Here is a 57,671-nt window from a genome sequence, read left to right on the forward strand (position 1 = left end):
GCTGGCAAAGGATTGGGAGAAATCCATCGAGAGCGCAGAGGCATGGGTTCTCATCGCACATATCAGGCGCATGACCAGGGCAATCGCAACAGATTGAAATCATTCATCTCGTTTTGAATCTGGCTCTGAGCGTGCCATAGGTCAGCGTGACCGGAAAGCCGGCGGCGATCAGGTCGTTCACGCTGCGGTCGGGATAGACGAAGCTGGGGCCGAAATCGAAATGCAGCACGATCCCGGTCAGATAGTTCCAGATCTGCAGCCAAAGCGGGTCGTCCAGCCCGTATTTCGCGTTCAGATTGGCCAGCACCTGCGGCGGCAATTCGCGTTCCAGCGAGAATGGTCCGCCCGGCGCCAGATGCATCAGGATGAAGGAAAAGACGATCAACAGCAGCAGCGTCGGTATCGCTACCGCCAGGCGTCGCATGACGAATGCGAACATGGCGCGTGCCTCCCTGCGGAATCATGTCGCCCCCCGGGGGCGGTGATCGTGGCCGGACGGGGCCGGCCATGATCGCGCGGGTGTCGTTACTCGGCGACGCGATACATGTCCTTGGCGTACCAGCTGCTCATCACGTTCTCGAGCGGCACGCCGCGCAGGTCGGCATTGATCATCTGAGCCTGCGCATAGTGATAGGCCGGGGCCAGCGGCATGTCGGCGATCAGCAGCTGTTCGGCCTGCCTGTACAATTCGGCCGGGTTCTCGGCGGTCGCGGCCTGATCCAGCAGCGCGTCATATTCGGGGTTGGAATATTTGCCCTGATTGTAGCCGCCCGAGCGGAAGTAATCGAGGAAGGTCGAGGCCTCGTTGTAATCGCCGCACCAGGCATAGCGGGCGACCTCGAAATCCTGGTTGTTCAGCCGGTCGATATGCACCTTCCATTCGTAATTGTTCAGCGTCACGTTGACGCCGATCGCCTTCCAGAACTGCTGCACGGCGATGGCCAGCTTCTTGTGATCCTCCGAGGTGTTGTACTGGATCGTCAGGCTCAGCGGGTTGTCGGGGCCGTAACCCGCCTCGGCCAGAAGCGCCTTTGCCTTTTCCACCCGCTCGGGCTGGGTCCAGCCGGCCATCTCGATCTCGGGCGGCTCAAAGCCCTCGATCGCCCAATGGGTCCAGTAATAGGCCGGCTTCTGGCCGCCCTGCAGGATCCGCTCGACGATGATGTCGCGATCCACCGCATAGGACAGCGCCTGCCGCACGCGCAGATCCTTCAGCGCCTCGGGGCCCTTGTCGGACAGGTTGAACAGATAGGAATAGGAGCAGGCCCAGGGGGTCGAGACCGCCTGATCGGGATATTCCTTCTGCAGCCGCGGGAACTGGCCGGCGGGCAGGGTGTTCATCCAGTCGATTTCGCCCGCGAGATAGCGGGTCAGGCCGATATTCTGGTCGTTGACGGTGACGAAGGTCACCCTGTCCATGATCGTATTGGCCGCGTCCCAGTAATTCTCGTTCCTGACCGCCGTTGCCTGCACGCCAAGCTCGTGGCTTTCCAGCACATAGGCGCCATTGCCGACCAGCTTGCCGGGCTGGGTCCAGGCGTCGCCCTCGGCCTCGATGACCTTTTGCGGGGCGGGGTAGGTGGTCGAATGCGACAGGGTTTTCAGGAAATAGGGGGTCGGCTTCGACAGCGTGACCTCCAGCGTCCTGTCGTCCACGGCCCTGGCGCCCAGCTCCTCGGGGGGCTTCTCGCCGGCCACGATCTCGGCGGCATTGGTGATGTTCATCAGCTCGATGAACCAGGCATATTCCGAGGCCGTCGCCGGGTTGGCCGCGCGCTGCCAGGCATAGACGAAATCGCCCGCGGTGACCGGATCGCCATTCGACCATTTCGCCTCGCGCAGATGGAAGGTGTAGGTCAGCCCGTCCTCGCTGACCTCCCAGCTTTCGGCGGCGCCGGGGATCATGGCGCCCTTGGCATCCTCGTTCAGCAGCCCCTCGAACAGCTGCCGGATCAGGTCGGAATCGGTGCGCGAGGAGGTCAGCTGCGGATCCAGCGACTTGATCGCATCGAGGATCCAGAAATCAAGTGACTGGTCTTCGGCCAGCTGCTCGCCCTCGGCCGGGGTGGCGGCAAAGGCGGGCAGAGCAAGCACGGCGGCCAGCGCCGTGGCGATGAATAACTTGGTCATGATTTCTCTCCAGGTTGTGTCCGGGGCGTCTTCGCGCCGTTATGCAATCAGCTTATTCCAACTGAAATCCGGGGCAAGAAACTTCGTCGCCTGTTACGCGACGTGAGTTCGCGGCCGGCACCGGCGCCCGTGCCGGAATCGGAGGCTGAGAAAAATTTCTTTGTAATACAGATATTTGCGCCCAAAGCGGTGGCAGCGCGCCGCCGCTGCCGGCCGGGCGTGAAAGGCGTTCAGCCCGGTCGCGCGTGGCGCATGCTTCGCCGCTGGAGCGCCGCATTTCCGCAGCGTCAAGATGTTTTCTGCGCCGCCGCAGGCTTCCATCGCCATCGGAGAGGGCGGCGAAATCAGCGAAGAAAGACGGCCCCTGATTATCAGGGGCCGCACAGGCCGGGCCGGATACACTGGGTTCAGGACAGTCCCGGCGCGCAGGGTGCGAACCGGCCAAGCCCGAGCCTGGCCGGATGCGCGGGATCAATCGTCGTCGTCACTGCCACCGCGGCCGCCGCCGTCATCGCCACCGCGACCGCCACGGCCACCGCCGTCATCGCCACCGCGCCCGGCACCGCCACGCCCGGCGCCGCCACGCCCGCCGCCATCATCGTCATCGCCGCCGCGCCCTGCGCCGCCGCGCCCTGCGCCGCCACGCCCGCCGCCGTCATCATCATCGCCGCCGCGCCCGGCAGCGCCGCGGCCACCGCCGTCATCATCATCGCCGCTGCGCCCGACGCCGCCGCGGCCACGGCCACCGCCGTCATCGTCATCGCCGGCGCGCCCGCCCCCGGCACGGCCGCCACGGCCACGGTCATCATCATCGTCCGAGGCCAGCCGGCGCGCGTCCGAGCGCGACAGCCCCTGTCCGCCGTTCCGGCCCCAGAGCTGGTTGGCCCCGTCGGTGCCGAAGGTTCTCTGCAGCTCGCGATAGGACAGTTGACCATCCCGGTTTCTGTCGATGTCGGAAAACTGCGCCGATTGCGCCGATGCGGCACCGCCGAGCGTCAGCAGCGCGACCGCGCCGAGCGCGGCGAAAGCGATCTTTCTGGTCATGGAAGTCTCCTGCTTGCTATCTGGAAACCAGGGTTCCCGGTTGTTGCGGCCCGGCCATTTCGGCTGGCTCGCAGGGTATTACGCGTCACGCACCGCCCTTATTCCGACCGGATCAGAATTTTTCCGGGCCACCGATCCGCCGGCGCCGGGCAAGGTGCAGCCAGAGCCGCCTGCCGCGCACGAGCCAGGGATAGAGCACCGAGGCCAGGCGGGGCGAACGGAACAGCCAGCGCTGGATCCGGTTGAAAACCCCGCCGGTGCTGGACAGCAGCGCCAGAACATGCACCGCCTGCGCCCCGGTATAGCGCCTGCCGCCCCACAGGATGACCATACCCTCATCGAGGTCGATCCCCGCCGCCTGCGCCTCGGCCACGCGGGGATCATCCGATCTGGCATCGACCAGTTCCACCAGCCGGCCCGCCTCGCGCAGGCGCAACAGCGTCACATAGGCGCTGCAGAACGGGCACTCGCCGTCATATATGATGGTCAGGCGTTCCGCGGGCATGGTCTGCTCCTGTTTGTTCGCGTATGGGGAATACGCGCCCGGCTCATCCGTAATTCCCCTGAAAGCACAAGATTTGGGGAAAGTTCCATGACGACCCGCCCGCAACCCATCGCGCGCATCGCTGATGCGCTTGCCCGCCCGGTCCCGGCCCTGTCGCTGGCGGCATTCCGTATCGCGCTAGGCGCCCTGCTGGTCTGGGATTGCTGGCGCTTTTTCAGGGGCGACCGGATCTGGCGATATTACGTCGCGCCCGAGTTCAATTTCACCTATGGCGGCTTCGGCTGGGTCAAGCCGCTGCCCGAGCCCTGGATCCATCTGGCCTGGCTGGCGGTGGGACTATTTGCCCTCCTGGTGATGCTGGGGCTGTTCTATCGCGTCGCGATCGTCGCGCTGACGCTGACCTTCGGCTATTTCTTCCTGCTGGACAAGGCCGAGTATCTCAATCATTTCTACCTTGTCCTGCTGTTTCTGGTGCTGATGTGCTTTCTGCCGGCGCATCGGGCGATGTCCCTGGACGCGCGACTGTTCCCGCGGATCCGCGCCACGCATATCCCCTATGCCGCCGTCTTCATCCTGCGCGCGCAGATGGAGATCATGCTGATCTATGCCGGGCTGGTCAAGCTGACGCCGGACTGGCTGGCCGGCGAGCCGCTGGGCCTGTGGCTGCGCGAGCAGCGCGATGATCTGATCTTCGGGCCGCTGTTTCAGTATGACTGGGTGATCCTGGCAGGCGCCTGGGGGACCGTCGCGCTGCATCTGGCCGGTGCGCCGCTGCTGCTGTGGAGGCGCACGCGCCTGCCCGTATTCCTGGTCTATTGCGTGTTTCACACCGCCAACGCGATGTTCTTCAATATCGGCATCTTTCCCTGGCTGACCATCGCGGCGACGACGATCTTTTTCGCGCCCGACTGGCCGCGTCGCCTTGCGCGCTGGTGCCATGCCCGGTTCGAGGATCTGCCTGCGCCTCTGCCGCAGCCCGCGCCCGTCGCGCGTGCGCTGCCGGCCATGGTTCTGATCGCCATGGCGGGATGGCTGGCGGTGCAGGTCGCGCTGCCGCTCCGGTCCACCGCCTTTCCGACCGAGGTGCGCTGGTCCGGCGACGGGCACCGCTTTTCCTGGCGGATGCGCATCTACGACAGGCAGGCGGAAGGCGTCTTTCACGTCAGGTCGGGCGAACAGGAATGGCAGGTCGATCCGAATGATTACCTGACCTGGCGGCAGGCCCAGAAGATGCTGGTGCGCAGCGACATGGTTCACCAGTTCGCCGGCTATCTGGAAAGCCGCTGGCGCGAGGCCGGTCATCGCGATGTCGAGGTGCGGGCCGAGATCTGGAAATCCCTCAACGGCCGCCCGCCGCAGCTTTTCATCGACCCGGATGTCGATCTGACCGCCGCCGCCCCGAGCGTATGGCGCGCGGATCCCTGGGTTCTGCCGCTGAACGAGCCGGTCTGGGGCGTCGCCCGCAACCGGCCCGACGATCCGAGCCTGCAAACGGCGCCCGCAGAACCGGCAAATGCCGTCGCGCGCGGATCATAGGCGCATAAGGCGCGGCGCGGGCCGCAACAGGCGACCGGCCCGTGCGTCCCATCCGGCAGGATCTTCGCCTCCAGGCAGCGGTCGTTGTCGTAGAGAGCAGACTGCGGAACCACCCCGAAGAAGGCAAAGGCATGGATGTGCCCGTCTAGCCAGGCTTCGGCCCCGCCGCAGGGTAGGCCCGGACATAGCACGCGTCGCTGTGCGGCAGGTCCAGCACGAAGAAATGCGCCTTCTGCTCGACACCTCCGATCCGAACCCTTGCCTCGCCAAAGTCGGCCTGCGCGTGGCCCGGGGACTAACTCTGTCCAAAACCAGAGAATCCAGCCCGTCCGCCCCAAGAGCCTGACAGAACAAAGAAAAACGGGGGTATCGGGCGTTGTTGTGTCTGCGCCGAGATGAGAGAAGGCGGGTCAAATGATACTCGAGTGATACCCGAGAGCGGATAGTTGCAGGCCAGGCATCCGCGCCCATCTTCAACTTACTGAAAGTACGTGAAAATTTGGTAGCGGAGGAGGGACTTGAACCCCCGACACGCGGATTATGATTCCGCTGCTCTAACCAACTGAGCTACTCCGCCACGAGTGCAGGGGATTTACGTTGGCCGGCGCAGGGCGTCAAGGGGCCATGGCGGACAAACTCACGGCCCGGGTCCGATTTTCTCGCGGGGCGAGAAGGGTGACGTTTTCGGGTTATTCCGCCATTGTGACCGACCTGCGGCAAGCCGAGGGTCAGATATGGCCGCCTGGAAGCTCCGAGGCGGCAAGGCTGACGGCACGGGAAGGCCAGAGCGTCAATCGCCTTCAACTCCAACAAGGCGCTTGTCAATCATTCTATCATTATAATAACATCACCTATAGGGAGCGAATCATGAATGTCAAACAGCCGAAAGAGCCCAGAACCCAGGGTCCGTTGTACCTGCAGCTTGCCACGACGCTGCGGCGCGAGATCGCGAATGGCGTCCTGAAAGCCGGGCAGAAACTGCCGACGATCGCGGCCATGGCCGAGGCCAAGGGCGTCTCGGTCATCACGGTGCGCCAGGCCATCGAGGTCCTGGAGGCCGAGGATCTGCTGCGCCGCCATCAGGGCAAGGGCACATTCGTCACCGAAGCGCCCAAGGTCGCGACCTCGCTGACGCTGCGCTCGGACTGGGGATCGCTGCTTGAGCATCTCGAGGGCAAGCGTCCGACGCTGATCAAGATGGTCGACAAGGTGGCCACGCCGATGCTGGACCCGCGGCTGGGCCGGTTGGAGCCGGAATACCGCTTCATGCGCCGCGTTCACACCTATGACGACCTGCCCTATGCGCTGATCAATATCTATCTCAGCCAGCGTATCGCCGATCTCGCCCCGCAAGCCTTCGAGGAGGGCATGGTGATCTCGCAACTGTCGCGCATGCCCGAGGCGCGCATCGCGCGGATGCAGCAGCGCATCTCCTTTACCACCGCCGATGCCGAAACGGCCGAGCTGCTGAATCTGCCCGCCAATGCCGCCATCGGCGACGTGCTGCGCGTCATCACCGATGCCGACGGCCAGGCGATCTATATCGGCCAGACCCGTTATCGCGGCGATTTCGTCCATCTTGAATTCGATATCCAGGAGCCCCCAAAATGAACAAGCGACCGGAAGGCAAAGCCCTGTTCAAAGTCTCGATCGTCTCGGACACCCATGTGAATGAGCGCGAGGACTTCTCGGCCTCGCCCTATCCGGCCAATGCCGAGGCCAATCCCCGCGCCCGGCATGTCTTTGCCCAGATCAATGCCGTGAACCCGGCCTTCGTGATCCATCTGGGCGATATGATCAATCCGGTCCCCGAACTGCCCAGCTATGTCGAGGCGGCGCAGGAGTTCCATAACCTCGCCAAAGAGCTCAAGGCCCCGCTGCATATGGTGCCCGGCAATCACGACATCGGCGACAAGCCGGTCAGCTGGATGCCCGCCGGCATGGTCTGCGGCGAATATATTGCGCTTTATCGCAAGCATTTCGGCAAGGATTACTTTGCCATCAAGCATGAGGACTGCCATTTCATCGTCATCAACTCGCCGCTGATCAACTCGGGCGATCCGGCGGAAGAGGAACAGAGGATCTGGCTGGAAGGGTATCTGGCCGCGCATCGCGGCAAACGGATGTTCCTGTTCAGCCATTACCCGATCTATGTCAGCGACCCCGCCGAACCCGAAAGCTACGACAATATCGGCCAGCCGGGGCGCGGCTGGCTGCTGGGTCTGATCCGCGATTACAAGCCCGAGGCGGTGTTTACCGCCCATGTCCACAACTTCTGGTATGACGTCATCGGCGAGACGGAATATTACGTCCTGCCGTCGACCTGCTTCGTGCGCCACGACTATGCCGAGATGTATCGCATCGATGGCGGCGACCAGAAGGGCCGCAACGATGCCGCCAAGCTGGGTTTCCTGACGCTGGACGTGCATGAAAAGGGCCATGTGGCGCATTATCACCGCAGCTATGGCGCCACTCTGGCGCCGGGGGCCGAACTCGCCGATCCGGTCGTCGCCCGCCCGCATGCCAAGACCAGCCGTCCCGACAATATCTTCGTCGACATGCGCCATGGCTGGGCCGAGGAAATGACCGTCGCGCCCTCGGGCGCGGTCGATGAATTCCGCCGCAAGATCGCGCGCAACGACTATCCCGTCATGGCCCTGTGGGAAATGGGGCTGCGCGGGCTGCGGGTGCCGATCCAGGATCTGATGGACCCGCGCATCCGTCGCCGGATGGAGTTGATGGCCGGAGTGGGCAGCCGCTTTCAGGTCTATCTCTACGGCATGCCGGACAAGGATGAGGCCGCGATGCTTGGCGCGCATGCCGGCCTTGTCTCGCAGCTGGAACTGGTCCTGGGCTGGGATCAGGTGCCTGCGCTGTCCGGGGAAATCCGCGCGCTGAAACAGGCCACGGGCCTGCGCATCATCCTGTCGCGGGTCAACCGCAAGGACGGCGCCAAACATTCCGGCGGTCGCTTCAACCATCTGATCAGCCACGGCTTTACCCTGTCCGAGCTGGATGAGCTTGAGGCTTTCCTGTCGGATCATCCGGGCCTTGTCGATGGCATCCAGTTCACCGCGCCGCGATCCGAATGCCCATGGGCTTCGGCCCGCGCGCTGTCCGGTTTCGCCGGGAAAACGGGCACCCGCCCGGTGCTTTATGTCAAATCGACCGAGGCCAGCCCGGCCGAGGAACAGCCCGACGAGATCGCCAATGCCGAACGCTTCGCGCTGGCGATGATGGCGGGTATCGGAACCGGGGTGGATGTCGTTCTGGACACGCTGGATGATGCCGACCGCGGATATTTCACCCGTACCGGGCTGATCGACCGCCGCTTCAATCCGCGGCTGGCGGGCCAGCTTCTGTCCGCCATCGTCGAAACGGCGGGCCCCCGCGACTGGCGCGCCCGGGAAACGCCCGGCTACCTGTCCGAGGCCGGAACCGGCAGGACCCTGCGGGTGGTCCGCGCCGGCGATCTGGCGGGGGCAGGGGGCCGCTGGATCTGCCCCGAAACCGGCCGCAGCGGTCCGGCAAATGACGATTCACGCCGGTCATCTTCGGCCCTGTTGCTGATGGAAGAGGACGGCTGAGCAGTTCCCGGCCCCTCCCGCCGGGACGGAGGGCGGGCGGGGCCGGCCAGACAAAAAACCTACCGGCAGCCGCGAATGACCGCGGCCCCGGCCACGCAAGCGGGCCCCGCGCGGGCCCCGATGGGGTGTGCTTGCCCCGCTTCAATGGGAGGAGAGAATGAAAGCAGGACTTCTGGGAATTGTCGGGGCGATGACGATGGCGGTTTCGGCCCCGATGGCAAGGGCCGAATATCCCGAACGCCCGATCACCATGATCATCCCCTATGGCGCCGGCGGCACGACCGATCTTTCCGCGCGCACCATCTCCGAGCCGCTGGGCAAGGCGGTGGGGCAGCCGCTGGTCATGTCGAATATCGCGGGGGCCGGGGGCGCGACCGGCACGGTGGCGGTCAAGAACGCCTCGGCCGATGGCTACACCATGCTGTTCGGTCGCGTCGGGCCGCATTCGGTCAGCCCAGCGATGAAGGCGATGCTGCCCTATACGCTGGACGATCTGCGCTTTGTCGCGGTCTATGAGATCAATCCCATCGTCTGCGTGGTGGACCCGAAAAGTGGCATCCAGACCGTCGAGGATCTGGTCGCCAGGGTCGGCGAGGGCGGCGTCACCTACAGCTCGTCCGGGGTCGGCTCGCTGCAACAGATCGCGGCGGTGATGGTGCTGCGCGAATTCGGGGTCGAGGATCCCGTCGGCGCCGCCACGCATATTCCGCAGAAAAGCGATGGCGAGGCGGCGACCTCGGTGCTGAACGGCACGGCAACCTTTCTGTGCACCAATTCCTCGCCGCTGGCGGGCTTCGTCAAGGCCGGTCAGCTGCATCCGCTGCTGACGACCAGCGAAGAGCGGCTCGAGGGCTTCGACGCCCCCTCGGCGACCGAGCTGGAAAAGCCGGCACTGACCCGGCTTGTCGGCTGGACCGGCATCGCAGGCCCGGCCGATCTGCCCGATGAACTCGTCGCGCAATGGAGCGGCTGGCTCGCCACCGCCACCGAGGACCCACGGTTCCGCCAGCGGATGGAGGCCAGCGGCTCGATCATCGAGCTGATGTCGCCGGAAGATTCCGACAGCTTCATTCGCGGCCAGTACGAGGCGATCAGGGCGCTGGTCGATGAGCTGGGGATGCGGATCGAAGGCTAGACACCGCCAATATGCCGGCCTGGCGGGCACGGCCCGCCGGCCTTCATCCGGGGTCTCATCCCCGCAGCAACGGGTTGCAGCATGCAAAACCTTCACCGACAATTGCTTATCGGCCTTGTCGCCGTCGCGATGGGGGCGTTTCTGGCGCTGGTCGCGATTCCGAACTGGGTCAGCGCGCCCGACAAGGTGCCTCATATCGTTTTGTCGCCGCTGTTCTGGCCTTATACCATCGCCGGCCTGCTTGTTCTCAGCGGTGTCGGTCTGGTCCTGAGCGGCAGATATTCGGACGAGATCTTCAACGCGGATGAAACGCGCATACCCGGCGCCATGAAGCGGATCCTGATATTCGCGGCCATCGCCATCGCCTATGTCCGCCTGATCCCGCTGATGGGCATGGTCTGGGCGTCGATCCTTGCTTTCGGCGCGACCGTGTCCCTGCTGCGCCCCGGCCATCCCAGGCTGGCGATCATCTGCGCCGTGCTTTTCCCGCTGATCCTGTATGTATTCTTCGCCCATATCGCCGGAGTCGCGGTGCCGCAGGGCAAATTTGTGAGGCTGCCATGAGCATGATGGACAACCTTGCGGCCGGCTTCGGGCTGGTCGCCAATTTTCAGGCGATCCTGTCGCTTCTGATCGGGGTCGTCATCGGCACCATCGGCGGCGCGGTCCCCGGCATCTCGGTGACGATGAGCGTGGCGCTGGCGCTGCCCTTTACCTTCGCGATGGCGCCGATCAACGGCATTCTTCTGTTGCTGGGGGTCTACAAGGGGGGCGTCTTCGGCGGCTCGATCCCTGCGATCCTGATCAAGACGCCGGGCACCCCGGCCTCCAGCGCCACGGTGCTGGACGGCTATCCCATGGCCGAAAAGGGCGAGGCGGGGCGCGCGCTTGGCATGGCGCTGTGGGCCTCCTGCACCGCCGACATGATCTCGAACCTGTCGCTGATCCTGTTCGCGGGCTTTCTGGCATCCTTTGCGCTGAGCTTCCGGCCGCCCGAATTCTTTACGCTGATCCTGTTTTCGCTGACGATCATTTCGGGCGTATCGGGAAAAAGCATGCTGCGCGGCGCATTGTCGGCCGTCCTGGGCCTGATGCTTGCCACGGTCGGGCTGGACCTGATCTATGGCACCAACCGCTTTACCTTCGGCAATCCGAACCTCATGGGCGGGCTGAACTTCATTGCCGTGCTGATCGGCCTGTTCGCCATCCCCGAGATCATGGCCGTGATCTGGTCGCCCGGCGACGAGCATGGCCGCGCCCGCGGGCTGGGCGCCAACCGGGTCAGCCTTGCCGATTACCGCCGTTGCTTTAAGGCGATCCTGCGCGGCAGCACGATCGGGGTGATCCTGGGCTCGATCCCCGGCATCGGCGCGGCACCCTCGGCCTTTCTCTCCTATAGCGAGGCGCGGCGCAAATCGCCCCATCGCGAGAATTTCGGCAAGGGCGAGATCGAGGGCGTCGCCGCCGCCGAAGCCGGCAATAACGGTGTTGCCGGCGCGACGCTGATCCCGCTGCTGTCGCTGGGGATTCCGGGCGATGTGATTACCGCGATCATCATCGGCGCCTTCATGATCCACGGGCTGCAACCGGGGCCGCTGATGTTCGTGACCAATGCGGATCTGATCTATGGCCTGTTCATCGGCTTGATCCTGTCGTCGGTCTTTCTGTTCGTGGTCGGCTCGGCGGCGATCCGGGTGTTCAAATATGTCGCGGACATTCCCCGTTCGATCCTGTTCCCCGGGGTCCTGGTCCTGTGTGTCTACGGGGTTTTTGCGGTCAACAATACCATCTTCGATATCGGCGTCATGTTCGCGATGGGTGCGGTGGGTTTTTTGATGCTGCGCAATGACATCCCGGCGGCCCCCTTCCTTATCGCCTATATCCTGGGCCCGCTGCTCGAGGACAATTTCCGGCAGGCGATGCTGATGTCCGGGGGCTCGCCCTGGATCCTGTTCAGCACGCCGATCACCTGGATCTTCTGGGCACTGACCTTGTTCAGCATTGTTGCGATCATCCGCGCGGCGATGACGTCGAACAGGCAAGAGCAGGGCAGCATGGGGTTCTGACCGCGCCGGGTGCAAGACGAAAGAGGGACCGGGCCAGGAACGGATGGCCCGGTCCCGGGTATTACACGGCCAGATTCGTCAGGTTGGTGAAATTTCCCGGATGGTCTGGGATGCGGCGGGTGAAGCTGGTCATTTCCCTGCCGCACCGGCCACGGGATGACCGCCTCCGGCCCGATGATTGTAAGGAAAGTGGTTTTATTACAGGTATTTGACTCCGATTCCATGCCTGCCCTGCACCTGTCCTAAAGGCCAACTGTTCACAAGGGCCCAGATCGTCTTTAGTGTGCGATATTGGTAAGAATTACAATTTGTGGTGGTGAGTTATGTTGGTAGAGTCGAAACCTTGGCACGCAATCCAGGCGCGCCCCGATCCGGGCGCAATGTCCGGCCGGCCTCCTGTCGCGCTTGTTCCCGCGGGCGAATTCAACCTGCCGGATTTTGCTGCAAGCCATGCGGATTGGTGCGATCTGGGCTTTTCCATCTGCGAGGGCTATCTGATCGAGGCGCAGAACCTGTTCCTCGAAGGCGACCCGGACGGGTTCCGCGAGATGGCCGAGGCGCAGTTCGATACCGAGCTTGAGGATGAGACCCTGGCCCATGCGAATGCCCTGCTCAGCGGCCTTTCTTTCCGTCGTCTCGCCGGCGAGATTCTGGCGGTGACCAGCGGCCGGCGGGCGGCCGGATTGAACTGGTGGAGCCTGGCCAATCTTTACCGCGCCATGGAAACGACCAAGGGGGATATGCGCATGCCGCGCCTTGATCCTGAATTCGAGAAACGGCTGCGCGCCGCGATGGTCCTGTCGTGAGTCTGGCGGATCATTTCGGGTTTTTCGCGCTGGCGGGGGGCCGGGCACGCGCGGCGCGCGACAGCCTGCAGCCGCTGCGCCGGCAGATTTCGGCGCTGCACCGGCAGATCAGGGCCGAGCACACGATCCCGGTCACGATGGAGGCCGCCAGCTGGCAGGCGGGATACCTGTCGCTTTGGGGCGATATGCCCGCGACCGAGGATGACGAGGACGAGCCCGACAAGATGCCGGACGATCTGGAATTCTTCTGACGCGGCCGGGTCATTTGCGCTGACGGTCTTGCAGGTGCTTGGCGGAGGCGCCGCGACGGGCTATTGAGGCAGCCCGAACCGTCAGAGGATGCCCGCGTGACCGCAGCCGACCGTATTGCCCGCATTATCGCCAGTGAAATCAGCGCCAGCCCCGCGCAGGTCAGCGCCGCGACCGAACTGCTGGACGGGGGCGCGACGGTGCCCTTCGTCGCGCGCTACCGCAAGGAGGTCACCGGCGGGCTGGACGACACGCAGCTGCGCAACCTTGCCGAACGGCTGACCTATCTGCGCGAGCTCGAGGCGCGCCGCGCCGCGATCCTCGAATCGATAAGGGGGCAGGGCAAGCTCACCGATGATCTGGCGCGCGCCATTGCCGGCGCCGCGACCAAGGCCACGCTGGAAGATATCTACCTGCCCTATAAGCCCAAGCGCCGCACCAAGGCGATGATCGCGCGCGAGAACGGGCTGGAGCCTTTGCTGCGCGCCATTCAGGAGGACCGCGGGGCCGAGCCCGAGGCGCTGGCGGCGGGCTATCTCTCGGATGCGGTGCCGGATGTGAAGGCCGCGCTGGACGGGGCGCGTGACATCCTGGTCGAGGAACTCAGCGAAAATGCCGGCCTGCTGGGCCGGCTGCGCGAATTCATGCAGGCCGAGGCGATCATCAGCGCGAAACTGGCCGAGGGCAAGGAGCAGGTCGGCGCCAAGTTCAGCGATTATTTCGACCATGCCGAGAAATGGTCCGCGATCCCCGCCCATCGGGCGCTGGCCATCCTGCGCGGCGCCAAGGAAGAGGTGCTGACCATCGAGATCGCGCCCGAGCCGGAAACCGGCGCCGCCCGGGCCGAGGGGATCGTGGCTGCGGCCCTGGGCCGTCTGGGCGATGCGCCGGGCGACAAATGGCTGCGCAAGGTCGCGGGCTGGTGCTGGCGGGTGCGGTTGTCGAATACCATGTATATCGACCTTTTGACCGAGTTGCGCCTGCGCGCCCATGCCGAGGCGATCCGGGTCTTTGGCCGCAATCTCAAGGATCTGCTGCTGGCCTCGCCGGCCGGGGCGCGGCCGACCATCGGGCTGGATCCGGGCATCCGCACGGGTGTCAAGCTGGCCGCCGTGGACGCGACCGGCAAGCTGGTCGAGACCGCGACGCTTTACCCGTTTCCGCCGAAATCCGATCTGCGCGGGGCCGAGGCGGCGCTGGCCGCCGCGATCGCCCGCCACAAGGTCGAGCTGATCGCCATCGGCAATGGCACCGCCAGCCGCGAGACCGAGCGTTTCGTGGGCGATGTCCTGAAACGCCTGCCTGCGGGGGTGAAGGCGCCGCTCAAGGTGATCGTCAGCGAGGCCGGGGCCTCGGTCTATTCGGCCTCGGAACTGGCGGCGCGGGAATTTCCCGATCTGGACGTGTCCTTGCGCGGGGCGGTCTCGATCGCGCGGCGCCTGCAGGACCCGCTGGCGGAACTGGTCAAGGTGCCGCCCGAATCCATCGGCGTCGGCCAGTACCAGCACGATGTCGACCAGCGCCAGCTTGCCAAGACGCTGGAGGCGGTGGTCGAGGATGCGGTGAACGCGGTGGGGGTCGATCTTAACACGGCCTCGGCGCCCTTGCTTGCACATGTCGCGGGGCTGGGGCCGTCGCTGGCGCAATCCATCGTCGCGCATCGCGATGCGGCGGGGGCGTTCCCGTCGCGCGCGGCGCTGAAAAAGGTGGCCGGGCTGGGGCCGCGCGCATTCGAGCAATGCGCGGGCTTCCTGCGTATCCGGGACGGGGATGAGCCGCTCGATGCCTCCTCCGTCCACCCCGAGGCTTATGGCGTCGCGCGCCGGATCGTCGCCGCCTGCGGCCGTGACATCCGCCAGATCATGGGTGATGGCGCGGCGTTAAAGGGGCTGCGCGCCGAGCAGTTCGTGGACGAAAGCTTTGGCCTGCCTACGGTGCGCGACATTCTGGCGGAACTGGAAAAGCCCGGACGCGACCCGCGTCCCAGCTTCGTGACGGCGAGCTTTGCCGAGGGGGTCGAGGATATCAAGGACCTGAAACCCGGCATGAGCCTTGAGGGTACGGTGACCAATGTCGCGGCCTTCGGCGCCTTTGTCGATATCGGCGTGCATCAGGACGGGCTGGTGCATATCAGCCAACTGGCCGACCGTTTCGTCAAGGATCCGAACGAGGTGGTCAAGGTCGGCGATGTGGTCCGGGTTCGCGTGACCGAGGTCGATGTGGCGCGCAAGCGGATCGGCCTGACCATGCGCAAGGATGGCGGCGCCGGCGCGCGCGATGCGCGGCCGGGGCGCGCCCCGGGCGGCGGCAAGCCGCAATCGGGCGGCCCGAAATCCGCTGGCCCGAAATCCGCCGGCCCGCAAGGCGGCGGGCAGGAGCTTGGCGCCCTGGGCGCGTCGCTGATGGATGCGCTGAAGAGGAAGCGCTGAGGGGGGCTCTGCCCCCATCCCTGCGGGATTCCCCCGGGATATTTGGACGTGAAAGAGAACAGGCTCAGGGCTGCAGCAGCGCGGCGCGGAAATCCACGTCCGACAGCACCACCTCTTTCGCGCCCAGTTCCGCCGCCCGCGACAGCGCGCGCGAGGTCTGGGTCTGCGCGAACTCGACCGCCTGCGCCAGCGCCCGGCCGCGTCCCAGGCCGGCGACGATCAGCCCGGCGAACAGATCCCCCGTGCCCGCCATGGCGACCGGCAGATGCGGCGTCGGGTGGCGGCTGATGCCGCCGGGGGCGAGGATCACGGTTTCCAGCATGCCCGGCAGCGTCTCGGCCAATGCGCAGCCGGTGGCGACCAGCGTCGCCCCGGGTGCCATGCGCAGCGCTTTTGCCGCGCGCGGCAGGTCGGCCAGGTCGCGGATCGGCTGGCCGGTCAGATAGCCGATCTCGAACGGGTTCGGACTGGCGATATCGGCCAGCGGCAGAAGCCTGTCCCTGAGCACCTGGGCAATCGCCTCGGGGACGTAGAGTCCGGGGGCCTCGTCCCCCATCACCGGGTCGCAGAAATAGCGAAGGCGCGGGTTCGCGGTCTTCGCGCGGGCGACGAAATCCGCGATCATATCGGCGATTTCGACCGAGCCGATATAGCCGGTCAGGATGAAATCGGCGCGCTGCGGCAGGGCGCGGTCCCAGGCGCCCTGCAGCAGGTCGGCAAAGAAATCGGCGGGCAGGGCCCTTCCGCGCAGCGTCGGATATTCGGGCGTGTTCGAGAACACGACCGTGGGGATCGCCGCGACCTCGAGCCCTGCGGCCTGCATCGGAAAGACGGCGGCGGAATTGCCGACATGGCCCAGAACCACCTGGCTCTGGATCGAGATGACCAGAGGCGGGGTCATGCGCCCCCCTCCAGCCGTTTCGACCAGTCCTCGACGCGTCCGCTTTCAAGGCGGCGGCGGGCATGGCGGCGCCAGCCCTCGGCCAGCAGATCCAGCCCGGCGATGCCCTGAAGCTCGGTCAGGTTCATCCGGTCCACGTAAAGCGCCCGCCACAGCCGGTGGAGCGTCCAGTCCGGCGCGAGGCGGTCGATCAGCTCCAGCCGGTCGCCCGGCGCCACCCGGCCCGGTTGCAGGACGCGGTAATACCAGCCCGTCCGGCCGCTGTCCTGAACCCGCCGCGCTATGTCCGGCACGCCGAAACGATGCGACAGTTTCCAGCAGGGCTGTCGCCCCTGGCTGACCTGGATCAGCGCGCCGCCGAGCCGGAAGACATCGCCGACCGCGACGGTCTTTTCGGTCATGCCCAAGGTCGAGAGATTCTCTCCAAAAGCGCCGGGGGCATCCAGCAAGGCCGCTGTTTCCTTCATGCCCGGCTGTTCGATCGCAGGCGTACCCCCCGTCGGGACGGGGTCCTGTGATGCGAGTTCGGCCCGCCATGCCGGGTAGTGATCGAACGGGTAGTGATGCACCGCCTTTTCCGGCCCGCCATGCACGCGCCGGTCGGCCTGTTCGTCGCCGTCGAGCCCTTCGGGGCCAAGGTGCAGGGGCTGCGTGACCGGCTGCTTGTCGATGCCGCTTTTCTGGTCGCTGCCGGGCAGGGGCGCGGCGCGGCCGGTCAACAGGGTTATTGCGGGCATGACATCCTCGGGCGTTATTCCTCGACAGATTAGCCAAAGCGCGCCCGGGCTCAAGAGCGCCCCTTGGGCGGGGCGCGCTTGCAATCAGGGCCGCGGGTCTTGCGCGGATCCCGCGCCGCCGCCGGCGACGGGGTCGGCATTTGTCACGCGAGTCACGGAACTGTCGTGATTCCGACGCCGAACTGTCACCTGCGCCAGCTACGCGGAAAATGCGCCTGTCTTGGCGCCGCATTCCAGTTTTCCCGAGGACCCCATGAAAATCCAACTTCATACGCTGATGGCTGGCGCATCCGTTCTGGCGCTGGCTTCGATGGCCACGGCGCAGGACAATCTGCCGCAGGCCGATGATTCCTACTTCATGGCTGCGCAGGAAGAGCTCGCCCGCAAGATCGCCGACCAGCCGAATGTCGGCAGGGCGAAAAACGTCGTGCTGTTCGTCGTCGACGGCATGTCGATCCCGACCATCTCGGCCGCCCGCATCTTCGAAGGGCAGAGCCGCGGTGTCGACGGCGAATCGAACGTGCTCGCGTTCGAGGAACTGCTGCCCTATACGGCGCTGTCCAAGACCTATACCCATGACGCGCAGGTCGCCGATTCCGCGCCGACCGCGACCGCCATCGTTTCGGGCATCAAGTCGCTGAACGGCACCATCGGCGTCGACCAGAACACCAAGCTGGAGGATTGCGCCAGCCAGAAGGGCAACGAGGTCACCACGATCTTCGAACTGGCCGAGGCGGCCGGGCTGTCCACCGGCGTCGTCTCGACCGCGCGCATCACCCATGCGACGCCGGCCGCGACCTATGCCAAGGTCGCCGGGCGCGACTGGGAAGCCGACAGCGATCTGTCCGAAGAAGCGGTGCAGAACCAGTGCAAGGACATTGCCGCGCAGCTGATCGACTGGCCTGCCGGCGACGGGTTCGAGGTCATTCTGGGCGGCGGCCGCAGCAATTTCATGCTCGACAGCCAGGCCGATCCCGAGGACAGTTCCAAGACCGGATCGCGCAAGCAGCGCGACCTGGTGGCGGAATGGACCGCGGCGCATAATGACGGCGCCTATGTCTGGAACAAGGAGCAGTTCGACGCCATCGACATGGCCAATACCAACCGCGTCCTTGGCCTGTTCAACGCCAGCCACATGCAATACGAGGCCGACCGCGAGGGCGATGCCGGGGGCGAGCCCTCGCTGGCCGAAATGTCCTCGAAGGCGATCGACATGCTGTCGAGGGATGAGGACGGCTTTGTGCTGATGGTCGAAGCCGGCCGCGTCGATCACGCCCACCATGCCGGCAATGCCGCCCGCGCGCTGATGGATACGGTCGAGGTCGCCGCGGCCGTTCAGGCTGTCTATGAAAAGGTTGATCCGGCCGAGACGCTGATCATCCTGACCGCCGACCATTCCCACACCATGGCCTTTTCCGGCTATCCGGCGCGCAACAACCCGATCCTCGGGATTGCAGGCACTGCCGATGACGAAAAGCCCTATACCACGCTGGGCTATGCCAACGGCCCCGGCGCCAAGGCCGAGGGCGGGCGCGACGACCTGACCAATACCGACACCACCGCGCTGGACTATCTGCAGCAGGCGCTGGTGCCGCTGGAGGAAAGCGAAACCCATGCCGGCGACGATGTGGCGATCTTTGCTCAGGGGCCCTGGGCGCATCTGTTCCACGGCACGGTCGAGCAGAACCTGATCTATCATGTCATGGAGCAGGCCACCGGCCTGGCCACCCGCGCGGCGCTGTCCGCCATGTAATCCAGCCCCGGACCGGGTAATCCGATCGCGCCGCCGGGCCAGCAGCCCGGCGGCGCTTTTCCGTCCGCCGCCACCGCGCGCCGCCCCGTTACGGCCTGCCCTGCGCCTGCGGCCGATTGCCCCTTTCGCCGATCGGCGTTTTCTGGCACCTGAGGCGGCACGGATTTCATGGCGGGCGGATGGTCGCGTTGCAGGCAGGGAAACAGGGCTGGCCGGGTCGCCCCGCGGTGACGCGGGTCCGCTTGCTTGCGCTGCGGCCGGTGACGCGCCTGCTGGGCTGGCTGGGCGTGCTGCCCTTTGTGCTGCTGTCGCTGATCGTGCAGGGCGCGATGCTGGACCGCGATCCGGTCGGCGGCGTGACGATGGTACTTTGCGCCGGGGGCGAGACGGTCGAGATGATCATGGCCGCCGATGGCAGCCTGCGCCACAAGACCGCCGAGGACGAACTTCCGCATGGCGACGCGCCGCGTTGCGACTGGGCCGCGCATGCGCAGCCGCTGCTCGGGGCCGGGGGCCTTGCCGGGCCGGCCATGGCGGCGGTCGTTTTGCCGCTGCGCTTCTCGTTGCGGGTGCCGGGGCATCTGCGGCGGATGGACCTGCCCGTGCCCTCGGCGCGGGACCCGCCCGCCGCCGTCTGAATCCATCGTGAAGCTCCGCGCGGCGATCTGCCGGCGGATGAGAATGCAACCGATATCAGACGAGCAAAGACAATGAAGACATATCTGATCGGGGTGCTTTGCGCCTCGGCCCTTGGGGTGACCGCCCTGCCGGCAAGCGCCTGCGAAGCGCATGAGGCCGGCCATACGAACAGCCATGCCGCCGCGCCGGCTGCGGCCGGTGCCTCGGTCACGCTGGGCGATCTGACGCTGTCGGGCGGCTTCAGCCGCGCGACGCCGCCGCGCGCGCCGGTCGCGGGCGGTTTCCTGACCATTGCCAATGCCGGCGCCGCCGACCGGCTGGTCTCGGCCAGCGCCGAGGAGATCGCCGGCCGGACCGAGATCCATGAAATGCAGATGCAGGGCGATGTCATGCGGATGCGCGAACTGCCCGACGGGCTGCCGATTCCGGCGGGCGCCTCGGTTGAACTGCGGCCGGGCGGGCTGCATATCATGTTCCGAGAACTGAAACGCCCGCTGACCGAGGGCGAGACGATCAAGCTCATGCTGGTCTTTGAAAAGGCCGGCGAGGTGGAACTGCCGCTGCTTGTCGGGCCGCTGAACGCGCGCCCCTCGGGTGCGGGCAAAGGGGGGAGCGATGTCGGGAACTGAAGCCAGATCAGGCCTGCGCCGCCTGCGCTATCTGCTCTGGGGGCTGGCCCTTGTGGCGCTGGCCGGCTTCGGCTGGCTGAAATACGGCCCCGCCGGCGATATCGGGATCACCGATCCGGGCACCAGCCAGCTTGGCCTGGGCGACTATCGGCTGCAGGCCACGGATGGCAGCGAATTCTCGCAGCAGACGCTGAAGGGCAAGCCCTCGGCGGTGTTCTTCGGCTTTACCAACTGCCCCGATGTCTGCCCGACCACGCTGGGGGATATCGCCGGCTGGCGGGAACAGCTGGGCGAGCGGGCCGAAAACCTGCGCGTCTTTTTCGTGACCGTGGACCCCGAACGCGATCCGGTCGGGGTGCTGGAAGAATATGTCTCGTGGGTGCCGGGCGTGATCGGCGTCTCGGGATCGCCCGAGGAAATCGCCAAGGCGGTCAAGGCGTTCCGGATCTATGCCCGCAAGGCCCCGACCGAAGGGGGCGGCTACGCCATGGATCATTCCTCGAGCGTGCTGCTGTTCGACGGCGAGGGGGAATTCGCCGGGCTGATCGGCTATCAGGAGGAAACCGCGCGGGCGATGGCCAGCCTGAACAGCCTGCTGGGCGGCTGACTTGCGGCGGCGCCGGGTTCGCCCGGCGCCGCTGGCTTTCGCTTCGGCTTTTCGTCAAGGATTGTTCCCCGCCCCCCGGCCGTGCTAGCCCGCGCGGCGAACAGGGAGGTAGCTTTGATCCTTTGCGAATTCGGCCCCGGACGGGCGCCCTGCATGTTCCGGGATCCCGATGAGACGGTGCTGGCCACGCATCCCGACGAGGTCGCGCCGGCGCTGGAACGGCTTGAGGCGCGGCGCCGCGCCGGGGCATGGATTGCGGGCTACCTGTCCTATGAGCTGGGCTATGCGCTTGAGCCGGTGCTGGCGCCGCTGATGCCCGGCGACCGTCGCTGGCCGCTGCTGGCGTTCAGCGTCCACCGTGACGGGCCGCGGCCGATGCCGGCGCTGCCTTCGGGCGATGCGGCGCGGCTGTCCCCGTTGCGCCCGCTGATCGGGCAAGACAATTACGACCGCGCATTCGCGCGCACGCGCGACTATATCGCGGCGGGGGATTGCTATCAGATCAACCTGACATTTCCACTTGGCGCGCGGCTGGTTTCGGGCAGCGCGCTGGACCTCCATGCGGCGCTGGCCGCGCGCCAGCCGGTCGGTTACGGCGCATATCTGGACATGGGGCAGGGGCCGGTCATCGTCTCGCGCTCGCCCGAGCTGTTCGTGCGGCTCGACGCGCGGGGCGCGATCGAGGCGCGGCCGATGAAGGGCACCGCGCCGCGCGATCCCGATCCCACGCGGGACGCGGCGCTGGCGGCGGGACTGGCCGCCTCGGCCAAGAACCGGGCCGAGAACCTGATGATCGTGGACCTGCTGCGCAACGATATCGCGCGCATCTCGCGGGTCGGCTCGGTCCGGGTGCCCGAGCTGTTCGCGGTGGAAACCTATGCGACCCTCCATCAGATGACCTCGCGCGTGGTCGGCCAGCTTGCCCGGCCGGCGGATCTGGGCGCGCTGCTGCGCGCGCTGTTTCCCTGCGGCTCGATCACCGGCGCGCCCAAGATCCGCGCCATGCAGATCATCCGCGAGGTCGAGCCCTTTGCCCGCGGCGTCTATTGCGGCAGCATCGGCTGGATGGCGCCGGACGGCCGCGCGGAATTCTCGGTCGCGATCCGCACGCTGTCGGTCTGGCCCGATGGCCGGGTGGTGCTGAATGCGGGCGGCGGCGTGGTGCAGGATTCGACGCCCGAGGGCGAATGGGAGGAGGCGCTGTGGAAGACCCGTTACGCGCAGGCGCTGGCGACCCCGGCCTGAAGCTGATCGAGACCGTGCTCTGGGACGGGGCGTCCTGTCCGCGGATCGCGGGCCATCTGGCGCGGCTGAGCGGCAGCGCCGCGCGGCTGGGCTGGCCCTGCGATATCGCGGCGGCCCGCGCCGCGCTGACCGGCCCGCCGGGCCAGCCGGCGCGGTTGCGGCTGACGCTGGACCGCGCCGGCGGGATCGAGGTGACGCGCGCGGCGCTGCCGGTCTCGCCCGCCGAATGGCGGCTGGCGCTGGCGCCGCTGCGGCTGGCCTCGGGCGATCCATGGCTGCGCATCAAGACCACGCGCCGGGCCGGCTATGACGAGGCGCGCGCGGCAATGCCGGACGGGATCGAAGAGCTGATCCTGCTCAACGAACGCGACGAGGTCTGCGACGGCACCATCACCACGGTTTTCTTTGACCGGGGGCAGGGATTGCGCACGCCTCCGCTGTCCTCGGGCCTGCTGGCCGGGGTACTGCGGACCGAGCTCCTGGCGTGTGGCGCGTGCCGCGAAGAGGTTCTCATGGCCGCCGATCTGCCGCTTGTGCGCCTGTGGGTGGGCAATGCCCTGCGCGGCCTGATTCCGGCGCTTTGGCGCGGCTGAGGCCATGGTTTGAAAAACGGACCGCAAGCAGCGGGTTTTCCGGAACGATTTCCCTATTGATCCCCGGTTTGCCGTCATTCCAAGAATTATCATTGCCCCTGCGCCGGCGATCCGCTACCAGCCCCCTCTCACAGGGTCCGGGACTGTCCGGGCCAGCCGGGTGCCGCGCCCTGCCGCGCGACCCAAGCAACGCGGGCGGAATGGGAGGGGCCATATGCTCGATCTGACATCCATCCGGGACGAACTGGCCCGGCATTACGATCTGGAACCCTCGGTGGAACTGGCCGCGAGCATGGCCGATATCCATGCCCGCATGGACCGCGTCATGCCCTGGCCGGACTGGGCGATTCACGCGCCCTATGTCGCCGCGATCAACCGGCTCAAACGCGAACGCAATGCCGTGGTTCTGGCGCATAACTACATGACGCCGCAGATCTATCACGGCATTTCCGATGTGGTCGGCGACAGCCTGCATCTGGCGATCAAGGCGACCGAGGTCGAGGCCGATGTGATCGTGCAATGCGGCGTGCATTTCATGGCCGAGACATCCAAGATCCTGAACCCCGCCAAGACCGTGCTGATGCCCGACATGGAGGCCGGCTGTTCGCTGGCCGAAAGCATCACCGCCGAGGGCATCGCCGAAATGCGCGCCCGGTTCCCCGGCGCGCCGGTGGTCAGCTATGTGAACACCACCGCCGAGGTCAAGGCCGCGTCCGATATCTGCTGCACCTCGGCCAATGCCGCCCAGATCGTCGCCGCGGTCGAGGGCGACACGGTGATCATGACACCCGACAAATGGCTGGCGCAGAACGTCGCGAAAAAGGTGCCGCAAAAGCGCGTGGTCTGGTGGGATGGCGCCTGCGTCGTGCATGAACGCTTCACCGCCCAGGACCTGCGCGATTTCCGCGACTGGAATCCGGGTCTGAGGATCATCGCCCATCCCGAATGCCCGCCCGAAGTGGTGGATGAGGCCGATTACGCCGGCTCGACCGCGAATATCCAGGACTGGGTGGAAAAAGAGCGGCCGAAACAGGTGATGCTGGTCACCGAATGCTCGATGGCGGCGAATATCTCGGATGCCAACCCGGAAGTCGAGTTCCTGGGCCCCTGCAACATGTGCCCCTATATGCAGAAGATCACGCTGGAAAAGGTGCTGTGGTCGCTGCATTCCATGACCGGCGCGGTCGAGGTCGATCCCTCGGTTGCCGATCGCGCGCGGCTCGCGGTGCAGCGCATGATCGACCTGTCGCGGCGTCTGGCGGCCTGATGCGCAAGCTTGCCACGGATCGCGTCGTCATCGTCGGCGCCGGTCTGGGCGGGCTTTACGCGGCGCTGGAACTGGCGCCGCGCCCGGTGCTGATGATTTCGCCCGAGGTTCTGGGGCAGGGCGCCAGTTCCGCTTGGGCGCAGGGCGGCGTGGCGGCGGCCATGGACCCGGCCGACAGCGCCGGGGCGCATGCCCGCGACACGCTGCGCGCCGGGGCCGGCACGGTCGATCCGCAGGTCGCGCAGATGGTCACGCGCGAGGCGCGCGAGCATGTCCTGGACCTGACGCGGCTGGGCACGCCCTTCGACCGGCGGCCGGATGGCAGCTATGTCATGTCGCGCGAGGCGGCGCACAGCTTCGCCCGCGTGGTGCGCGTGCGCGGCGATCAGGCCGGGGCCGAGATCATGCGCGCGCTGATCGCGCAGGTGCGGCAGACCCCGTCGATCCAGGTGCTGGAAGGCGTCGCCGCCAGCGGGCTGGTGCTGCACGACGGCCGGGTCGCGGGCGTCGAGGTGACGCGCGCCGAGGGCTCCGGGCCGGTCGCGATCCGGGCGCCGGCGGTGCTGCTGGCGGGCGGCGGCTCGGGCGGGCTTTATGCGGTCACGACCAATCCGCCGCGCATCCGGGGGCAGGTGATCGGCATGGCCGCACGCGCGGGCGCGGTGATCGCTGATGCCGAATTCGTGCAGTTCCACCCCACCGCGATAGATAGCGGCGAGGATCCGGCACCGCTTGCCACCGAGGCGCTGCGCGGCGAGGGCGCGCATCTGGTCAACCGGCTGGGTGAGCGCTTCATGCTGGACCTCCACCCGGATGCGGAGCTTGCGCCGCGCGACGTGGTGGCGCGCGGGGTCTATGCGCAAAGCCAGGCCGGGCTGCGGCCGGCGCTGGACACGCGCCACTGTCTGGGCGCCCGCATCCTGAGCGATTTTCCCGCCGTCGCGGCGGCCTGCGCCCGGGCCGGGATCGATCCCGGCCGCGCGCCGATCCCGGTGGCGGCGGCGGCGCATTACCATATGGGCGGGGTGGCGGTCGATGCCGATGGCCGCGCCAGCCTGCCGGGGCTCTGGGTCTGCGGCGAGGCCTCGGCCACCGGCCTGCATGGCGCGAATCGCCTGGCCTCGAACGGGCTTCTCGAGGCGCTGGTCTATGCCCGCCGCGCGGCGCTCTCGATCGCCGCCAGCCTCCCCGAGGCAGGCGATGCGCCAGAGGTCACGCTGCCCGCGCCCGTGCCCGCGCCGCTGCCCGATCCGGCGCTGGTCGCGCGGCTGCGCCGTACCATGACCGATGGCGCAGGCGTCATGCGCGATGCCCGGGGGCTGAGCCGCTGCCTGCGCGAGATCGCCGCGATCGAGGCCGCCCAGCCGGATTGTCCCGCGCTTCTGAACATGACCGCGACCGCGACGCTGATCGCCGCCGCCGCGCTCATGCGGCGCGAAAGCCGCGGCGCGCATTGCCGCAGCGATTTCCCGCAGACCGCCGCCGAGGGCCGGCGTTCGCGCCTGTTGCTGGCCGACGCCATGGCGCTGCGCGCGCGCCTGCGCCCGGAACTGACCTGAGCCGATTGCCGGTCGGCCGTCCTTCGCGTGCCGGATTGCCGGATTTTGCGTCGATTTTGCCGCGAGTCGGTTATCGCTAACGGCTTTTTCCGCGCCAGCGCTTGCTTTCGCATGAGGTTTCCGTAAGCAGGATCAAGGGGAGCCCGCATGTTCCGCCGGGCGTAGAGATTGCAAGGTGACAAATGGCCATGGACGACCTGCCCAGGACCGATCTCCGTGCCGCGATTATGTGGCATCTGACCTATACGCTGGGCAAGGACCCCGATCACGCGCAGCTTTTCGACTGGCGCATGGCGCTGAGCCATGCGGTGCGCGACCGCATCGTCGACCGCTGGATGACGGCGACGCGGGACACCTATCGCGCCGATGCCAAGCGCGTCTATTACCTGTCGATGGAATTCCTGATCGGGCGTCTGCTCGAGGACAATATCGTCAACCTGCAAATGACCGATCAGGCGCGCGCGGCCATCGAATCCCTTGGCCTCGACTATCGCCAGCTTCTGCTGGACGAACCCGATGCCGCGCTTGGCAATGGCGGGCTGGGCCGGCTGGCGGCATGTTTCATGGAATCGCTGGCGACGCTGGGCTGCCCCGCCTATGGCTACGGTATCCGCTATGAGCACGGGCTGTTCCGGCAGTCCTTTCTCGACGGCCGCCAGCAGGAGGCGCCCGAGGACTGGCTGCAACAGCCCAATGCCTGGGAATTCGAGCGGCCCGAGGCCAGGTTCACCCTGGGTTTCGGCGGCAACATCCTGACCCGGGCCGGCACCACCCGGTGGGAGCCGGAACATTTCGTCCAGGCCGAGGCCTTCGATACGCCGGTGATCGGCTGGCGGGGCCGCTGGGCCAATACGCTGCGGCTCTGGGCGGGGCGCGCGGTCAATCCCTTTGACCTCGAGCGGTTCAATGCCGGCGATTTCGCCGCCGCGGCCGAGAATGAGGCGCTGGCCCGGACCATTTCGCGCGTGCTCTACCCCGAGGATTCGACCGAAAAAGGCAAGTATCTGCGGCTGATGCAGGAATATTTCTTCTCGGCCGCCTCGATCCGCGACATCCTGCGCCGCTTCGAGACGGCGCATCAGGACCTGCGTCTGTTGCCGCAGAAGGTCGCGATCCAGATGAACGACACCCATCCGGCCATTGCCGGGCCGGAACTGGTGCGGCTGCTGCATGACGAACGCGGCCTGCCCTTTGACGAGGCGCTGGATATCGCGCGGGGCTGCCTGAACTACACGAACCACACATTGCTGCCCGAGGCGCTGGAAAGCTGGGGCGAGGCCCTGTTCGCAAGCCTGCTGCCGCGCCATCTGCAACTGATCGACCGCATCGACGACGCCCATGCCAAGGCGCATCCGGCGCGCAGGGTTTCGGCGCATGGCGATGGCCGGGTCAGGATGGGCGAGCTGTCCTTTATCATGTCGAATCGCGTCAATGGCGTGGCCGCGCTGCATACCGGGCTGATGAAGACCACGGTCTTCAGGGAACTGAACGATCTGCATCCGGGGCGTATCGTCAATGAAACCAACGGCGTCACGCCGCGCCGCTGGGTGCATTCGTGCAACCCCCGCCTGTCGGCGCTGATCACCGACACGATCGGCGATGGCTGGATCGGCGATCTGGAAAAGCTGACTGAGCTTGAGCCGCATATCGACGATGCGGACTGGCTGGCGCGATTTGCCCAGGTCAAGACCGACAACAAGGCCGGGCTGTGCGACTGGGTGACGCGCGAACATGAGCTGATGCTGAACCCGGAGGCGATCTTCGACGTGCAGATCAAGCGCATCCACGAATACAAGCGCCAGCACCTGAACATCCTTGAGGCCATCGCGCTCTGGCAGGAGATCAGGGACAATCCGGGTGCCGGCTGGACGCCCCGGGTCAAGATCTTCGGCGGCAAGGCGGCGCCGGGCTATTTCTTTGCCAAGGACATCATCCGGCTGATCAACGACGCCGCGCGCGTGATCAATGCCGATGCGGCCACGCACGGGCTTTTGCAGATCATCTACCTGCCCAATTACAACGTCACCATGGCCGAACGCCTGATCCCCGCCGCCGATCTGTCGGAACAGATCTCGACCGCCGGAAAAGAGGCCTCGGGCACCGGCAACATGAAATTCGCCCTGAACGGCGCGCTGACCATCGGCACGCTGGACGGCGCCAATGTCGAGATCCGCGAGCGGGTGGGCAAGGAGAACTTTTTCCTCTTCGGCATGACCGTGGATGAGGCCGAGGCCCGGCGTCAGGTCGAAAACCATGCGGCAGGCGCCATCGCCGCCGATCCGCGCCTGGCCCGCGCCATCGAGGCGATCCGCGCGGGCGCCTTCAGCCCCGATGAGCCGGATCGCTACGCGGGCATCGTCGGGAACCTGACCGGGCCGGATTATTTCCTCGTCGCTTCGGATTTCAGCGATTACTGGCGCGCGCAGCGCGAGGTCGACCAGGCTTATGCGGACAAACGGAACTGGGCGCGGATGGCGGCGCTGAACGCCGCGCGGTCGGGCTGGTTCTCGTCTGATCGCACGATCCGTGGTTACATGGCCGATATCTGGGGGGCGCGCAGCCTGACCGGAAACTAAGGTCGCGCCGCAGCCATCGCAAAAAGGGGGAAGACATGGCCATGATCGACCCGAACGAGATCGCAGACCTCTCGGTCCTGAATCGGATCGTGCAGGGGCGCCATGACGATCCCTTTGCCGTTCTGGGACCGCATCGGCGCGACCGTGTGCGCCATGTCACCGTATTCGATCCGGGCGCCGCGGAAATGGCCGCGCTGGTCGCCGGCAAGGCCCATCCGCTGGACCCGGTCGAGGGCTATTCCGGCCTGTTTCACGGCAAGGTGCCGGGGGCGAAACCCTATCGCCTGCGCGGCCGGCGCGAGGCCGAGGAATGGCAGGTCGAGGACGCCTATCGTTTCGGCCCGGTCCTGGGCGAGATGGACGAATACCTGCTGGGCGAGGGCACGCATCGGCGCATCTGGCAGGTCCTAGGCGCGCATGTGATCGAACACGAGGGCGTGCGCGGCACGCATTTCGCGGTCTGGGCGCCCAATGCGCGGCGCGTGTCCGTGATCGGGGATTTCAACGCCTGGGACGGGCGGCGCCATGTCATGCGCCGGCGCGGCGCGACCGGCGTGTGGGAAATCTTCATGCCGGAACTGGGCGAGGGCACGGCCTATAAATATGAAATCCTGGGCGCCTATGGCAGCCTGCATCAAAAGGCCGATCCGGTGGGTTTCGGATCGCAGCACCCGCCGGCCACGGCCTCGGTCGTGCGCGACATTTCGGGCTATGGCTGGTCGGATCAGGGCTGGATGGGGACGCGCGCGGATGCGCAGCGCGTGGACCGGCCGATCTCGATCTACGAGGTGCATCTGGGCAGCTGGCGCCGCAAGGATGGCGGCCGGCCGATTTCCTACAAGGAAGCCGCGAGCGAACTGGTCGAATATGCATCAGATATGGGGTTTACCCATCTGGAATTGCTGCCGATTTCTGAATATCCATTCGATGGATCATGGGGCTATCAGCCGGTCGGCATGTTCGCGCCCACGATCCGTTTCGGGCCCCCGCATGAGTTCCGCGATCTGGTCAATGCCGCGCATAAGGCCGGGCTGGGGGTGATCCTTGACTGGGTGCCCGGCCATTTCCCGACCGATGCGCATGGGCTGGGCCAGTTCGACGGCACCGCGCTATACGAGCATGCCGACCCGCGCGAGGGGTTCCATCAGGACTGGAACACGCTGATCTATAATTACGGCCGGGTCGAGGTGATGAATTACCTGACCTCGAACGCGCTTTACTGGCTGCGGGAATACCATGTGGACGGGCTGCGCGTGGATGCCGTGGCCTCGATGCTTTACCGCGACTATTCGCGATCCGATGGCGAATGGGTCCCCAACAAGGATGGCGGCCGCGAGAATTACGAAGCCATCGCCATGCTGCAGGAGATGAACCGCCTGACCTATGGCGAGGAACCGGGGATCATGACGGTGGCCGAGGAATCGACATCCTATCCCAAGGTGTCGCGGCCGGTGCATGAGGGCGGGCTGGGCTTTGGCTTCAAGTGGAACATGGGCTGGATGAACGACACGCTGGATTACATGACCCGCGATCCGGTCCATCGCCGCCACCATCACCACCAGATGACATTCGGCCTGCATTACGCGTTTTCGGAAAATTTCATCCTGCCGATCAGCCATGACGAGGTGGTGCATGGCAAGGGCTCGATGCTGTCCAAGATGCCCGGCGACGGGTGGGAGAAATTCGCCAATCTGCGCGCATATTACGGCTTCATGTGGGGGCATCCGGGCAAGAAGCTGCTGTTCATGGGCCAGGAATTCGCGCAGGGCGCGGAATGGAACCATGACGCGGAAATCGACTGGGCCTGCATGGGCCATCCGCTGCATTACGGCATGCAGCAACTGGTGCGCGACCTGAACGCGCTCTATCGCGCGACGCCCGCGCTTTACGCGCGCGACTGCGACGGCGCCGGCTTCCAGTGGATCGAGGCGAATGACGCCGACAATTCCGTCTATGCCTGGATCCGGCGCGGCAATTCCGGCGACCCCGAGGCGGTGGTCCTGTGCAATTTCACCCCGGTTGAGCGCTCCGCCTATCGCCTGGGCTTTCCGCAGCCCGGGCGCTGGCGCGAGGCGCTGAATACGGATGCCGAGGCCTATGGCGGCGGCGGGCGCGGCAATCTGGGCCATGTCACCGCCGTGCCGGGCGAAAGCCATGGCCAGCCCGCCCATGCCGATATCGTCCTGCCGCCGCTTTCCACGCTGATCTTCGTCAAGGACAGGGACGATACCGCCACGAACTAGACTGCCAGCCCGCCGCGCGCGGTGAAATTTACATGAGGAGGAGGGAAGATGGTTACCCGCAACGACAGGCTCTCCAATCGCAGCATGGCCTTTGTGCTGGCGGGCGGGCGCGGATCGCGGCTCAGGGAGCTGACCGACCGCCGGGTGAAGCCGGCCGTCTATTTCGGTGGCAAGTCCCGGATCATCGACTTCGCGCTGTCCAATGCGCTGAATTCCGGCATCCGCAAGATCGCGCTGGCCACGCAATACAAGGCGCATTCCCTGATCCGCCATGTCCAGCGCGGCTGGAACTTCTTTCGCGCCGAGCGCAACGAGTTTCTCGATATCCTGCCGGCGTCGCAGCGATATGACGAGGCGACTTGGTATCGCGGCACGGCCGATGCGGTGGCGCAGAATATCGACATCATCGACAGCTATCATGTCGAATATGTGCTGATCCTGGCAGGCGACCATATCTACAAGATGGATTACGAGCTGATGATCCGCCAGCATGTCGAAACCGGCGCCGATGTGACCATCGGCTGCCTGACGGTGCCGCGGGCCGAGGCCTCGGCCTTTGGCGTGATGGCGGTGGATGCGGCCGACCGGATCACCAGCTTCCTGGAAAAGCCGAAAGATCCGCCCGGCACGCCGGAAAACCCCGATGTCACACTGGCCTCGATGGGGATTTACGTGTTTCGCTGGGATTTCCTGCGCGAGTTGCTGATCCGCGACATGCAGGACCAGAATTCCAGCCATGATTTCGGCAATGACCTGATCCCCGAGATCGTCAGGAACGGCAAGGCGCAGGCGCATCGCTTTTCCGAAAGCTGCGTGCGCTCCAGCCCCGATGCGCCGGTCTATTGGCGCGATGTGGGCACCATAGACGCCTTCTGGCGGGCCAATATCGACCTGACCGATTTCACCCCGGAACTGGATCTGTGGGATCGCGACTGGCCGATCTGGACCTATTCGGAATCGGTGCCGCCGGCCAAGTTCATCCATGACGAACCGACCCGGCGCGGCCATGCCGTCAGTTCCATGGTGTCCGGCGGCTGCATCATCTCGGGCACCGATATCCGCCAGTCGCTGCTGTTCACCCATGTCAAGACGAATTCCTTTGCCAGTCTCGACGGGGCGGTGGTCCTGCCTTATGTGAACGTCGCCCGCCATGCGCGGCTGAAAAACGTGGTGATCGACCGCGGTGTCCATATCCCCGAGGGCCTCGTGGTGGGCGAGGATCCCGAAGCGGACGCGAAATGGTTCCGCGTCACCGGGGGCGGCGTCACCCTGATCACCAGGGAAATGCTGCTGCGAAGGGAAGCCTCGTTATGACAAGGGTCCTGTCCGTCACCTCGGAATGCGTGCCGCTGATCAAGACCGGCGGGCTGGCGGATGTGGCGGGCGCCCTGCCGGGCGCGCTGGCCGGGCATGGCGTCGCGATGCGGACATTGCTGCCGGGTTACCGCGCCGTCCTGGCCGCGCAGGGCGATGCGCCGGTGGTGATGGATCTGGGCGATCTGTTCGGCGGGCCGGCCCGCATCCGGCAGGGCGCGCTTGGCGATGCGGTGCTTTACGTGCTGGATGCGCCCTATCTGTTCGACCGCGATGCCGGCCCCTATCTGGGCGCGGATGGCAGGGACTGGCCCGACAATCCGCAGCGTTTCGCGGCGCTGTGCCGGGCCGCGGCGCTGATCGCGCGCGACGGCATCGGCGACTGGCGCCCGCAGGTCCTGCATCTGCATGACTGGCAGGCGGGGCTGACCCCGGTCTATCTGCGCCAGCTTGAGGTCGGCGATGTCCGCACCCTGCTCACCATCCACAATATCGCCTTTCAGGGGCTGGCCCCGGCGCATATGCTGAGCGCGCTGCACCTGCCCGCCCATCTCTTCACGCCGCATGGCTTTGAATATTGGGGCCGGATCAGCGCGCTCAAGGCGGGGATCGTCTTTGCCGACAAGGTCTCGACCGTCAGCCCGACCTATGCCGAGGAACTGATGACGCCGGAATTCGGCATGGGGATGCAGGGGGTGCTGGCCAGCCGCGCCTCCGATTTCGCGGGCATCCTGAACGGCATCGACCTGGATGTCTGGACGCCGCCCTATCCCGATCCCGCCGGCAAGGCCGCCTTTCGCGAGGCGCTGCGCGCCGAGTTCGGCCTGCCCGGCGCCGAGGGACCGCTTTGCGTCGCCATCTCGCGCCTGTCGGGGCAAAAGGGGCTGGATCTGCTGATCGAGGCGCTGCCCGCGCTGCTGGAGCAGGGCGGCCAGCTGGCGGTTCTGGGCTCGGGCGATCCGGCGATCGAGGCGGCGCTGCGCGCGGCGGCGGCGCGCCATCCGACCGGGGTAGCCCTGCGCGTCGGCTATGACGAGGCGCTGGCCCATCGCATGATCGCGGGGGGCGATGCGATCCTTGTGCCGTCGCGCTTTGAGCCCTGCGGCCTGACGCAGCTTTACGGGCTGCGCTTCGGCACGCTGCCGGTGGTCTCGCTGACCGGCGGGCTGGCCGATACGGTGATCAATGCCTCGACCGCGGCGCTGCGCGCGGGCGTGGCGACGGGGCTGCAATTCCATCCGGTCACGGCGCGGGCACTGTCGCGCGCGCTGGTCCGGCTTTGCGCGCTTTACCGCCAGCCCGAACTCTGGCAACGGATGGCGCGCAACGCCATGGCGCAGCCGGTGGGCTGGGATGCCTCGGCGGCAAGCTATGCCGAACTGTTTTACGAGATGACGACGGCCGAATGACGAACTGGACGATCAGCGCGGGGCATGCCGCGCCGCTGGGTGCGACTTTCGACGGCGAGGGCGTGAACTTCGCCGTGTTTTCCGTGCATGCAAGCAAGGTGGCGCTGTGCCTGTTCAGCCCGGACGGCAAGCGCGAGACGCATCGCATCGAACTGCCCGAACGCGACGGCGATGTCTGGCACGGCTATATCCCCGGCCTGCGCCCGGGCCAGCTTTACGGCTATCGCGCCCATGGGCCCTATGCCCCGGCCGAGGGGCAGCGTTTCAATCCCAGCAAGCTGCTGATGGATCCCTATGCCAAGCGGCTGACCGGGCACCCGGTCTGGCATGACGCGCTGATGGGCTATACCGTCGGCGCGCCCGAGGCCGATCTGTCGCTGGACCCGCGCGACAGCGCGCCCTATATGCCGCGCTCGGTGGTCGAGGATCCGTCCTTTGCCTGGGGCGACGACCATCCGCCCGGCACGCCCGTCTCGCGATCCATCATCTACGAGGCCCATGTGAAGGGTCTGACCCGGCAGCACCCCGGGGTGCCGAACCCCGGCACATTCCTGGGGCTGGCCTCGGAGCCGATGCTGGAGCATCTGCAAAAGCTGGGCATCACCGCCATCGAGCTGCTGCCCGTGCAGGCATTCCTGAACGACCGCTTTCTGGTCGAAAAGGGGCTGGTGAATTTCTGGGGCTACCAGACGCTGGGCTTTTTCGCGCCCGATCCGCGCTATCTCTCGGCCGGCAATATCGCCGAGTTCCAGCACATGGTGGCGCGGCTTCATTCCGCCGGGATCGAGGTCATTCTGGATGTGGTCTATAACCACACCTGCGAGGGGAACGAGCTGGGCCCGACGCTCAGCTTTCGCGGGCTGGACAATCGCAGCTATTACCGGCTGGCCGAGGATCCGCGCCGTTACATCAACGATACCGGTACCGGCAACACGCTGAACCTGAACCATCCGATGGTGCTGCGCATGGTCATGGACAGCCTGCGCTACTGGGTCGAGGTGATGCATGTGGACGGGTTCCGTTTCGACCTCTGCGCGACGCTGGGCCGGCGGGTGCGGGGCGGGTTTTCCTCAAGCGCGTCATTTTTCGATGCCATCCGGCAGGATCCGGTGCTGACCCGCGTCAAGCTGATCGCCGAGCCTTGGGATATCGGCCCGGGGGGCTATCAGCTGGGGGCTTTCCCGCCGCCCTTTCTGGAATGGAACGACAAGTATCGCGACGGCGTACGGCGCTTCTGGCGCGGCGATGCCGGGCAGGTGTCCGAGCTTGCCGACCGGCTGACCGGCTCGGCCCGGCAATTCGACCATTCCGGCCGGCCGGCGACCTCCTCGGTGAATTTCCTGACCGCGCATGACGGTTTCACGCTGATGGATACGGTCAGCTATGCCGCCAAGCACAATGACGCCAATGGCGAGGGCAACCGCGACGGCCATAGCGAGAATTTCTCGGACAATATGGGCGTCGAGGGGCCGAGCGACGATCCCGCGATCACCGCGGCCCGCGCGCAGCGGCGCCGCAACATGCTGGCGACGCTGCTGTTGTCGCAGGGCACCCCGATGCTGCTGGCCGGGGATGAGCTGGGCAATTCGCAATCGGGCAACAACAATGCCTATTGTCAGGACAATCCCATCGGTTGGGTGGACTGGCAGGGGGTGGATCCGGATTTCCTGGATTTCACCCGCCGCCTGATCGCATTGCGCCGTACCCACCCGATCCTGCGGCAAAAGCGCTTCCTGCATTCGCGCCAGCGGCTTCTGGACGGGCTGGGCGATCTGTTCTGGTGGCGCCCGGATGGCGGCGCGATGACGCTTGCCGACTGGGCGCGCGACGATCTGCGCGTGCTTGGCGTGGAAATGCGCATCGCCTCGGGCACGCCCGCCTATGCGCAGCGCGAAGAGGCGCTGTTCATGATCTTCAACGGCGGCGAGGCGCTGCCGGTCAAGCTGCCCAAGGCCCCTGCGGACTGGTGCTGGCGGCTGCATATCGACACCGACCGGCCCGGGCTTGCCCCGCAGATCATCCGCAATGACAAGCTGCCGGTCGCGGCGCAATCCGTGGTGCTGCTGGAACTGGAGCGCGCCGATGGCTGACCTGCTGGCCCTGGCAACCCGCATGGGCGTGCTGCCTGGGTTTCACGACCTGACCGGGCAATGGCGCGAAACCTCGGCCGAGACGGCGGCGGCCTTGCTGGCCGCGATGGGGCTTGCCCCCGATGACCGGCCCGAGACGGTCGAGGCCACCTTGCCCATCGACGTGATCTGCGAGGCAGGCCGGCCGCCGGCGCTGGATATGCGCGACACACCCTGGCAGTTGACCCATGAGGATGGCGGCACGTTCGAGGGGCAGGAGGCTCTGCCCGAATTGCCGCTGGGCATCCACCGCCTGCACGCGCGCGGCATCGACTACACGCTGCTGGCGGCGCCGCCGCGCCTGCCCGAGCCGGCGCGCTGCTGGGGGCTGGTGGCGCCGCTTTACGGGCTTTCGGCGCAGGGCATCGGCAGCTATGACGATCTGGCGCGGCTTGCCGCCGGCATGGGCGGGCAGGGCGCGGCGTTTCTGGGTCTGAACCCGGTCCATGCCGGTTTTCCGACGCGGCCCGACCTGTTCAGCCCCTATACCCCCTCGCACCGGCGGCGGCTGAACGTGATCCATCTGGCGGCGGGGGCGGGCAGCCCCGGCCCGCTGGTCGATTACGCCCGCGATATTCCGGCGCGGATGGCGGCCCTGCGCGATGAATACGGCGCATTCGCCGCCGATCCCGCCTTTGATGCATGGCAGGCCGGGCAGGGCGAAAGCCTGCAGTGCTTTGCCCTGCATCAGGCGCTGGCCGACCGCCATGGCGCCTTCTGGAGCGACTGGCCATCGGGCCTTTCCGCGCCCGACCTGCCCGGGGCGCGGTCGGCGCGGCGCGAACTGGCAGGCGAGATGCGCTTTCACGCCTGGCTGCAATGGCGCGCCGAAACCGCGCTGGCCCGCGCGGGCCGGGCGGCGCGCGATGCCGGCATGCGCCACGGGCTCTATCTGGATCTGGCCGTCGGCACCCATCCCCATGGCGCCGAGACATGGGAGGATCGCGAAAGCTTCGCCTTCGGGGCCTCGCTCGGCGCGCCGCCCGATGCCTTCGGCCCCGAGGGGCAGAACTGGAACCTTGCGCCTTTCAACCCCTTGCGGCTGCGGGCCAGCGCCTATGCGCCTCTGGCGGAAACCCTGCGCCGGCAGTTGCAATTCGCGGGCGTGCTGCGCATCGACCATATCCTTGGCTTCGAGCGTGCCTATTGGGTGCCCGGGGGCGCGCCGGGCGCCTATGTGAAAATGCCCACCGAGGCGATGCTGGCCGTCACCCGGATCGAGGCGGCGCGCGCCGGCAATGCCGTCATCGTGGGCGAGGATCTGGGCAATATCCCCGGCGGGCTTCAGGCCATGCTGTCGGATTCGGGCATTCTGGGCTGTCGCCTCGCGATGTTCGAGCGCAGCAGCTGGCAGCCTCCGGTCTTTCGGGCCGCGCGGGATTACGACCGCGCCGCGATCGCCAGTTTCTCGACCCATGACCTGCCGACCTGGCGGGGCTGGCGGCAGGGCGCCGATATCGCGGCCCGTGCCGCGATTTCCGGCCTTGACGGGCTGGCCGCGCGGGCCGAACGCGCGGCCGAGATCGCCGCCATGGACGCGATCCTGCCCGATGACGGGATCGATGCGCTGCACGACCATCTGGCGCGGACCCCGTCGCGGCTGGTTGCCGTGCAGGCCGAGCTGCTGCTGGATATGGCCGAACAGCCCAACCTGCCCGGCACCACCACCGAATATCCGAACTGGCGCTTGCGCCTGCCGGAGGCAGCGGGGAATATCCCCGCATTGCCCGCGACCATCCGCACCGCCGCCATCATGCGGGAAAACGATCGCCAGCAGGAGGGATCATGAGCGTCCATACCATTCCCACGAAACCCATCGAGGGGCAGAAACCCGGCACCTCGGGCCTGCGCAAGAAGACCGCGATCTTCATGCAGCCGCATTACCTGGAAAACTTCGTTCAGGCGATCTGGAACGGCACCGGCGGCGCGGCCGGCAAGACCTATGTGTTGGGCGGCGACGGGCGCTATTTCAACGACCGCGCGGCGCAGGTGATCCTGCGCATGGCCGCCGCCTCGGGCGCGAAAAAGCTGATCGTCGGGCAGGATGCGCTGCTCTCCACGCCCGCCGCCTCGAACCTGATCCGGCAGCGGCGGGCGGATGGCGGCATCATCCTGTCGGCCAGCCACAATCCCGGCGGCCCGGACGAGGATTTCGGCGTCAAGTATAATGTCGGCAATGGCGGCCCCGCGCCAGAGGGCGTGACCGAACGGATTTTCGAGGCGACACGGAATATCGGCGAATATCTGATCCTCGACGCGCAGGATGTGGACCTGTCCACCCCCGGCATCCGGCGCCTGGGCGATATGGAGGTCGAGGTGGTCGATCCCGTCGCCGATTATCAGGCGCTGATGGAGCGCATCTTCGATTTCGACAAGATCAGGGCGCTGTTCGCCGGCGGCTTCCGCATCCGTTTCGACGCCATGCATGCGGTGACCGGCCCCTATGCCCACGCGATCATCGAGGGCGCGTTGGGGGCGCCGGCCGGCTCGGTGGTCAATGCCGTGCCCAGCCCCGATTTCGGCGGCGGGCATCCCGACCCGAACCCGATCTGGGCCGAGGATCTGATCGATGCGATGTTCGGCCCCGACGCGCCCGATTTCGGCGCCGCCTCGGATGGCGATGGCGACCGCAACATGATCGTCGGCCGGGGCTGCTATGTCACGCCCTCGGACAGCCTTGCGGTTCTGGCGGCGAATGCGGCGCTGGTGCCGGCCTATGCGGGCGGGCTGGCGGGCGTCGCGCGCTCGATGCCGACCTCGAAGGCGCTGGACCGGGTGGCGCAATCGCTGGGCATTTCCTGCTATGAGACCCCGACCGGCTGGAAATTCTTCGGCAATCTGCTGGATGCCGGCCGCGCCACGTTATGCGGCGAGGAAAGCGCCGGCACCGGCTCGGACCATGTGCGCGAAAAGGACGGGCTCTGGGCGGTGCTGTTCTGGCTGAACCTGTTGGCCGAGCGCAGGCAGCCGGTGGCGCAGGTCATGAACGATCACTGGGCGAAATACGGCCGCAACTATTATTCGCGCCACGATTATGAGGCGGTGGAGACCGCCGCCGCCAACGGCCTGATCGAGGATCTGCGGGGCCGGCTTGCCGAACTGCCCGGCCAGACCGTCGCCGGCCTGCGGATCGAGGCGGCGGACGAATTCGCCTATGACGATCCGGTGGACGGCGCGCATAGCGCCGGGCAGGGGCTGCGCATCATGACCGAGGGGGGCGGCCGGATCGTGCTGCGCCTGTCGGGCACAGGCACCGAGGGGGCGACCCTGCGCGTCTATCTGGAGCGGCTCGAGACCGACCCTGCGCATTTGCAGGACGATCCGCAGGACGCGCTGGCCCGGATCATCGCCGCCGCCGATGAGATCGCCGGGATTCGCACCCGCACCGGGCGCGCGGCGCCGAATGTGATCACCTGAGAACAGCCGCCCGCGCTGCGGGGCGGGCCGTCCCGGATCGGCCGTTCCCGCGGCGCGAAAAACGCCTAGCCTGGCGGCTCAGTCGCACAGCCTGTCCACCCAAGCCGGCACCACCTGCGTCGCCGGGCCGGTGAGATGCTGCAGGAAATCGCTGCTGACGGCCGAGGGCGTCAGGTTCATCTCGATCGTTTCGGCACCGTTGCGACGGGCATGCTGGGCCAGACCCGCCGCCGGATAGACCTGACCCGAGGTGCCGATGGCGGCGAAGATATCGGTATTCTCGACCGCCGCCCAGATGCGCTCCATGTGATAGGGGATTTCGCCGAACCAGACGATATCGGGGCGGGTCGCGGGCTTGCCGCAATTCGGGCAGAGATCCAGCGAGCGCATGACCAGCGTTGCCGGCCAGCGATGTCCGCAATTGGCGCAAAGCGCGCCGAGCAGGCTGCCATGCATATGGATCACCTCGGGCGAGCCGCCGCGTTCGTGCAGGTCGTCCACGTTCTGGGTGATCAGCGTGACATCATGGCTTTTCGCCAGGCGCGCCAATGCCTTGTGCGCGGCATTGGGCTGGGCGCGGGCGGCATCCGCCCGGCGCTGGTTGTAGAAGCGATGCACCAGGACCGGGTCGCGGCGGAACCCCTCGGGGGTGGCGACATCCTCGATCCGGTGCTCTTCCCACAGCCCGTCCGCGGCGCGGAAGGTCCGGATTCCGCTTTCAGCCGAAATTCCGGCACCTGTCAGGACCGTGATTCGCATCAGGGCCTAGTTCGCGCAATAGGCTTCGGCGGTGGCGGCGAAGTTCTTGTAGCGATCCCAGAACGCGTTATCGGCACTGCTTTTCGACATGCGCACCTCCTGCGCCTGATCGGCATCGCTGAAGAAGCGTGCCGCGCGGCGCTGGTCCGACCGCGACAGCGTCATGTCCGCGACCTGCTGAATGCAGCCGCAAAGCTGGCGGCTGGCGCTGCGCTCGGATCGGACACAGGCGGAATCGATGGGGCCGGCGACGGCGAATGGCGTGGTCAGAACCACCGCGGCCGCGGCGATCATCAGGCGGTTGATCATCTTCTGTCTCCTCGGGTCCTTGCCGGGCGGTCGGGGTTGGACACCCTCTCTGATCCGCCATCTTGCGACAAAAACCTTAACAGAAGCTGGCCGGAGGCTCAATCGCGCACAGGCCGCCAACGGCTCGCGGTCGGGTTGTGGCCACTCGCTAGATATGCGTCCGCTTCGCGCTCAGATCGGTTCGGGCGTATAGCCGCAATCGCGAATCACCTGCGCGGCGCGGGCAGGGTCCAGACCCTCGACCGTGACACTGTGCGAGGCGAGGTCCGCGACCGCCTTGCCGCCGGCTGCCGCCACGGCCTTTTCGATGGTGGCGGTGCAATGGCCGCAAGTCATGTCCTCGATGCGAAATCTCATTTCTCGTCCTTCCTAACGCCGTCTGACATGCCTATGATCGACCGAAGATGCGCGGGGGCGCAATCTTTCCGAAACAATTCCTGAAAACAGGGGTTTGGCCCATGGTCACCGAAAACTTTCGTGGCGCGATGCTGATGGTCGTCTCGATGGTGCTGTTCGCCTTCGAGGACATGTTCATCAAGCTGGTGGCGGTCGAACTGCCCTTTGCCGAGGTGCTTGCCCTGATCGGCCTGCTGGGCGCGCTGAGCTTCGGCGTGGCGCTGAAGCTCAGGGGCGGGCGTCTGGTCACCCGCGACCAGCTGCTGCCGGTGGTGATCTTTCGCAATCTGGCCGAGGGCATCGGTGCTGTCGGCGTGGTCGCGGCGCTTGCGTTCAGCGATCTGTCCTCGACCGCGGCGATCCTGCAGGCGATGCCGCTGGTCATCGTGCTGGGCGCGGCGCTGTTTCTGGGCGAGCCGGTCGGCCCCCGCCGCTGGAGCGCGATCGCCATCGGCTTTCTGGGCGTGCTGCTGATCGTGCGGCCGGGGCTTGCGGGGTTCCAGCCGGTTGCGCTGATGGCGGTGCTGGCGGTTGTGATGCTGGGCGCGCGCGATGTCGCCACCCGGCGCATCCCGGAACATGTCCAGTCGCTGCAGCTTGCCGCCTCGGCCTTTTTCGCGGTCTTTGTCGCCGGGCTGGTGATGGCGCTGGCGCTTGGGCAAGGTTTCGTCATGCCCGACCCGCGCGAATGGTTGCTGCTGATCGCCTGTGTCGGCGTGGGCGCCAGCGGCTATGCGCTCCTGATCATGGCGACGCGGGTGGGCGAGGCCTCGGCGCTGGCGCCCTATCGCTATGCGCGTCTGGTCTTTGCCCTGATCCTGGCCTTTGTCGTCTTTGACGAAAGACCCGATCTGCTGACCCTGCTGGGCGCGGCGATCATCGTCGCCTCGGGCTGCTATACCATGTGGCGCGAGGCCGTGCTGCGCCGGCGGCTGCTGCGCGATGCCGGTTTCGCGACCATCGCGGGATGGCGGGCGGGGGGCCGCTGATACCCCCTTTCCGCAACGCCAAAGCCCCTGTATAGCCCGGCCATGACCGACCTTGATCTCATCCGCAATTTCTCCATCGTGGCGCATATCGACCACGGCAAATCCACCCTGGCCGACAGGCTGATCCAGATGACGGGCACGGTCGCCGAACGCGACATGAAGGCCCAGCTTCTGGACGCCATGGATATCGAACGCGAGCGTGGCATCACCATCAAGGCCAATACCGTGCGCATCGAATACCCGGCGCGGGACGGGCGCAAATACGTCCTGAACCTGATCGACACGCCCGGTCACGTCGATTTCGCCTATGAGGTCAGCCGCTCCATGCGCGCGGTCGAGGGCTCGCTTCTGGTCGTCGATGCCAGCCAGGGGGTCGAGGCGCAGACGCTCGCCAATGTCTATCAGGCCATCGATGCGGGACACGAGATCGTCCCGGTCCTGAACAAGATCGACCTGCCCGCCGCCGAGCCCGAGCGCGTCAAGGAAAACATCGAGGATGTGATCGGCATCGACGCATCCGACGCGATCCCGATTTCCGCCAAGACCGGCCTCGGCATCCCCGATGTGCTTGAGGCCATCGTGACCCGCCTGCCGGCGCCCAAGGGCGACCGCGATGCACCCTTGAAGGCGATGCTGGTCGATAGCTGGTACGATGCCTATCTGGGCGTCGTCGTGATGATCCGCGTCATGGACGGCGTCATCCGCAAGGGCGACCGGATCAGGATGATGCAGACCGGCGCCGTCTACGGCATCGACAAGCTGGCCGTCCTGCGCCCGCAGATGCAGGATATCGCCGAGCTTGGCCCTGGCGAGATCGGCGTGCTGACCGCCTCGATCAAGCAGGTCCGCGACACCCGCGTCGGCGATACCATCACGCATGAGAAAAAGGGCACCGACACCCCGCTGCCCGGCTTCAAGCCCGCCCAGCCGGTGGTCTTCTGCGGCCTGTTCCCGGTGGACGCCAATGATTTCGAGGCGCTGCGCGACGCGATCGAGAAACTGGCGCTCAATGACGCCAGCTTCTCCTATGAGATGGAGACCTCGGCCGCGCTTGGCTTCGGCTTCCGCTGCGGTTTCCTGGGCCTTCTGCACCTTGAGGTGATCCGCGACCGGCTGGAGCGCGAATACGATCTGGACCTGATCACCACCGCGCCTTCGGTCGTGTTCAGGCTGCATATGCGCGACGGCGAGGTGCGCGACCTGCACAACCCCGCAGACATGCCCGACCTGACCCATGTCGACCATATCGAGGAGCCGCGCATCAAGGCCACGATCATGGTGCCGGACGAATATCTGGGCGATGTGCTGAAACTGTGCCAGGACCGGCGCGGCATCCAGATGGATCTGACCTATGCCGGCAACCGTGCCATGGTGGTCTATGACCTGCCGCTGGCCGAGGTGGTCTTTGACTTCTACGACCGGCTGAAATCGGTGACCAAGGGCTATGCGTCCTTCGATTACCAGATCAGCGAATATCGCGAGGATTATCTGGTCAAGATGTCGATCCTTGTGAATGACGAACCGGTGGACGCGCTGGCGATCATGGTCCACCGCGACCGCGCCGAATCCCGCGGCCGCGTCATGGTCGAGAAACTGAAGGAACTGATCCCCCGCCACATGTTCAAGATCCCGATCCAGGCGGCCATCGGCAGCCGCGTCATCGCGCGCGAGACGCTCAGCGCGATGCGCAAGGACGTGACCGCGAAATGCTATGGCGGCGATGCGACGCGGAAGAAGAAGCTGCTGGAGAAGCAGAAGGCCGGCAAGAAGAAGATGCGCCAGTTCGGCAAGGTCGAGATCCCGCAGACGGCGTTCATTCAGGCGCTGAAGATGGATGGCTAGACGTGACCGGGCGCTGCCTTTGGGCCTCGCCCCGTTCTTTCCCCGGATATGTTGCGGGTAGCCGGGGCATTGGCCCGGGCGACTGACGTCCTGTGGCTGCGCCGGCGCGCGGCCCGGTCATATGCGTGATGTCGCGATCTAGTCCGGCCGGCCAAAGGGCAGGCGATAGCAAAGCGCCTCGGCCAGATGCGGTTTCCTGATTGCCGCCGAGGCATCCAGATCGGCGATGGTTCGCGCGGCGCGCAGGATGCGGTGATAGCCGCGCGGGGTCAGGCCCAGCCGTTCGGCCGCGCAGCCGAGCAGCGTCCGGCATTCCGCGTCCAGAGGGGCGATCTCCTCCAGCAAACGGCCGCTGGCATCGGCGTTCACCCGGGCATGCGGATGATCGGCAAAGCGCCGGGTCTGCAGCGCCCGCGCCGCGGCCACGCGCGCGGCCACGGTCTCGGAGCTTTCGCCCGAGGGTGGCAGGGCCAGTTCCTCGTAGCTGACCTGCGGCATGTCGATGCGCAGGTCGAACCGGTCCATCATCGGCCCCGAGATCCGCCCCAGGTAATCCGACTGGCAGCGTGGCGCGCGCGGGCAGGGCTTGCCGGCATCGGCGGTCTCGCCGCAGCGGCAGGGATTGGCGGCGGCGACCAGCAGGAACCGCGCCGGATAGCAGATATGGGCATTGGCGCGCGAGACGTGAATCTCGCCGGTCTCGATCGGCTCGCGCAGGGCGTCGATCACCCGGCGTTCGAATTCAGGCAACTCGTCAAGAAACAGCACACCGTTATGGGCCAGGCTCGCCTGCCCGGGCCGGGCATTGCGCCCGCCGCCCACCATGGCCGCCATCGAGGCGGTGTGATGCGGCTGGCAAAAGGGCGCGCTGCGGGAAATGCCGCCGTCGCTCAGCAAGCCGGCGACCGAATGGATGACCGAGGTTTCCAGCGCCTCGGCGGGCGTCAGCGGCGGCAGGATGCCGGGCAGGCGCGTGGCCAGCATGGATTTGCTGGCGCCGGGCGGGCCGATCATCAGCAGGTGGTGACGGCCGGCGGCGGCGATCTCGATCACGCGGCGGGCGCGTTCCTGGCCGCGCACCTCGGACAGGTCGTTGCCGCGCGCGGCGGGGGCCATTTCTCCGGGGGCGGCGCGGGGCAGGGGCGCCTTGTCGATCAGGTGATCGACGGCTTCGCGCAGGTTGCGCGGCGCGAAAACCGGCACCGCGCCGACCCAGGCCGCCTCGGGGCCGCAGGCGCGGGGCACGATCAGCGCGCGGCCATCCTCGGCCGCGGCCATGGCGGCGGGCAGGGCGCCCGCGACCGGCGACAGCCGCCCGTCAAGCGCAAGCTCGCCCAAGGCGACGGTCCGGGCCAATGCCTCGGCCGGCAGGATCTCCAGCGCCGCCAGTACCGCGAGCGCAATGGGCAGGTCGAAATGCGACCCCTCTTTCGGCAGGTCGGCGGGCGAGAGATTCACCGTCACCCGACGCGAGGGCATGGCGATGGACAGCGCGTCAAAGGCCGCCCTGACCCTTTCGCGCGCCTCGCTGACGGATTTGTCGGGCAGCCCGACGATGCCGAATCCCGGCAGTCCCGCCGTGACCGAGCATTGCACCTCGACCAGCCGCGCCTCGACCCCGTCGAATGCCACCGTATAGGCGATCGCCACCATGGCTGCCCCCGAACCCGCTTGCGGTCATGGTTAGCGGCTGCGGCTTAAGAATGGGTTAACGCCGGAAATGCGCTGGCTTGCTTGTTCCGGCGGCCGCTTCGGCCTATGTCCATGGACGAGTCACGGCAAGGGAAGCCAGCATGCAGGGCAGTCGCATATTGCTGATCGTCGGCGGGGGCATAGCCGCGTTCAAGATCCCCGAACTGATCCGGATGATCCGGCGCGAAGGCGCCGCGGTCGTGCCGGTCCTGACCCGCGCGGGCGCCGAGTTCGTGACGCCGCTGACCCTGTCCTCGCTGGCGGAATCGCCCTGCCATACCGAGCTTTTCGACCTGACCCGCGAATCCGAGATGGGCCATATCCAGCTGTCGCGCGCCGCCGATCTGGTGGTCGTGGCGCCGGCCACGGCGAATCTGATGGCGCGCATGGCGGCCGGGCTTGCCGAGGATCTGGCCTCGACCCTGCTGCTGGCCACCGACAAGCCGGTGCTGATCGCGCCGGCGATGAATGTGCGCATGTGGCAACATGCCGCGACACAGCGCAATCGCGACATGCTGGAAGAGGACGGCATCCGCCTGGTCGGCCCCGATGAGGGCGACATGGCCTGCGGCGAATACGGCCCCGGACGCATGGCCGAACCCGAGCAGATCCTGGCCGCGATCCGCGTCATGCTGGGTCGCGAGAAGCCGCTGCGCCTGCCGCCCGAGGCGGTGGTGTCGCTGCCGTCGCGCCGGCTGGCCGGGCGGCATGTGATCGTGACCTCGGGGCCGACGCATGAACCGATCGACCCGGTGCGCTATATCGCCAATCGCTCGAGCGGTGCGCAGGGCACGGCGATCGCGGCGGCCTTGCGCGATCTGGGCGCCAGGGTCAGCTTTGTCACCGGCCCGGCCGAGGTGCCGCCGCCCGAAGGCGTCGATGTGATCGCCGTCGAGACCGCGCGCGAGATGCGCGATGCTGTCGGGGCGGCCTTGCCCGCCGATGCCGCCGTCATGGCGGCGGCGGTGGCCGACTGGCATGTCGCGAATGCGCGGGACGGCAAGATCAAGAAGGATGGTTCGGGCCGCATGCCGGCGCTGGAATTTGCCGAAAACCCCGACATTCTGGCCTGGCTCAGCCAGTTGCCGCAGGGGCGGCCGGAGCTGGTCGTGGGCTTTGCCGCCGAAACCGACGATGTGATCGACAATGCCACGATCAAGCGTGATCGCAAGGGCTGCGACTGGATCGTGGCGAATGACGTGACGCCCGCGACCGGGATCATGGGCGGCTCGGAAAATGCCGTCACGCTGATCTCGGATCAGGGCGCCGAAAGCTGGCCGCGCCTGTCCAAGGCCGAGGTGGCGCGCCGACTGGCCGACCGCATCGCCGAACGGCTGAGCGGGGGCGCGGCATGAACCGCTGCTATCTGGACTGGAACGCCACCGCGCCCTTGCGCCCCGAGGCGCGCGCCGCCATGATCGAGGCGGCGGAGATCACCGGCAACCCTTCCTCGGTCCATGCCGAGGGGCGGGCGGCGAAATCGGCGCTGGAGCGCGCGCGCGAGGATATCGCCACGGCGTTGGGGGCCGAGGGCGCGGATGTGATCTTTACCTCGGGCGCGACGGAAGCTGCGGCGTTGGTTCTGGCAGGGCGCGATCTGTCTTGCGCGCCGGTCGAACATGCCGCCGTGCTGGCCTGGTGCCAGGACAGTCTGGCGGTGGATGCGGGCGGGCAGGTGGCGGTGGCCGATCCGGCACGGTCCTGCCTGCAGCTGGCCAATTCCGAAACCGGCGTGATCCAGGACCTGCCGCAGGGGCTGGCGGTCAGCGACCTGACCCAGGCCTTTGGCAAGGTGCCCTTTGCCTTCAACTGGCTGGGGATCGAGGCCGGTTTCGTCAGCGCCCACAAGCTGGGCGGGCCGCGCGGAACCGGCGCGCTGATCGTCCGGCGCGGCACCGCGATCGAGGCCCGGATCAGGGGCGGCGGCCAGGAACAGGGACGCCGTGCCGGGACCGAGAACCTGATCGGCATCATGGGCTTTGCCGCCGCCGCAAAAGCGGCGCAGAATGATCTGGATCAAGGAATGGCAGAAAAACTGACCGAAACCCGCGATTCTCTGATGGCGGCACTGGAATCCGGGGCAGGAATGGTTACATTCCCGGGGCGCGACTCCCGGCGATTGCCGAACACCTTGTCGATCCTGACGCCGGGCTGGCGCGGAGAGACCCAGGTGATGCAGATGGATCTGGCCGGTTTCGCCGTCTCGGCGGGTTCGGCCTGCTCTTCGGGCAAGGTTCGTCCCAGCACGGTCCTGACGGCCATGGGGATCGCAGCGGGTCAGGCGGGCGACGCGATCCGCGTCTCGATCGGCCCGGCGACGGACCCTCGGGATGTTGCGCGTTTCGCGGATGCCTGGCTGGCGGCTCATGACCGCTGGCGGCAAAGGAATGAAGGGCGGGAAACCGCGGGAAAGGTTTGAGATGGCTGTTGATACCGGCGAAGCAATCGAAATCCGCGAGGGCGTGGACCGCGAGACCGTCGAAACGGTCCAGAACATGGGGTCCTACAAATACGGCTGGGACACCGAGATCGAGATGGACTATGCCCCCAAGGGCATCAACGAGGATATCGTCCGGCTGATCTCGAAAAAGAACGAAGAGCCGGAATGGATGACCGAGTGGCGCCTGCAGGCGTTCCGCCGCTGGCAGACCATGACCGAGCCGAAATGGGCGATGCTGCACTATCCTGAAATCGACTATCAGGATCAGTATTACTATGCCCGTCCGAAAAGCATGCGGGAAAAGCCGAAATCGCTGGGCGAGGTCGATCCCAAGCTGCTGGCCACCTATGAAAAGCTGGGCATCCCGCTGAAGGAGCAGATGATCCTGGCCGGCGTCGAGGGCGCGGGCGATACCCCCGCCGAAGGCCGCAAGGTCGCGGTCGATGCGGTTTTCGACAGCGTCAGCGTCGGCACCACCTTCAAGGACGAACTGGCCAAGGCGGGCGTCATCTTCTGCCCGATTTCCGAGGCAATCCGCGAACATCCCGAACTGGTGCGGAAATACCTGGGCAGCGTAGTGCCGCAATCGGACAATTTCTTTGCCACGCTGAACAGCGCCGTCTTTTCGGATGGCAGCTTCGTCTATATCCCGCCGGGCGTCCGCTGCCCGATGGAACTGTCCACCTATTTCCGCATCAATGCCGAGAATACCGGCCAGTTCGAGCGCACCCTGATCATCGCCGACAAGGGCTCTTACGTCAGCTACCTTGAGGGCTGCACCGCGCCCAAGCGCGATACCGCGCAGCTGCATGCGGCGGTGGTCGAGATCGTGATCCTCGAGGATGCCGAGGTGAAATATTCGACCGTGCAGAACTGGTTCCCCGGCGACGAAGAGGGCAAGGGCGGCATCTACAACTTTGTCACCAAGCGCGCCGATTGCCGCGAGGCCCGCGCCAAGGTGATGTGGACGCAGGTCGAGACCGGCTCGGCGATCACCTGGAAATACCCCTCCTGCATCCTGCGCGGGGACGAGGCCCAGGGCGAGTTCTATTCGATCGCCATCGCCAATAACATGCAGCAGGCGGATACTGGGACCAAGATGATCCATCTTGGCAAGAATACCCGCTCGCGCATTGTTTCCAAAGGGATTTCTGCCGGCAAGGCGCAGAATACCTATCGCGGTCTGGTCAGCATGCATCCGCGCGCGACCCATAGCCGCAACTATACGCAATGCGACAGCCTGCTGATCGGCGACAAATGCGGCGCCCATACCGTGCCCTATATCGAGGTCAAGAATACCTCGTCGCGCGTCGAGCATGAGGCCACGACCAGCAAGGTCGATGACGACCAGCTTTTCTACTGCCGCCAGCGCGGCATGGGCGAGGAAGAGGCCATCGCGCTGATCGTCAACGGTTTCGCGAAAGAGGTGCTGCAGGCCCTGCCGATGGAATTCGCCATGGAGGCGCAAAGCCTCGTGGCGATCAGCCTTGAGGGAAGCGTGGGCTGATCCCCCGCTTTGCGAACTGAAAACAGAATACCGGATCTGTCCGCAGCGGACGCATCCCGGACCGCCGAACAGGAAATGAACATGCTGGAAATCAAGAACCTTCACGTCAAGCTTGAGGAAGAGGACAAGCAGATCCTCAAGGGCGTCGATCTGACCGTCCCGGCGGGCGAAGTCCATGCGATCATGGGGCCGAACGGCTCGGGCAAGTCCACGCTGTCCTATGTCCTGTCCGGCCGTGACGGCTATCAGGTGACCGGCGGCGAGGCGATGCTGGACGGCAGGGACCTGCTGGAGATGGAGCCCGAGGAGCGCGCCGCCGCCGGCCTGTTCCTGGCCTTTCAGTACCCGGTCGAGATTCCCGGCGTCGGCAACATGACCTTTCTGCGCACGGCGCTGAACGCGCAGCGCAAGGCGCGCGGGCAGGACGAGCTGAGCGCCGCGGAGTTCCTGAAACTGGTGCGCGAAAGGGGCAAGGCGCTGAAGATCGACGCCGAGATGCTCAAGCGGCCGGTCAATGTCGGCTTCTCGGGCGGCGAGAAGAAGCGCAATGAAATCCTGCAGATGTCCATGCTCGAGCCGCGCATGTGCATCCTCGATGAGACGGACTCGGGTCTCGATGTCGATGCCATGCGGCTGGTCTCGGACGGCGTGAACGCGCTGCGCGGTCCCGACCGGGCGTTTCTGGTGATCACCCATTACCAGCGGCTGCTGGATCATATCAAACCCGATGTCGTCCACATCATGGCCGATGGCCGCATCGTCAAGAGCGGCGGCCCGGATCTGGCGCTCGAGGTGGAACAGAACGGCTATGCCGGTCTGCTGGCGGAGGTCGGCTGATGTCGGACACGGCTGTTCTGTCCACCAGCGCCAGACCGGATCGGGCCGGCGCCGCGCCGCGCGTCGGCGATACCGCGCTGACCGCGCGGCTGGCCGCGCTGGACCTGCCGGCCGGCGGCTTTTCGGCGCCCGCGCGCAGGGATGCCGCCGCAAGGCTGAACGAGATGGGCCTGCCCGGCCCGCGCGACGAATACTGGCGCTACACCGATCCCGCGCCGTTCAACGCGCCCCGGCCCGAGGCGCTGGCCATCCCGCCCCGCGAGGCAACGCTGTTTGACGATATCGACCGGCTGAAGCTGGTCTTTGTCGATGGCGTGTTCGATGCCGCCGCTTCGGACGATCTGACCGGCGAGGGGCTGGAGATCGACACGCTTGCCGCCGCCGATGCCGGCGGCGATCACTGGGCCGGGGCTCTCTATGGTCAGCTGGAAACTGCCGGACAGAACCCGGTCAGGCGGCCCTTCGCGGCGCTCAATACGCTGGCCGCGCGCGATGGCGTGCTGATCCGCGCCACCGGCCGGGTCGCGCGCCCGGTGCATCTGCTCTATCGCCGCAGCGATGAGGCGGCGGACGTTCACCTGCACCATGTCATCCGGCTGGAGCAGGGGGCCGAGCTGACGCTGCTGGAAACCGGCGCGATGGGCGCGCGCTCCAACGCCGTGCTCGAGGTGGATCTGGCCGCCGGCGCCCGCTTTCACCACATCGCCAGCAAACGCGCCGATGACGACAAGCTGGGCATCGGCCATATCTTTGCCCGCGTGGGCGAGGGCGCGCTGCTCAAATCCTTTGCGCTGGCAGTGAATGGCCGCGTGATGCGCAACGAGGGCGTCATCGAGATCACCGGCGACGATGCCGTGGCCCATATCGCCGCCGCCGTGCTGGGCGATGGCGACGAGGGGCGCTTTCACCATGACGACACGGTCTTCATCACCCATGCGGGCCAGCGATGCGAAAGCCGTCAGGTCTACAAGAAGGTGCTCAAGAACGGCGCGCAGGGCATTTTCCAGGGCAAGATCCTGGTCAGGCCCGGCGCGCAGAAGACCGATGGCTACCAGATCAGCAAGGGCTTGCTGCTGGACGAGGGCAGCCAGTTCCTGGCCAAGCCCGAGCTGGAAATCTATGCCGATGACGTGAAATGCTCGCATGGCTCGACCACCGGCGCGCTGGACGAGACGGCGCTGTTCTATCTGCGCTCGCGCGGGGTGCCGAGGGAGCAGGCGGTGGTGCTGCTGGTCCTGTCCTTCCTTGCCGATACGCTGGAAGAGATCGAGGATGAAAGGCTGCGCGACGGTATCCTGACGCGGCTTGACCAGTGGCTGACCAGCCGTGCCACGGGCTGAGCCGGGACGGCTGCTTATGGTCCGGGCAGGCATCGTTCCGCGCATCCTGGAAAGCTGGCGGGCGCCGGGCAGGGTGATCCTGTCGCTCCGCGGCATGCCCGACAGGGTGCTGATCGCGGTGCTTATGTCGGCGATGCTGGTCTTTCTGATCGCCCAGACGCCCGGCCATGCGCGGGCGGCGCAGCTTGATCCCTCGGTCCCGTTCCAGGCGCGTATCGGCGGCGCGCTGATGGCGGTGATGTTCATCCTGCCGCTGCTCGCCTATGCGGTGGCGGCGGCGGTGGCGGGCCTGTCGCGGCTGACGCCCTGGCCGGTCGCGGCGCGGGATTCGCGGCTGGCGCTGTTCTGGGCGCTGCTGGCGGTGGCGCCGGCGATGCTGCTTGCCGGGCTGGTCGAGGGGCTGATGGGCGCGGGGGCGGCACTGTCGCTGACCCGGGCGCTGGCGGGTCTGGGCTTCGTGGTGATATGGGGCGCGGGATTGCGGGCATTGGCGGGGCAGGGATGAGGCTTGGCAATCTTGCGATCCTGACCTTGCGCGATGCGGGGGCCGCCATGCGCGTCCTGCGCGGGCTGGACCTGCCCATGCCGGCGCGCTGGATGGCGCTGTTTCTGGCCATCGTCCTGTCGCGCATCCTTGGCGTGCTGCTGACGATCCTGCTTCCCGTCCCGACGGACGACCCGCTTTCGCATATGCTGCAGCAACCGCTGACCATGGCCGGGATTCAGCTGGCCGGGACGGTGCTCAGCGCCGTGCTGGTGGTCCGGATCGGCCGCATGTTCGGCGGCACCGGGAATTTTGCCGATGCGCTGCTGGCCATCGCCTGGATCGAGCTTGTGCTTGTCGCGGTGCAGGTGGTCCAGATCGCCATGCTGCTGCTGTTGCCGGCCACCGCTGCGCTGGTCGGCACCTTTGCCGCCATGCTGTCGATCTATCTGACCGTCACCATGACCAAAGCCCTGCACGGGTTTCGCAGCGCGCTGATGGTCGCCCTGGTCTATTTCGGTTTCAGTCTGCTGCTGGGGCTGGCCCTGATGCAGATCATGCCGGAGATGTTCATGCCTCCCGAGGTGTTGCAATGAGCTTTGACATCGACAAGGTCCGCGCCGATTTCCCGATCCTCGCGCGCCAGGTCAACGGTAGGCCGCTGGTCTATCTGGACAGCGGCGCCAGCGCGCAGAAACCGCGCCGGGTCATCGAGGCGATCACCCGCGCCTATGAGGACGAATATGCCAATGTCCACCGCGGCCTGCATTTCCTTTCCAATCTGGCTACCGAAAATTACGAGCGCGTGCGCGGCATTATCGCGCGTTTCCTGAACGCCCCGCGCGAGGATGAGGTCATCTTTACCTCCGGCGCGACCGAGGGCATCAACCTGGTCTCCTACGGCTGGGCCGCGCCGCGCCTGCAACCGGGCGACGAGATCGTGCTGTCGGTGCTGGAGCATCACGCCAATATCGTGCCCTGGCATTTCCTGCGCGAGCGTCAGGGCGTGGTTCTGAAATGGGTCGATCCCGAGCCCGATGGCAGCCTGCCGCCGGAAAAGGTTCTGGCCGCCGTCGGGCCAAGGACGCGGCTGATCGCCGTCACCCATATGTCGAACGTGACCGGGACCGTGGTCGATGTCGGCGCCATCGCGCGCGGGACCGATGTCCCGGTTCTGGCGGATGGATCGCAGGCCTCGGTCCATATGCCGGTGGATCTGGCCGCGCTTGGCGTCGATTTCTACTGCATCACCGGGCACAAGCTTTACGGCCCCTCGGGCTCGGGCGCGATCTGGATCCGGGCCGCGCGTCAGGCCGAGATGCGCCCCTTCATGGGGGGCGGCGACATGATCCGCACGGTGACGCGCGAGGGGATCGACTATGCCGATCCGCCGCTGCGGTTCGAGGCCGGCACGCCCGGCATCGCCAACCAGATCGGGCTGGGCGCGGCGCTGGAATATCTGATGGAGCTGGGCATGGAAAACGTGGCCAGCCATGAGCGCGCCCTGCGCGACCGCGCCCGCGACCGGCTGCGCAGCCTGAACTGGCTGCAGCTGCAGGGCGATTCGCCGGACAAGGGCGCGATCTTTTCGATGACCATGCAGGGAGCGCATGCGCATGACATCTCGACCATCCTCGACAAGCGGGGCATTGCGGTGCGCGCGGGCACGCATTGCGCCATGCCGCTGATGGAGTTCTACGGCGTTTCGGCCTCGGCGCGTGCGAGTTTCGCGATGTACAACACGCTGGAGGACGTGGACGCGCTGATCGACGGCCTGGCCTTCTGCCGCGAGCTTTTCGCCTGATCCCCATTGCAGTGCGGGCGGTTTGCCGCTACTCAACAGGGCAAGGCGCGGCCTCATGGTCGGGTCGCACAGGAGATGCCCGGCGCGGGCCGGGGCTGACAGCCTGACGCGGAGGTGACAGCAAACGACTATCGGAACAAGGATTTGCGAGGCCTTGATTTCAGTCTTTCAACTCGCAGGAAGTTCATGTAAGCGCTGCGCAAGCAGTTGCGACCTGATAAGCACCCGTAGCTCAGCTGGATAGAGCGCTGCCCTCCGAAGGCAGAGGCCAGAGGTTCGAATCCTCTCGGGTGCGCCATAACTCTTACACCGCACTGAATCTCCTCTAAAACCTTGAAGGGAAAGGCAGTTTTTGGTGTTCGAAGACCTTGATCCCGGCTATACGCAACCGGTTCACAAAAGGCCAATCTGAGCACCGTCCTACGCCACACCAAGTCCGCCTTTTCCATAATATTCCAATGACTTGATAGAAGCTGGAGGGCGTGTTCGAACGACTCCTCCATGGTGTAGCGTGCCCACGCGCGACCGGCGGACGTTGGACGACGCCCCGACTTTCCGGGCCTTGCGCGACGAACAGCGTGCTTTGCTCACCGCCCTGCTCCAAGCTGTTGCCCGGGCAACCGAAACCGCGCTATCCGCTTGTTTCAATCGTTTCACTGAAACGCGCCGGGCAGGGTTCCGCCTTTACGCAGGCGGCAGCCTCGGCTATTTGCGGGGTCTGCCCATCCGGAAAGATTGCGCCATGCCCAGCCTGAACGATATCCGCTCGACCTTCCTGAATTTCTTTGAACGCAACGACCATCGCATCGTCGAGAGCAGCCCGCTCGTGCCGCGCAACGACCCGACGCTGATGTTCACCAATTCCGGCATGGTGCAGTTCAAGAACCTGTTCACCGGGGTCGAGACGCGCGATTACAAACGCGCCACCACCTCGCAGAAATGCGTCCGCGCGGGCGGCAAGCATAACGATCTGGACAATGTGGGTTACACCGCGCGCCACCATACATTCTTTGAGATGCTGGGGAATTTCAGCTTCGGCGATTATTTCAAAAGCCAGGCGATCCCCTATGCCTGGGAATTGCTGACCCGCGATTTCGGCATTCCCAGGGACCGCCTTCTGGTCACCGTCTACCACACGGACGATGAGGCCGCCGATATCTGGAAAAAGGTCGCGGGGCTGTCCGACGACCGCATCATCCGCATTCCGACCAGCGACAATTTCTGGCAGATGGGGCCGACCGGCCCCTGCGGCCCCTGCACCGAGATTTTCTACGATCACGGCGATCATATCTGGGGCGGCCCGCCCGGCAGCGCCGATGAGGATGGCGACCGCTTCATCGAGATCTGGAACCTCGTCTTCATGCAGAACGAGCAGTTCGAGGATGGCTCGATGCGGGCCCTCGACATGCAGTCCATCGACACCGGCATGGGGCTTGAACGGATCGGCGCGCTCTTGCAGGGCAAGCATGACAATTACGACACGGACCTGATGCGCAGCCTGATCGAGGCCAGCGCGCATGCGACCTCGGCCGACCCGGACGGGCCCGGCAAGGTGCATCACCGGGTCATCGCCGATCACCTGCGCTCGACGAGTTTCCTGATCGCCGATGGCGTGATGCCCAGCAATGAGGGGCGCGGCTATGTGCTGCGCCGCATCATGCGCCGCGCCATGCGCCACGCGCATATGCTGGGCGCCAGGGATCCGGTGATGTTCCGTCTGGTCCCGGCGCTGATCCGCCAGATGGGCGAGGCCTATCCCGAACTGGGCCGCGCCCAGCCCCTGATCGAGGAAACCCTGAAGCTTGAGGAAACCCGCTTCCGCCAGACCCTCGACCGCGGCTTGCGGCTCCTGGATGACGAATTGGCGAAACTGCCCGAGGGGGCGAACCTGCCGGGCGAGGCCGCCTTCAAACTTTACGACACCTATGGCTTTCCGCTGGACCTGACCCAGGACGCGCTGCGCGAAAAGGGGCGCAGCGTGGACACGGCCGGATTCGATGCCGCCATGGCCGAACAAAAGGCCAAGGCCCGCGCCGCCTGGGCGGGGTCGGGCGAAACCAGGGATGCCGCGATCTGGTTCGATCTGGCCGAACAGCACGGCGCGACCGAATTCCTGGGCTATGACACCGAGGAAAGCGAGGGCGCGATCCTGGCGCTGGTTCAGGACGGCGCGGCGGTCGATCAGGCGGAAACGGGCCAGCAGGTCCAGATCGTGGTCAACCAGACGCCGTTCTATGGCGAATCCGGCGGTCAGGTCGGGGATACCGGGCTGATCAGGACCGAAACCGGCGCCGCCCGCGTGACCGACACGAAAAAGACCGGCGGTCTGTTCATCCATATGGCCGAGGTCACGCAGGGCAGCATTTCGCGCGGGCAGGGTGCCCGGCTTGCGGTGGATCACGACCGCCGCAGCGCGATCCGCGCCAATCACTCGGCCACGCATCTCTTGCATGAGGCGCTGCGCCGCGCGCTTGGCGAACATGTCGCGCAGCGCGGTTCGCTGAACGCGCATGACCGGCTGCGCTTTGACTTCAGTCATTCCAAGGCGATGACGCCCGAAGAACTGGCCCGGGTCGAGGCCGAGGTGAACGAATATATCCGCCAGAACAGCCCCGTCGAGACGCGCATCATGACGCCCGACGACGCGCGCGAACTGGGCGCGCAGGCGCTTTTCGGCGAAAAATACGGCGATGAGGTGCGTGTGGTGTCCATGGGCACCCTGCCGGATTCGGGCAAGGGCAGCAACCGCCAGACCTATTCGCTGGAACTGTGCGGCGGCACCCATGTCGCGCGCACCGGCGATATCGGCATGTTTGCGCTGACGGGGGAAACCGCCTCGGCCGCCGGCATCCGCCGGATCGAGGCGCTGACCGGTCAGGCCGCCATGGACGAACTGCGCCGCATGGATCGCGAGCTTTCGGAAATCGCCGGGCTGCTCAAGGCGCAGGCGGGCGATGTGGTGAACAAGGTCCGCGCGCTGGCCGATGAGCGCAAGGCGCTGGCCAATGAGGTGGCAGTTCTGAAACGCCAGTTGGCCATGGGTGGCGGCGGCGCGGATGAGTCGCCAAAGGAAATCAACGGCATCAGGCTGATCGCCCGCCGGGTCGAGGGCGTCAGCGGCAAGGATCTGGCGCCGCTGGTCGAGGAAATGAAACAGCGCCTCGGCTCGGGCGCCGTGCTGGTCATGTCCGAGGCCGATGGCAAGGCCGCCGTCGCCGCCGGGGTGACGCAGGATCTGACCAGCCGCGTGACCGCCGTGGAACTGGTCCAGACCGCGACCGCCGCGCTTGGCGGCAAGGGTGGCGGCGGCCGTCCCGACCGTGCGCAGGGCGGCGCGCCCAGCCTTGAGGCAGCCGATGCCGCCATTGTCGCCATTGAAAACCTGATCGGAGGAATACCATGACCGCGCTCTGGATTGCCCATGTGAACGTCACCGATGCCGAGGCTTACGGCAAATATGCCAAACTGGCCGGGCCGGCCATCGCCGCCCATGGCGGGGTATTCCTCGCGCGCGGCTCGCGCCATGTGCAGTTGGAGGGCAATGACCGCGCCCGCAATGTCGTGGCGCGCTTTCCCAGCGTCGAGGATGCCGTGGCCTGCTATCGCTCGGCCGAATATCAGGCGGCGCTGGAACATGCGCGCGGCGCCGCCGAACGCGATCTGGTGATCGTCGAGGAAACCCCCGCCTGACGGCCGGCCGCGGCTGCGCATGCGCGCCTCCGGCCCGTCCGGGGCAAGGCGTCGGACAGGTTCTTCTTCACCCAAATATCCATGCTCCCTTGCCGCAGGCGCGGCTATCCCGCCTGTCGGCAGGGCGGCGCTGCCGCCATGCCCGTACGCAAGCGATCAGAACGCGAGCCGGTCGCGAAATACGTAATGGACGATGCGGTCGCGCGTGATGCCCATCCGGGCGAGCTCCTCGTCGGACTTCGCATCAAGCGCAGCGACCTGCTGGTGACGGCTCTGCGCGGTCATATAGGCATTGAGAACCCGGCCGATGCGCGCGAAAAACGCCCCGGACCAGTTCCGCAGCGAGGGAAGGATCGCGGTATTCTGGATAGTCATTGGAAACCCTTTCGGTATTGGCGAGCGGTTTCCTCCCATGCTGTCCAGATAGGCCATGCGGGCGGCGCTTTCCATCCCCGTTTCTGCAATGCAGCATTGCATCCGTCTGATCCGCGACCGCCGCCTGCGGGCAGGAATGCGCTTTTCCCCGCCGATCCGGGCGACTATACCCGTTCCCGGCATTCATGACCGCGGAAGGAAAGCATAATGGCCAATGTGGTGGTCGTCGGCGCCCAGTGGGGCGATGAGGGCAAGGGCAAGATCGTCGACTGGCTGTCCGAGCGCGCCGATGTGATCGCGCGTTTCCAGGGCGGCCATAATGCCGGCCACACGCTGGTCATCGGCAATCAGGTCTACAAGCTCTCGCTCCTGCCCTCGGGGATCGTGCGCAAGGGCAAGATGGCGGTCATCGGCAATGGCGTGGTGCTGGACCCCTGGGCGCTGTTCGCGGAAATCGACAAGCTGGCCGGGCAGGGGGTCGAGATCGGCCCCGAAAACCTGATGATCGCGGAAAACACGCCGCTGATCCTGCCGCTGCATCAGGATCTCGACAAGCTGCGCGAAGAGGCCGCCGGCAAGGCGAAAATTGGCACCACGGGCCGGGGCATCGGCCCCGCCTACGAGGACAAGGTCGGCCGCCGCACCATCCGCGTCGCCGATCTGGGCGATGAGGAAACGCTGGATGCGCGCCTCGACCGGCTG

The 57,671-nt window shown here is 66.3% G+C and carries 47 protein-coding genes, 2 tRNA genes and 3 pseudogenes (1 of these 52 running past the window's edge); 39 read left to right on the top strand and 13 right to left on the bottom strand.

All coding sequences use genetic code 11. The features are described 5' to 3' along the window. Window positions 1–97, top strand: a pseudogene (locus IT41_RS20745) (IS5/IS1182 family transposase); the annotation flags it as partial. A gap of 30 nt (window positions 98–127) precedes the next feature. Here IT41_RS20745 and oppB read toward each other — a convergent pair. From oppB to IT41_RS12520, 4 genes and pseudogenes are all read right to left on the bottom strand, one after another. After that, window positions 128–439 (bottom strand): annotated as a pseudogene (oppB, locus tag IT41_RS12505) (oligopeptide transporter permease); the annotation flags it as partial. 86 nt (window positions 440–525) lie between these two features. Beyond that, the gene (locus tag IT41_RS12510; protein WP_036741880.1) at window positions 526–2,130 is read right to left on the bottom strand and encodes a peptide ABC transporter substrate-binding protein; all 1,605 of its coding nucleotides are present in this window, start codon (window positions 2,128–2,130) and stop codon (window positions 526–528) included. Window positions 2,131–2,537: 407 nt separating this feature from the next. Further along, window positions 2,538–2,936: a hypothetical protein gene (locus tag IT41_RS20750; protein ID WP_139221698.1), complete on the bottom strand. Its 399-nt coding sequence runs from the start codon at window positions 2,934–2,936 to the stop codon at window positions 2,538–2,540. Between the two features lie 350 nt (window positions 2,937–3,286). Continuing rightward, window positions 3,287–3,679: a thiol-disulfide oxidoreductase DCC family protein gene (locus IT41_RS12520; RefSeq protein WP_036741882.1), complete on the bottom strand. Its 393-nt coding sequence runs from the start codon at window positions 3,677–3,679 to the stop codon at window positions 3,287–3,289. 87 nt (window positions 3,680–3,766) lie between these two features. Between IT41_RS12520 and IT41_RS12525 the strand changes: the two genes are divergently transcribed. Then, on the top strand, window positions 3,767–5,215 hold the full coding sequence (locus IT41_RS12525; RefSeq protein WP_052081501.1) for an HTTM domain-containing protein: 1,449 nt from the start codon (window positions 3,767–3,769) through the stop codon (window positions 5,213–5,215). A gap of 44 nt (window positions 5,216–5,259) precedes the next feature. Here IT41_RS12525 and IT41_RS20020 read toward each other — a convergent pair. Then, a pseudogene (locus IT41_RS20020) lies at window positions 5,260–5,504 on the bottom strand (IS21 family transposase); the annotation flags it as partial. Window positions 5,505–5,715: 211 nt separating this feature from the next. Further along, window positions 5,716–5,792: transfer RNA gene (locus IT41_RS12530), tRNA-Met, on the bottom strand. 290 nt (window positions 5,793–6,082) lie between these two features. Between IT41_RS12530 and IT41_RS12535 the strand changes: the two genes are divergently transcribed. The 8 genes from IT41_RS12535 (at window position 6,083) to IT41_RS12570 (ending at window position 15,487) form a co-directional block, all read left to right on the top strand. Further along, a complete protein-coding gene (locus IT41_RS12535; protein WP_074948128.1) occupies window positions 6,083–6,826 on the top strand; it encodes a GntR family transcriptional regulator in 744 nt (247 codons plus the stop codon). Next, window positions 6,823–8,802, top strand: a complete 1,980-nt coding sequence (locus tag IT41_RS12540; RefSeq protein WP_052081503.1) for a metallophosphoesterase family protein — start codon at window positions 6,823–6,825, stop codon at window positions 8,800–8,802. Before IT41_RS12535 ends, IT41_RS12540 begins: the two co-directional genes overlap by 4 nt. Before the next feature lie 157 nt (window positions 8,803–8,959). Further along, on the top strand, window positions 8,960–9,937 hold the full coding sequence (locus IT41_RS12545) for a Bug family tripartite tricarboxylate transporter substrate binding protein (protein ID WP_036741888.1): 978 nt from the start codon (window positions 8,960–8,962) through the stop codon (window positions 9,935–9,937). Between the two features lie 81 nt (window positions 9,938–10,018). Continuing rightward, entirely contained in the window at window positions 10,019–10,501 is a 483-nt protein-coding gene (locus tag IT41_RS12550; RefSeq protein WP_036741890.1) for a tripartite tricarboxylate transporter TctB family protein, read from the top strand. Further along, a complete protein-coding gene (locus IT41_RS12555) occupies window positions 10,498–12,003 on the top strand; it encodes a tripartite tricarboxylate transporter permease (protein ID WP_036741892.1) in 1,506 nt (501 codons plus the stop codon). The genes IT41_RS12550 and IT41_RS12555 overlap by 4 nt, the downstream gene beginning before the upstream one ends. A gap of 380 nt (window positions 12,004–12,383) precedes the next feature. Further along, window positions 12,384–12,809: a hypothetical protein gene (locus IT41_RS12560; RefSeq protein WP_052081504.1), complete on the top strand. Its 426-nt coding sequence runs from the start codon at window positions 12,384–12,386 to the stop codon at window positions 12,807–12,809. Continuing rightward, complete coding sequence (locus tag IT41_RS12565) at window positions 12,806–13,060, top strand: hypothetical protein (protein WP_036741893.1); 255 nt, start codon at window positions 12,806–12,808, stop codon at window positions 13,058–13,060. The genes IT41_RS12560 and IT41_RS12565 overlap by 4 nt, the downstream gene beginning before the upstream one ends. Window positions 13,061–13,156: 96 nt before the next feature. Next, window positions 13,157–15,487 carry a Tex family protein gene (locus tag IT41_RS12570; protein WP_036741895.1) on the top strand — a complete coding sequence of 777 codons (2,331 nt, stop codon included), beginning with the start codon at window positions 13,157–13,159 and terminating at the stop codon, window positions 15,485–15,487. Window positions 15,488–15,551: 64 nt separating this feature from the next. Here the strand turns inward: IT41_RS12570 and pdxY are convergent, their stop codons facing one another. Continuing rightward, a complete protein-coding gene (gene pdxY, locus IT41_RS12575; protein WP_036741897.1) occupies window positions 15,552–16,388 on the bottom strand; it encodes a pyridoxal kinase in 837 nt (278 codons plus the stop codon). Beyond that, window positions 16,385–17,125, bottom strand: coding sequence for an MOSC domain-containing protein (locus IT41_RS12580; RefSeq protein WP_036741899.1), 741 nt, complete (start codon window positions 17,123–17,125; stop codon window positions 16,385–16,387). Before IT41_RS12580 ends, pdxY begins: the two co-directional genes overlap by 4 nt. Window positions 17,126–17,378: 253 nt before the next feature. On the opposite strand from IT41_RS12580, the gene IT41_RS12585 reads away from it, so the two are divergent. From IT41_RS12585 to IT41_RS12655, 15 genes are all read left to right on the top strand, one after another. Continuing rightward, window positions 17,379–18,878 (top strand): alkaline phosphatase, encoded by a 1,500-nt coding sequence (locus IT41_RS12585; protein WP_036741901.1) that lies wholly within the window; start codon window positions 17,379–17,381, stop codon window positions 18,876–18,878. Between the two features lie 188 nt (window positions 18,879–19,066). Next, a complete protein-coding gene (locus IT41_RS21335; protein ID WP_175496420.1) occupies window positions 19,067–19,516 on the top strand; it encodes a hypothetical protein in 450 nt (149 codons plus the stop codon). A gap of 72 nt (window positions 19,517–19,588) precedes the next feature. After that, complete coding sequence (locus IT41_RS12595) at window positions 19,589–20,146, top strand: copper chaperone PCu(A)C (RefSeq protein ID WP_081967553.1); 558 nt, start codon at window positions 19,589–19,591, stop codon at window positions 20,144–20,146. Further along, entirely contained in the window at window positions 20,133–20,753 is a 621-nt protein-coding gene (locus IT41_RS12600) for an SCO family protein (RefSeq protein WP_052081508.1), read from the top strand. The genes IT41_RS12595 and IT41_RS12600 overlap by 14 nt, the downstream gene beginning before the upstream one ends. A 114-nt stretch (window positions 20,754–20,867) precedes the next feature. Then, window positions 20,868–21,998, top strand: a complete 1,131-nt coding sequence (locus IT41_RS12605; protein WP_036741902.1) for an aminodeoxychorismate synthase component I — start codon at window positions 20,868–20,870, stop codon at window positions 21,996–21,998. Beyond that, the gene (locus tag IT41_RS12610; RefSeq protein WP_036741903.1) at window positions 21,956–22,591 is read left to right on the top strand and encodes an aminotransferase class IV family protein; all 636 of its coding nucleotides are present in this window, start codon (window positions 21,956–21,958) and stop codon (window positions 22,589–22,591) included. The genes IT41_RS12605 and IT41_RS12610 overlap by 43 nt, the downstream gene beginning before the upstream one ends. A gap of 214 nt (window positions 22,592–22,805) precedes the next feature. After that, the gene (gene nadA, locus IT41_RS12615; RefSeq protein WP_036741904.1) at window positions 22,806–23,858 is read left to right on the top strand and encodes a quinolinate synthase NadA; all 1,053 of its coding nucleotides are present in this window, start codon (window positions 22,806–22,808) and stop codon (window positions 23,856–23,858) included. Beyond that, window positions 23,858–25,417 carry an L-aspartate oxidase gene (locus IT41_RS12620; protein WP_036741905.1) on the top strand — a complete coding sequence of 520 codons (1,560 nt, stop codon included), beginning with the start codon at window positions 23,858–23,860 and terminating at the stop codon, window positions 25,415–25,417. Before nadA ends, IT41_RS12620 begins: the two co-directional genes overlap by 1 nt. A 188-nt stretch (window positions 25,418–25,605) precedes the next feature. Further along, on the top strand, window positions 25,606–27,993 hold the full coding sequence (locus IT41_RS12625; RefSeq protein ID WP_036741987.1) for a glycogen/starch/alpha-glucan phosphorylase: 2,388 nt from the start codon (window positions 25,606–25,608) through the stop codon (window positions 27,991–27,993). A 35-nt stretch (window positions 27,994–28,028) separates the two neighbouring features. Continuing rightward, entirely contained in the window at window positions 28,029–30,236 is a 2,208-nt protein-coding gene (gene glgB / locus IT41_RS12630; RefSeq protein WP_036741906.1) for a 1,4-alpha-glucan branching protein GlgB, read from the top strand. Window positions 30,237–30,284: 48 nt separating this feature from the next. Then, window positions 30,285–31,550, top strand: a complete 1,266-nt coding sequence (glgC, locus tag IT41_RS12635) for a glucose-1-phosphate adenylyltransferase (RefSeq protein ID WP_074948129.1) — start codon at window positions 30,285–30,287, stop codon at window positions 31,548–31,550. Continuing rightward, a complete protein-coding gene (gene glgA, locus IT41_RS12640) occupies window positions 31,547–32,959 on the top strand; it encodes a glycogen synthase GlgA (RefSeq protein WP_036741907.1) in 1,413 nt (470 codons plus the stop codon). Before glgC ends, glgA begins: the two co-directional genes overlap by 4 nt. Further along, on the top strand, window positions 32,956–35,049 hold the full coding sequence (glgX, locus tag IT41_RS12645; RefSeq protein WP_036741908.1) for a glycogen debranching protein GlgX: 2,094 nt from the start codon (window positions 32,956–32,958) through the stop codon (window positions 35,047–35,049). The genes glgA and glgX overlap by 4 nt, the downstream gene beginning before the upstream one ends. Continuing rightward, window positions 35,042–36,877, top strand: coding sequence for a 4-alpha-glucanotransferase (malQ, locus tag IT41_RS12650; protein WP_036741909.1), 1,836 nt, complete (start codon window positions 35,042–35,044; stop codon window positions 36,875–36,877). Before glgX ends, malQ begins: the two co-directional genes overlap by 8 nt. Then, the gene (locus IT41_RS12655) at window positions 36,874–38,505 is read left to right on the top strand and encodes an alpha-D-glucose phosphate-specific phosphoglucomutase (RefSeq protein ID WP_036741910.1); all 1,632 of its coding nucleotides are present in this window, start codon (window positions 36,874–36,876) and stop codon (window positions 38,503–38,505) included. Before malQ ends, IT41_RS12655 begins: the two co-directional genes overlap by 4 nt. A 78-nt stretch (window positions 38,506–38,583) precedes the next feature. On the opposite strand, the gene IT41_RS12660 is transcribed toward IT41_RS12655, so the two are convergent. The 3 genes from IT41_RS12660 to IT41_RS12670 all read right to left on the bottom strand — a co-directional run bounded on the left by IT41_RS12660 (window position 38,584) and on the right by IT41_RS12670 (window position 39,930). Next, window positions 38,584–39,264, bottom strand: coding sequence for an NAD-dependent deacylase (locus IT41_RS12660; protein ID WP_175496421.1), 681 nt, complete (start codon window positions 39,262–39,264; stop codon window positions 38,584–38,586). Window positions 39,265–39,270: 6 nt separating this feature from the next. Beyond that, complete coding sequence (locus IT41_RS12665) at window positions 39,271–39,573, bottom strand: hypothetical protein (RefSeq protein WP_036741913.1); 303 nt, start codon at window positions 39,571–39,573, stop codon at window positions 39,271–39,273. Between the two features lie 171 nt (window positions 39,574–39,744). Next, window positions 39,745–39,930: a heavy-metal-associated domain-containing protein gene (locus IT41_RS12670; RefSeq protein ID WP_036741914.1), complete on the bottom strand. Its 186-nt coding sequence runs from the start codon at window positions 39,928–39,930 to the stop codon at window positions 39,745–39,747. 101 nt (window positions 39,931–40,031) lie between these two features. On the opposite strand from IT41_RS12670, the gene IT41_RS12675 reads away from it, so the two are divergent. After that, window positions 40,032–40,958, top strand: a complete 927-nt coding sequence (locus IT41_RS12675) for a DMT family transporter (protein ID WP_036741915.1) — start codon at window positions 40,032–40,034, stop codon at window positions 40,956–40,958. A 42-nt stretch (window positions 40,959–41,000) separates the two neighbouring features. Beyond that, a complete protein-coding gene (gene lepA, locus IT41_RS12680; RefSeq protein WP_036741916.1) occupies window positions 41,001–42,800 on the top strand; it encodes a translation elongation factor 4 in 1,800 nt (599 codons plus the stop codon). A 138-nt stretch (window positions 42,801–42,938) separates the two neighbouring features. Here lepA and IT41_RS12685 read toward each other — a convergent pair whose 3' ends face one another. After that, entirely contained in the window at window positions 42,939–44,453 is a 1,515-nt protein-coding gene (locus IT41_RS12685; protein WP_036741917.1) for a YifB family Mg chelatase-like AAA ATPase, read from the bottom strand. A gap of 140 nt (window positions 44,454–44,593) precedes the next feature. Between IT41_RS12685 and coaBC the strand changes: the two genes are divergently transcribed. The 11 genes from coaBC to IT41_RS12740 all read left to right on the top strand — a co-directional run bounded on the left by coaBC (window position 44,594) and on the right by IT41_RS12740 (window position 56,594). Further along, window positions 44,594–45,847: a bifunctional phosphopantothenoylcysteine decarboxylase/phosphopantothenate--cysteine ligase CoaBC gene (gene coaBC, locus IT41_RS12690; RefSeq protein ID WP_036741919.1), complete on the top strand. Its 1,254-nt coding sequence runs from the start codon at window positions 44,594–44,596 to the stop codon at window positions 45,845–45,847. Then, entirely contained in the window at window positions 45,844–46,911 is a 1,068-nt protein-coding gene (locus IT41_RS12695; RefSeq protein ID WP_036741921.1) for a cysteine desulfurase family protein, read from the top strand. The genes coaBC and IT41_RS12695 overlap by 4 nt, the downstream gene beginning before the upstream one ends. A gap of 1 nt (window position 46,912) precedes the next feature. Next, on the top strand, window positions 46,913–48,439 hold the full coding sequence (sufB, locus tag IT41_RS12700; RefSeq protein WP_036741923.1) for a Fe-S cluster assembly protein SufB: 1,527 nt from the start codon (window positions 46,913–46,915) through the stop codon (window positions 48,437–48,439). Window positions 48,440–48,520: 81 nt separating this feature from the next. Next, complete coding sequence (gene sufC / locus IT41_RS12705; protein ID WP_036741991.1) at window positions 48,521–49,276, top strand: Fe-S cluster assembly ATPase SufC; 756 nt, start codon at window positions 48,521–48,523, stop codon at window positions 49,274–49,276. Then, complete coding sequence (locus tag IT41_RS12710; protein ID WP_081967555.1) at window positions 49,276–50,616, top strand: SufB/SufD family protein; 1,341 nt, start codon at window positions 49,276–49,278, stop codon at window positions 50,614–50,616. Before sufC ends, IT41_RS12710 begins: the two co-directional genes overlap by 1 nt. Window positions 50,617–50,632: 16 nt before the next feature. After that, entirely contained in the window at window positions 50,633–51,121 is a 489-nt protein-coding gene (locus IT41_RS12715; protein WP_036741925.1) for a hypothetical protein, read from the top strand. Beyond that, a complete protein-coding gene (locus IT41_RS12720; RefSeq protein ID WP_052081510.1) occupies window positions 51,118–51,696 on the top strand; it encodes a YIP1 family protein in 579 nt (192 codons plus the stop codon). The genes IT41_RS12715 and IT41_RS12720 overlap by 4 nt, the downstream gene beginning before the upstream one ends. After that, complete coding sequence (locus IT41_RS12725) at window positions 51,693–52,904, top strand: cysteine desulfurase (protein WP_036741927.1); 1,212 nt, start codon at window positions 51,693–51,695, stop codon at window positions 52,902–52,904. Before IT41_RS12720 ends, IT41_RS12725 begins: the two co-directional genes overlap by 4 nt. 221 nt (window positions 52,905–53,125) lie before the next feature. Further along, a tRNA-Arg gene (locus IT41_RS12730) sits at window positions 53,126–53,202 on the top strand. 444 nt (window positions 53,203–53,646) lie between these two features. Then, window positions 53,647–56,307: an alanine--tRNA ligase gene (gene alaS, locus IT41_RS12735; protein ID WP_036741929.1), complete on the top strand. Its 2,661-nt coding sequence runs from the start codon at window positions 53,647–53,649 to the stop codon at window positions 56,305–56,307. Further along, window positions 56,304–56,594 carry a DUF1330 domain-containing protein gene (locus tag IT41_RS12740; protein ID WP_036741932.1) on the top strand — a complete coding sequence of 97 codons (291 nt, stop codon included), beginning with the start codon at window positions 56,304–56,306 and terminating at the stop codon, window positions 56,592–56,594. Before alaS ends, IT41_RS12740 begins: the two co-directional genes overlap by 4 nt. 156 nt (window positions 56,595–56,750) lie before the next feature. Here IT41_RS12740 and IT41_RS12745 read toward each other — a convergent pair whose 3' ends face one another. Continuing rightward, entirely contained in the window at window positions 56,751–57,044 is a 294-nt protein-coding gene (locus IT41_RS12745) for a hypothetical protein (RefSeq protein WP_139221699.1), read from the bottom strand. Between the two features lie 132 nt (window positions 57,045–57,176). Between IT41_RS12745 and IT41_RS12750 the strand changes: the two genes are divergently transcribed. Continuing rightward, window positions 57,177–57,671, top strand: partial view of an adenylosuccinate synthase gene (locus tag IT41_RS12750; protein WP_036741934.1) — the beginning only. Its footprint extends 798 nt past the window's final position; 495 of the gene's 1,293 nt are visible here — the first part of the coding sequence; it begins with the start codon at window positions 57,177–57,179; the stop codon falls past the right edge of the window.

Origin of the sequence: Paracoccus halophilus (assembly GCF_000763905.1) — a bacterium.
GTDB lineage: Bacteria > Pseudomonadota > Alphaproteobacteria > Rhodobacterales > Rhodobacteraceae > Paracoccus > Paracoccus halophilus.

What these genes read in the sequence shown, in the direction of transcription:
- IT41_RS12555 (WP_036741892.1), top strand. Translation starts at nt 10,498, where the DNA reads ATGAGCATGATGGACAACCTTGCGGCCGGCTTCGGGCTGGTCGCCAAT.
- IT41_RS12600 (WP_052081508.1), top strand. Translation starts at nt 20,133, where the DNA reads ATGTCGGGAACTGAAGCCAGATCAGGCCTGCGCCGCCTGCGCTATCTG.
- glgC (WP_074948129.1), top strand. Translation starts at nt 30,285, where the DNA reads ATGGTTACCCGCAACGACAGGCTCTCCAATCGCAGCATGGCCTTTGTG.
- glgB (WP_036741906.1), top strand. Translation starts at nt 28,029, where the DNA reads ATGGCCATGATCGACCCGAACGAGATCGCAGACCTCTCGGTCCTGAAT.
- IT41_RS12520 (WP_036741882.1), bottom strand. Translation starts at nt 3,679, where the DNA reads ATGCCCGCGGAACGCCTGACCATCATATATGACGGCGAGTGCCCGTTC.
- pdxY (WP_036741897.1), bottom strand. Translation starts at nt 16,388, where the DNA reads ATGACCCCGCCTCTGGTCATCTCGATCCAGAGCCAGGTGGTTCTGGGC.
- malQ (WP_036741909.1), top strand. Translation starts at nt 35,042, where the DNA reads ATGGCTGACCTGCTGGCCCTGGCAACCCGCATGGGCGTGCTGCCTGGG.
- lepA (WP_036741916.1), top strand. Translation starts at nt 41,001, where the DNA reads ATGACCGACCTTGATCTCATCCGCAATTTCTCCATCGTGGCGCATATC.
- sufC (WP_036741991.1), top strand. Translation starts at nt 48,521, where the DNA reads ATGCTGGAAATCAAGAACCTTCACGTCAAGCTTGAGGAAGAGGACAAG.
- IT41_RS12560 (WP_052081504.1), top strand. Translation starts at nt 12,384, where the DNA reads ATGTCCGGCCGGCCTCCTGTCGCGCTTGTTCCCGCGGGCGAATTCAAC.
- IT41_RS12715 (WP_036741925.1), top strand. Translation starts at nt 50,633, where the DNA reads ATGGTCCGGGCAGGCATCGTTCCGCGCATCCTGGAAAGCTGGCGGGCG.
- IT41_RS12665 (WP_036741913.1), bottom strand. Translation starts at nt 39,573, where the DNA reads ATGATCAACCGCCTGATGATCGCCGCGGCCGCGGTGGTTCTGACCACG.
- glgX (WP_036741908.1), top strand. Translation starts at nt 32,956, where the DNA reads ATGACGAACTGGACGATCAGCGCGGGGCATGCCGCGCCGCTGGGTGCG.
- IT41_RS12620 (WP_036741905.1), top strand. Translation starts at nt 23,858, where the DNA reads ATGCGCAAGCTTGCCACGGATCGCGTCGTCATCGTCGGCGCCGGTCTG.
- IT41_RS12745 (WP_139221699.1), bottom strand. Translation starts at nt 57,044, where the DNA reads ATGGAAAGCGCCGCCCGCATGGCCTATCTGGACAGCATGGGAGGAAAC.
- coaBC (WP_036741919.1), top strand. Translation starts at nt 44,594, where the DNA reads ATGCAGGGCAGTCGCATATTGCTGATCGTCGGCGGGGGCATAGCCGCG.
- IT41_RS12740 (WP_036741932.1), top strand. Translation starts at nt 56,304, where the DNA reads ATGACCGCGCTCTGGATTGCCCATGTGAACGTCACCGATGCCGAGGCT.
- IT41_RS12545 (WP_036741888.1), top strand. Translation starts at nt 8,960, where the DNA reads ATGAAAGCAGGACTTCTGGGAATTGTCGGGGCGATGACGATGGCGGTT.
- IT41_RS12670 (WP_036741914.1), bottom strand. Translation starts at nt 39,930, where the DNA reads ATGAGATTTCGCATCGAGGACATGACTTGCGGCCATTGCACCGCCACC.
- IT41_RS12660 (WP_175496421.1), bottom strand. Translation starts at nt 39,264, where the DNA reads ATGCGAATCACGGTCCTGACAGGTGCCGGAATTTCGGCTGAAAGCGGA.
- IT41_RS12550 (WP_036741890.1), top strand. Translation starts at nt 10,019, where the DNA reads ATGCAAAACCTTCACCGACAATTGCTTATCGGCCTTGTCGCCGTCGCG.
- IT41_RS12675 (WP_036741915.1), top strand. Translation starts at nt 40,032, where the DNA reads ATGGTCACCGAAAACTTTCGTGGCGCGATGCTGATGGTCGTCTCGATG.
- glgA (WP_036741907.1), top strand. Translation starts at nt 31,547, where the DNA reads ATGACAAGGGTCCTGTCCGTCACCTCGGAATGCGTGCCGCTGATCAAG.
- IT41_RS12585 (WP_036741901.1), top strand. Translation starts at nt 17,379, where the DNA reads ATGAAAATCCAACTTCATACGCTGATGGCTGGCGCATCCGTTCTGGCG.
- IT41_RS12710 (WP_081967555.1), top strand. Translation starts at nt 49,276, where the DNA reads ATGTCGGACACGGCTGTTCTGTCCACCAGCGCCAGACCGGATCGGGCC.
- IT41_RS12535 (WP_074948128.1), top strand. Translation starts at nt 6,083, where the DNA reads ATGAATGTCAAACAGCCGAAAGAGCCCAGAACCCAGGGTCCGTTGTAC.
- IT41_RS12720 (WP_052081510.1), top strand. Translation starts at nt 51,118, where the DNA reads ATGAGGCTTGGCAATCTTGCGATCCTGACCTTGCGCGATGCGGGGGCC.
- IT41_RS20750 (WP_139221698.1), bottom strand. Translation starts at nt 2,936, where the DNA reads ATGACCGTGGCCGTGGCGGCCGTGCCGGGGGCGGGCGCGCCGGCGATG.
- IT41_RS12655 (WP_036741910.1), top strand. Translation starts at nt 36,874, where the DNA reads ATGAGCGTCCATACCATTCCCACGAAACCCATCGAGGGGCAGAAACCC.
- alaS (WP_036741929.1), top strand. Translation starts at nt 53,647, where the DNA reads ATGCCCAGCCTGAACGATATCCGCTCGACCTTCCTGAATTTCTTTGAA.
- IT41_RS12625 (WP_036741987.1), top strand. Translation starts at nt 25,606, where the DNA reads ATGGACGACCTGCCCAGGACCGATCTCCGTGCCGCGATTATGTGGCAT.
- IT41_RS12725 (WP_036741927.1), top strand. Translation starts at nt 51,693, where the DNA reads ATGAGCTTTGACATCGACAAGGTCCGCGCCGATTTCCCGATCCTCGCG.
- IT41_RS12510 (WP_036741880.1), bottom strand. Translation starts at nt 2,130, where the DNA reads ATGACCAAGTTATTCATCGCCACGGCGCTGGCCGCCGTGCTTGCTCTG.
- sufB (WP_036741923.1), top strand. Translation starts at nt 46,913, where the DNA reads ATGGCTGTTGATACCGGCGAAGCAATCGAAATCCGCGAGGGCGTGGAC.
- IT41_RS12525 (WP_052081501.1), top strand. Translation starts at nt 3,767, where the DNA reads ATGACGACCCGCCCGCAACCCATCGCGCGCATCGCTGATGCGCTTGCC.
- nadA (WP_036741904.1), top strand. Translation starts at nt 22,806, where the DNA reads ATGCTCGATCTGACATCCATCCGGGACGAACTGGCCCGGCATTACGAT.
- IT41_RS12695 (WP_036741921.1), top strand. Translation starts at nt 45,844, where the DNA reads ATGAACCGCTGCTATCTGGACTGGAACGCCACCGCGCCCTTGCGCCCC.
- IT41_RS12540 (WP_052081503.1), top strand. Translation starts at nt 6,823, where the DNA reads ATGAACAAGCGACCGGAAGGCAAAGCCCTGTTCAAAGTCTCGATCGTC.
- IT41_RS12595 (WP_081967553.1), top strand. Translation starts at nt 19,589, where the DNA reads ATGAAGACATATCTGATCGGGGTGCTTTGCGCCTCGGCCCTTGGGGTG.
- IT41_RS12580 (WP_036741899.1), bottom strand. Translation starts at nt 17,125, where the DNA reads ATGCCCGCAATAACCCTGTTGACCGGCCGCGCCGCGCCCCTGCCCGGC.
- IT41_RS12685 (WP_036741917.1), bottom strand. Translation starts at nt 44,453, where the DNA reads ATGGTGGCGATCGCCTATACGGTGGCATTCGACGGGGTCGAGGCGCGG.